45 protein-coding genes and 1 pseudogene (2 of these 46 only partly in view) are annotated in these 57,671 nt (G+C 64.5%); 16 read left to right on the top strand and 30 right to left on the bottom strand.

Features of this window, described 5'->3' with window-relative positions; all coding sequences use genetic code 11:
- The 20 genes from N2605_RS11395 to N2605_RS11300 form a co-directional block, all read right to left on the bottom strand.
- A protein-coding gene (locus tag N2605_RS11395) for a bifunctional [glutamine synthetase] adenylyltransferase/[glutamine synthetase]-adenylyl-L-tyrosine phosphorylase (protein ID WP_260346582.1) crosses the window boundary here: on the bottom strand, positions 1–2,573 show its 5' portion. Its footprint begins 397 nt before the window's first position; only the first 2,573 of its 2,970 coding nucleotides appear in the window; the start codon lies at positions 2,571–2,573; its stop codon lies off the left edge, out of view.
- Complete coding sequence (locus tag N2605_RS11390; RefSeq protein ID WP_036023279.1) at positions 2,570–4,030, bottom strand: sensor histidine kinase; 1,461 nt, start codon at positions 4,028–4,030, stop codon at positions 2,570–2,572. The genes N2605_RS11395 and N2605_RS11390 overlap by 4 nt, the downstream gene beginning before the upstream one ends.
- Before the next feature lie 366 nt (positions 4,031–4,396).
- Positions 4,397–5,092 (bottom strand): ABC transporter ATP-binding protein, encoded by a 696-nt coding sequence (locus tag N2605_RS11385; RefSeq protein WP_036005758.1) that lies wholly within the window; start codon positions 5,090–5,092, stop codon positions 4,397–4,399.
- Complete coding sequence (locus tag N2605_RS11380; RefSeq protein ID WP_036005761.1) at positions 5,092–5,841, bottom strand: ABC transporter ATP-binding protein; 750 nt, start codon at positions 5,839–5,841, stop codon at positions 5,092–5,094. Before N2605_RS11380 ends, N2605_RS11385 begins: the two co-directional genes overlap by 1 nt.
- Positions 5,838–7,142, bottom strand: a complete 1,305-nt coding sequence (locus N2605_RS11375) for a branched-chain amino acid ABC transporter permease (protein WP_225111756.1) — start codon at positions 7,140–7,142, stop codon at positions 5,838–5,840. Before N2605_RS11375 ends, N2605_RS11380 begins: the two co-directional genes overlap by 4 nt.
- Entirely contained in the window at positions 7,139–8,086 is a 948-nt protein-coding gene (locus N2605_RS11370) for a branched-chain amino acid ABC transporter permease (protein ID WP_036005767.1), read from the bottom strand. The genes N2605_RS11375 and N2605_RS11370 overlap by 4 nt, the downstream gene beginning before the upstream one ends.
- Positions 8,087–8,200: 114 nt before the next feature.
- A complete protein-coding gene (locus N2605_RS11365) occupies positions 8,201–9,433 on the bottom strand; it encodes a branched-chain amino acid ABC transporter substrate-binding protein (protein WP_036005770.1) in 1,233 nt (410 codons plus the stop codon).
- A gap of 275 nt (positions 9,434–9,708) precedes the next feature.
- Positions 9,709–10,935, bottom strand: a complete 1,227-nt coding sequence (locus N2605_RS11360; protein ID WP_260346581.1) for a TetR/AcrR family transcriptional regulator — start codon at positions 10,933–10,935, stop codon at positions 9,709–9,711.
- A gap of 181 nt (positions 10,936–11,116) precedes the next feature.
- Positions 11,117–11,797, bottom strand: coding sequence for a response regulator transcription factor (locus N2605_RS11355; protein ID WP_036023302.1), 681 nt, complete (start codon positions 11,795–11,797; stop codon positions 11,117–11,119).
- A gap of 276 nt (positions 11,798–12,073) precedes the next feature.
- On the bottom strand, positions 12,074–13,654 hold the full coding sequence (locus tag N2605_RS11350; protein ID WP_260346580.1) for a Do family serine endopeptidase: 1,581 nt from the start codon (positions 13,652–13,654) through the stop codon (positions 12,074–12,076).
- A 221-nt stretch (positions 13,655–13,875) separates the two neighbouring features.
- Positions 13,876–15,219 (bottom strand): methyl-accepting chemotaxis protein, encoded by a 1,344-nt coding sequence (locus tag N2605_RS11345; RefSeq protein ID WP_036005777.1) that lies wholly within the window; start codon positions 15,217–15,219, stop codon positions 13,876–13,878.
- Positions 15,220–15,331: 112 nt separating this feature from the next.
- Positions 15,332–15,814: a cytochrome c-type biogenesis protein gene (locus N2605_RS11340; RefSeq protein ID WP_225186293.1), complete on the bottom strand. Its 483-nt coding sequence runs from the start codon at positions 15,812–15,814 to the stop codon at positions 15,332–15,334.
- Between the two features lie 4 nt (positions 15,815–15,818).
- Positions 15,819–17,801 carry a heme lyase CcmF/NrfE family subunit gene (locus N2605_RS11335; RefSeq protein ID WP_225186294.1) on the bottom strand — a complete coding sequence of 661 codons (1,983 nt, stop codon included), beginning with the start codon at positions 17,799–17,801 and terminating at the stop codon, positions 15,819–15,821.
- Positions 17,798–18,307: a cytochrome c maturation protein CcmE gene (gene ccmE / locus N2605_RS11330; RefSeq protein ID WP_036005786.1), complete on the bottom strand. Its 510-nt coding sequence runs from the start codon at positions 18,305–18,307 to the stop codon at positions 17,798–17,800. The genes N2605_RS11335 and ccmE overlap by 4 nt, the downstream gene beginning before the upstream one ends.
- Before the next feature lie 37 nt (positions 18,308–18,344).
- The gene (gene ccmI, locus N2605_RS11325; protein ID WP_036005789.1) at positions 18,345–19,451 is read right to left on the bottom strand and encodes a c-type cytochrome biogenesis protein CcmI; all 1,107 of its coding nucleotides are present in this window, start codon (positions 19,449–19,451) and stop codon (positions 18,345–18,347) included.
- Between the two features lie 131 nt (positions 19,452–19,582).
- Positions 19,583–19,852 carry a hypothetical protein gene (locus N2605_RS11320; RefSeq protein WP_036035217.1) on the bottom strand — a complete coding sequence of 90 codons (270 nt, stop codon included), beginning with the start codon at positions 19,850–19,852 and terminating at the stop codon, positions 19,583–19,585.
- 99 nt (positions 19,853–19,951) lie between these two features.
- Positions 19,952–21,352 carry a hypothetical protein gene (locus N2605_RS11315; protein WP_260346579.1) on the bottom strand — a complete coding sequence of 467 codons (1,401 nt, stop codon included), beginning with the start codon at positions 21,350–21,352 and terminating at the stop codon, positions 19,952–19,954.
- Between the two features lie 161 nt (positions 21,353–21,513).
- Positions 21,514–22,890: a sensor histidine kinase gene (locus N2605_RS11310; RefSeq protein WP_225155611.1), complete on the bottom strand. Its 1,377-nt coding sequence runs from the start codon at positions 22,888–22,890 to the stop codon at positions 21,514–21,516.
- A 109-nt stretch (positions 22,891–22,999) separates the two neighbouring features.
- On the bottom strand, positions 23,000–23,674 hold the full coding sequence (locus tag N2605_RS11305) for a response regulator transcription factor (protein WP_036005801.1): 675 nt from the start codon (positions 23,672–23,674) through the stop codon (positions 23,000–23,002).
- A gap of 241 nt (positions 23,675–23,915) precedes the next feature.
- A complete protein-coding gene (locus tag N2605_RS11300; RefSeq protein ID WP_167361642.1) occupies positions 23,916–24,071 on the bottom strand; it encodes a hypothetical protein in 156 nt (51 codons plus the stop codon).
- 229 nt (positions 24,072–24,300) lie between these two features.
- Between N2605_RS11300 and ku the strand changes: the two genes are divergently transcribed.
- The 6 genes from ku to N2605_RS11270 all read left to right on the top strand — a co-directional run bounded on the left by ku (position 24,301) and on the right by N2605_RS11270 (position 29,822).
- Positions 24,301–25,302, top strand: a complete 1,002-nt coding sequence (gene ku / locus N2605_RS11295) for a non-homologous end joining protein Ku (protein ID WP_036005804.1) — start codon at positions 24,301–24,303, stop codon at positions 25,300–25,302.
- Between the two features lie 59 nt (positions 25,303–25,361).
- Positions 25,362–25,598 (top strand): hypothetical protein, encoded by a 237-nt coding sequence (locus N2605_RS11290; RefSeq protein WP_225155609.1) that lies wholly within the window; start codon positions 25,362–25,364, stop codon positions 25,596–25,598.
- A gap of 259 nt (positions 25,599–25,857) precedes the next feature.
- Positions 25,858–26,022, top strand: a complete 165-nt coding sequence (locus N2605_RS11285) for a Flp family type IVb pilin (protein ID WP_036005811.1) — start codon at positions 25,858–25,860, stop codon at positions 26,020–26,022.
- A gap of 121 nt (positions 26,023–26,143) precedes the next feature.
- Positions 26,144–27,670 carry a thymidine phosphorylase family protein gene (locus N2605_RS11280; protein WP_225155608.1) on the top strand — a complete coding sequence of 509 codons (1,527 nt, stop codon included), beginning with the start codon at positions 26,144–26,146 and terminating at the stop codon, positions 27,668–27,670.
- A 3-nt stretch (positions 27,671–27,673) separates the two neighbouring features.
- Positions 27,674–29,269: an MBL fold metallo-hydrolase gene (locus tag N2605_RS11275; RefSeq protein ID WP_036005813.1), complete on the top strand. Its 1,596-nt coding sequence runs from the start codon at positions 27,674–27,676 to the stop codon at positions 29,267–29,269.
- A 160-nt stretch (positions 29,270–29,429) separates the two neighbouring features.
- Positions 29,430–29,822, top strand: coding sequence for a hypothetical protein (locus N2605_RS11270; RefSeq protein ID WP_425248842.1), 393 nt, complete (start codon positions 29,430–29,432; stop codon positions 29,820–29,822).
- 280 nt (positions 29,823–30,102) lie between these two features.
- On the opposite strand, the pseudogene N2605_RS11265 reads toward N2605_RS11270, so the two are convergent.
- From N2605_RS11265 to N2605_RS11245, 5 genes and pseudogenes are all read right to left on the bottom strand, one after another.
- A pseudogene (locus N2605_RS11265) lies at positions 30,103–30,794 on the bottom strand (type 1 glutamine amidotransferase domain-containing protein).
- A 58-nt stretch (positions 30,795–30,852) separates the two neighbouring features.
- A complete protein-coding gene (locus tag N2605_RS11260; protein ID WP_225188227.1) occupies positions 30,853–31,485 on the bottom strand; it encodes a hypothetical protein in 633 nt (210 codons plus the stop codon).
- A gap of 8 nt (positions 31,486–31,493) precedes the next feature.
- Positions 31,494–33,749, bottom strand: a complete 2,256-nt coding sequence (locus N2605_RS11255; protein WP_260346578.1) for a xanthine dehydrogenase family protein molybdopterin-binding subunit — start codon at positions 33,747–33,749, stop codon at positions 31,494–31,496.
- A gap of 1 nt (position 33,750) precedes the next feature.
- Entirely contained in the window at positions 33,751–34,215 is a 465-nt protein-coding gene (locus N2605_RS11250; protein ID WP_036023261.1) for a (2Fe-2S)-binding protein, read from the bottom strand.
- Positions 34,216–34,233: 18 nt separating this feature from the next.
- On the bottom strand, positions 34,234–35,232 hold the full coding sequence (locus N2605_RS11245) for a helix-turn-helix transcriptional regulator (protein ID WP_260346577.1): 999 nt from the start codon (positions 35,230–35,232) through the stop codon (positions 34,234–34,236).
- A gap of 336 nt (positions 35,233–35,568) precedes the next feature.
- Between N2605_RS11245 and N2605_RS11240 the strand changes: the two genes are divergently transcribed.
- From N2605_RS11240 to N2605_RS11205, 8 genes are all read left to right on the top strand, one after another.
- A complete protein-coding gene (locus tag N2605_RS11240; protein ID WP_036005822.1) occupies positions 35,569–36,324 on the top strand; it encodes an alpha/beta hydrolase in 756 nt (251 codons plus the stop codon).
- A 55-nt stretch (positions 36,325–36,379) separates the two neighbouring features.
- A complete protein-coding gene (locus tag N2605_RS11235; protein ID WP_109144365.1) occupies positions 36,380–37,393 on the top strand; it encodes an aldo/keto reductase in 1,014 nt (337 codons plus the stop codon).
- Between the two features lie 30 nt (positions 37,394–37,423).
- Positions 37,424–38,257 (top strand): VOC family protein, encoded by an 834-nt coding sequence (locus tag N2605_RS11230; protein WP_036005827.1) that lies wholly within the window; start codon positions 37,424–37,426, stop codon positions 38,255–38,257.
- 146 nt (positions 38,258–38,403) lie between these two features.
- Positions 38,404–38,739: a putative quinol monooxygenase gene (locus tag N2605_RS11225; protein WP_425248855.1), complete on the top strand. Its 336-nt coding sequence runs from the start codon at positions 38,404–38,406 to the stop codon at positions 38,737–38,739.
- 129 nt (positions 38,740–38,868) lie between these two features.
- On the top strand, positions 38,869–41,790 hold the full coding sequence (locus tag N2605_RS11220) for an ATP-binding protein (protein WP_260346575.1): 2,922 nt from the start codon (positions 38,869–38,871) through the stop codon (positions 41,788–41,790).
- Between the two features lie 108 nt (positions 41,791–41,898).
- On the top strand, positions 41,899–43,533 hold the full coding sequence (locus tag N2605_RS11215; protein ID WP_260346574.1) for a thiamine pyrophosphate-requiring protein: 1,635 nt from the start codon (positions 41,899–41,901) through the stop codon (positions 43,531–43,533).
- 104 nt (positions 43,534–43,637) lie between these two features.
- Complete coding sequence (locus tag N2605_RS11210) at positions 43,638–46,130, top strand: GAF domain-containing sensor histidine kinase (RefSeq protein WP_260346573.1); 2,493 nt, start codon at positions 43,638–43,640, stop codon at positions 46,128–46,130.
- 83 nt (positions 46,131–46,213) lie between these two features.
- Positions 46,214–47,863 (top strand): alpha/beta hydrolase, encoded by a 1,650-nt coding sequence (locus N2605_RS11205; protein WP_050995889.1) that lies wholly within the window; start codon positions 46,214–46,216, stop codon positions 47,861–47,863.
- Position 47,864: 1 nt separating this feature from the next.
- On the opposite strand, the gene N2605_RS11200 is transcribed toward N2605_RS11205, so the two are convergent.
- The 5 genes from N2605_RS11200 to N2605_RS11180 all read right to left on the bottom strand — a co-directional run bounded on the left by N2605_RS11200 (position 47,865) and on the right by N2605_RS11180 (position 54,809).
- Positions 47,865–49,448 (bottom strand): MDR family MFS transporter, encoded by a 1,584-nt coding sequence (locus N2605_RS11200; RefSeq protein WP_260346572.1) that lies wholly within the window; start codon positions 49,446–49,448, stop codon positions 47,865–47,867.
- A 198-nt stretch (positions 49,449–49,646) separates the two neighbouring features.
- Entirely contained in the window at positions 49,647–50,984 is a 1,338-nt protein-coding gene (locus tag N2605_RS11195; RefSeq protein WP_225152782.1) for a ComEC/Rec2 family competence protein, read from the bottom strand.
- Positions 50,985–50,995: 11 nt separating this feature from the next.
- Positions 50,996–53,017, bottom strand: coding sequence for a S8 family peptidase (locus tag N2605_RS11190; protein ID WP_260346571.1), 2,022 nt, complete (start codon positions 53,015–53,017; stop codon positions 50,996–50,998).
- Positions 53,018–53,028: 11 nt separating this feature from the next.
- Complete coding sequence (locus N2605_RS11185; protein WP_260346570.1) at positions 53,029–54,162, bottom strand: patatin-like phospholipase family protein; 1,134 nt, start codon at positions 54,160–54,162, stop codon at positions 53,029–53,031.
- A 137-nt stretch (positions 54,163–54,299) separates the two neighbouring features.
- On the bottom strand, positions 54,300–54,809 hold the full coding sequence (locus N2605_RS11180) for a YcgN family cysteine cluster protein (RefSeq protein ID WP_036042979.1): 510 nt from the start codon (positions 54,807–54,809) through the stop codon (positions 54,300–54,302).
- A gap of 293 nt (positions 54,810–55,102) precedes the next feature.
- Between N2605_RS11180 and N2605_RS11175 the strand changes: the two genes are divergently transcribed.
- Together N2605_RS11175 and N2605_RS11170 are read left to right on the top strand one after the other, a co-directional pair.
- Complete coding sequence (locus tag N2605_RS11175; RefSeq protein WP_260346569.1) at positions 55,103–57,391, top strand: transglycosylase domain-containing protein; 2,289 nt, start codon at positions 55,103–55,105, stop codon at positions 57,389–57,391.
- Positions 57,392–57,401: 10 nt separating this feature from the next.
- A protein-coding gene (locus tag N2605_RS11170) for a DUF1214 domain-containing protein (RefSeq protein WP_225146000.1) crosses the window boundary here: on the top strand, positions 57,402–57,671 show its 5' end (the start). It continues 309 nt past the right edge of the window; 270 of the gene's 579 nt are visible here — the first part of the coding sequence; the start codon lies at positions 57,402–57,404; its stop codon lies beyond the right edge, outside the window.

The following is a 57,671-nucleotide window of genomic DNA, read 5'->3' as shown; positions in this document are numbered from 1 at the left end:
TTCTCCTGCGCGATCGCACGCCGCATGTCGGCGACGTCGTTGGCGGTGATGGCAGGATCGCGGCGGCGGGTCAGGACATCGCGGATGACGCGCTCGATCCGTTCCCGGAATTCGGGCGAAGCCGAGACCACGCGCGCACGCGTCAATGCCATGTGCTCCCAGGTCCAGGCTTCGTTGGCCTGGTAGTCCGCGAACGAGACGAGGCTCGAAGCCACCGGACCTGCGCGTCCCGAGGGCCGCAGCCGCATGTCGATCTCGTAGAGCACGCCGTAATTGGTGCGGGTCGTAAAGGCGCTGATCAGGCGCTGGGTGAAACGGGCGAAATAGTGTGCGCCGTGAAGCGATTTCACCCCGTCGGAGTCCGGATGGTCGCCGTCGAAATCATAGAGCAGGATCAGGTCGAGATCGGACGAGGCCGTCATCTCGCGGCTGCCGAGCCGGCCCATCGCGACGATCGCGGTCTCCTGACCCTTGATGCGGCCGTGCTGGGCGGCGAAGCGATCGGCGACGAGACCGTGCACGGTGTGGACGATTCCCTCCGCGACGTCGGCGAAGGCCGTGCTCGCCTGCTGCGCCGAGACGGTGCCGGAGAGGATGCGTGTGCCGATCAGGAACAGGCTCTCCTGCCCGAACAGGCGCAGGCGATCGAGGAACTCCTCGTATGAGCCGGCGTCCTGCACGGTGGTCGCGAGCCGCCCCGACAATTCCTGCCTGTCGGGCATGGCGCCGAAGAAGCGCGGATCGATCAGGCCGTCCATCAGCTGAGGCTGCCGCGCCAGCATGTCGCCGAGCCGCGGCGCGGCTCCCAGCACCAGCGCCACCAGCGCGACGAGATCGCGGTTCTGGCCGAGCAGCGTGATCAGCCGGCCGCCGCGCTGCAGCGCGCCGAGGAAATGATCGAACGAAACGACGGCGCGATCCGGCTCTTCGGCATGGGCAAGGCCGTCGATCAAGGCCGGCACGAACTCGACGAAGGCGCTTCGCGTCGCCTCAACGCGGAAGACGCGATAGTCGCCGGTGATCCAGTCGCGCACCGTCTGCGCGACCGCGGCGGGCTTCTTGAAGCCGAGCGTCGCGAGGTGCTGCAGCAGGCGCGGATCATCGGGGCCCGCACCGTAGTCGAGCGCCGGCAGCCTCGCCGTGCCGGTGGGGTCATCGCCCTCGAACAGTTTTTCGTAATGGCCCTGGACGATCTGGAGCTGGCGCAAGAGGTCGCGCGCAAAGGCCTCCCGAGTCCGATAGCCGAAGAACCACGCAAAGCGCTCGACCGCTTGCTTGTCCTCCGGCAGCGTGTGGGTTTGCTCGTCGGTGATCATCTGCAGGCGATGCTCGACACGGCGCAGGAATTCGTAGGCGGTCGCCAGCTCGTCACGCGCCGCCACAGTGATCCAGTTGCTGGCGGCGAGCACGTCAAGCGCCCGCAGTGTCGGCCGCACCCGCAATTCCGGATGGCGGCCGCCGGCAATCAATTGCTGGGTCTGCGCGAAGAATTCGATCTCGCGAATGCCGCCGCGTCCGACCTTGACGTTGTGGCCCTCGACCGCAACCTCGCTCTGGCCGCGATAGGTCTGCATCTGCCGCTTCATGTCGTGCACGTCGGCAAGTGCGGCAAAGTCGAGATGCTTGCGCCAGACGAACGGCCCGATCTCGGCGAGCAATGCCTCGCCCGCTTTTGAATCGCCGGCACAGGTCCGCGCCTTGATCATCGCGGCGCGCTCCCAGGTGCGCCCTTCCCGCTCGTAATAGTTCAGCGCGGCGTCCCGCGAGATCGCCACCTGCGTCGAGGACGGGTCGGGCCGCAGCCGCAAATCGACGCGGAAGACGTAACCATCATAGGTGCGCTGCTGCAGGATGCGCGCCATGCCTTGCGTCACGCGGACGAAGAACGGCTGCGGCTCGATATCGGGTGCGAGGGTCGTCGCATCGGGATCGAAGAACACGATGAGATCGATATCGCTGGAATAGTTCAGCTCGCCCGCCCCCATCTTGCCCATCGCGAGCACGATCAGCCCGCAGCCCTCTTCGGGTGCCTCGGGATTGGGCGGTGAGAGCTTGCCGCGTGCGGCTTCCTGCCGCAGCAGATATTGCAGTGCCGCCTGCACCGAGGACACCGCGACATCGGTCAGCGCCGCCGTCACCCGCATCACCGGCCAGACACCGCCGATATCGCACAGCGCGATCAGGAGCGCAGCCTCAGCCTTCATGCGGCGGAGCAGCCGCATCACCTCGGCCTCCTCCGAAGCCGCGAGCACCGCGCTGCGCGCCTCCGCGATCAGCGCCGTCAGATGCGCATCCGGATCGCATTCGAGCAGCCGGATCAGGCGCAAGGCATCGGCGCGCACCAGTTCGAACAGATAGGGCGAGAATTCCGCAATCCCGGTCAGGATCTCGCGGGCGAAGGGATGGCCGAGATGCGTTTCGAGACGGGCCGATTGCGCCGGCTCGAGCTCGGCCAGCCAGCTTTCGAAACGGCGTTCGTCGGTTGTGGAAGCGGCAATATGGGGAGCCTCCGCGAAGCGTGCGGCCAGCCTCTCACCATGCTTGTCCGCGTTTTCCGGCGCGGAGTCGTTCATGCCACCTTCTGTGGCACATCCGGTGTTGGCGGAGCAACCCTGTCGCCGGCGCCCGCTCGCGCCGGCAGCACGAGCGTGGCGACAAGGCCGGGATGGGCATCGCCCAAGCGCAATTCGCCGCCGTGCAACGTCGCCACCGCCGAGGCGAGGCTGAGGCCGAGGCCCGAGCCCGGCAGCGTGCGGCTGGCCTCCAGCCGCACGAATCGCTCGATGACGTGCTTGCGGTCGGCTTCGGGGATGCCGGGGCCGCGATCGGTGACGCTGAGCAGCACCTGGTCGCCCTCGCGCCTCGCCTCGATCGTGATTTGCCTCGCGTCCATGCTGACCACGGTTCCCGCCGGCTGTGCCGCGGGCTGGCCGTATTTGATCGCGTTCTCGACAAGATTGGCGAGCGCCTGGCTGATCAGCTCGCGATTGGCATGAACCGGCGTCGGCTCGCACTTGACCTTCAGGGTCATGCCGTCGTCCTCGGCGAGCGGCTCGTAGAGCTCGTGGATGCCCTCCGCGACCTCTGCGGCGTCGAAGTCGTCCATGTTGCCGCGCGCCTGTCCGGATTCCGCGCGCGCGATCATCAGCAGCGCGTTGAAGGTCCGGATCAGCCCGTCCGACTCCTCGATGGTCCGCTCCAGCGCGGCGCGATAATCCGCCTCGCAGCCCGATCTCGCCAGCGCCTCCTCGGCGCGATTGCGCAGCCGCGTCAGCGGCGTCTTGAGGTCGTGGGCGATGTTGTCGGAAACCTCCTTCAGCCCCGCCATCAGCGCCTCGATCCGCTCCAGCATGGCGTTCAGGTTCTCGGCGAGGCGATCGATCTCGTCGCCGCTGCGCCCCACGGGCAGGCGCTCGCTGAGATCGCCGGTCATGATCCGCTGCGCCGTGCCGGTCATCGCGTCGATGCGCCTCAGCACCCGCCGCGCGACGAAGATGCCGCCGCCGAGGCCGAGCACGACGACGATCAAGACCGAAAACTGCGCCGCCTTGGCGACGATGCCGAACAGGCGCCGCCGCTCGGCCAAGTCGCGGCCGATCAGAAGCCGGAAGCCGTTCTCCAATTCGGTGACGCGAACGAGCGCGCGATGATCGCGGTCATCGCTGTCCTCGATCCGCCGGTAGGCTGTCTCCGACCAGCCGCGCGTCGCCATAACGCCCGGCGCCAGCGAGCCGACATTGCCGGCGATCGCCTGGCCCGTCGGCGTGGTCACGAGATAGAGATTGGCGCCTGGCCGCAGCGCCCGATACTCGATCGTGCGCACGAGACCGACTAGGCCGCGGCGGTCGTAGATCTCGTTGATCTCCGAGGTCTCGGCATTGACGGTCTGCGTGATCTCCTCGGTGATCAGCCGCCGCGTATTCCAGGCGAAATAGGCCAGCAGCGAGGCCGCGAACATCGCGAACAGCAGCAGATAGACCAGCGTCAGCCGGAACGCCGTGGTGCGGACGAGTTTACCGAATGCCGTCACGGATCATGTACCCAGTTTCAACCACGCGCCTGCATCACGAGCATCGACACTCACGTATTTCGCTTTGTTTACAATAACATAGCCTATAGATTGTCGCACCTGCGCCTAGGTCCCTTGTGGAACGAGCAACGCGAAAGGCATTCGTGACCACACGTGATAGGCGCACGCGGAACGTTAAAGGGGCACTCGATCGGAACCAAGTTAAATCCCCGCAAGCTCGGGCCATGCGGACACCGGACGGAGCCTGCGGGAGCAGTGATCCGCTGTGGGCCTCCCCTTCCGACCACGCTGAGGAACATCAGCCGTTACGGGCGGACGTCCTTGTCGAGGGCATCGCGCCATTGCGGTCAAACCCGCCGGCTTCCCTCACACTTCCAGCCATTGCGCGCGAACGTCGCTGTTTGATTTCAGTTGCTCGGGCGTACCTTCGAAGACCACACGACCGTGCCCCATGACGTAGACGCGGTTGGAGATCTTCATCGCAATCGACAGCTTCTGCTCGACGAGCAAAATTGCGACGCCGGCCTGCGCAATGCGGGCGATGAGATCGCCGACCTGCTGCACGATCAAGGGCGCAAGACCTTCGGTCGGCTCGTCGATCATGATGAGATCGGGGTCGCCCATCAGGGTCCGGCACGTCGTGAGCATCTGCTTCTCGCCGCCTGACAGCACCCCCGCAGGCGTATCTGCCCGCGCGGCAAGATTCGGAAACATGTCGAGCATGTCCTGAAGCTGCCATTTGCCGGGACGCCGCGTATCCTTGATGCCGAGGAGCAGATTCTGGCGGACCGTCAGCCCCGGAAAGATGTCCCGATGCTCCGGCACATAGCCGAGACCGAGGCGCGCGATCCTGTAGCTCGGCAGCCCCGCGATGTCCTTGCCTTTGAAGCGGATCGTGCCTTGCGGCGCAACCTCGCCCATGATCGCCTTGACAGTGGTCGAACGTCCGACGCCGTTGCGGCCGAGCAGGCTGACGACCTCGCCTGCCGCAACGTCGAGATCGACGCCCTGGAGAATGTGGCTCTTGCCGTAATAGGCGTGCAGGTCCCTGACCTCCAGCATCAGTGCGCCTCCTCGCCGAGATAGGCTTCCTTAACTTTCGGGTCCCGCCTGATCTCCTCCGGCGTGCCGGAAGCAATGATGTGGCCGTAGACCAGCACGGAAATGCGGTCGGCCAGGCCGAACACAACGCTCATGTCGTGTTCGACGATGACCAGGGTCTTGCCCTCGGTCAGGCGCCGGATTAGCGACACCGCGCGGTCGGTCTCGGCGTGGCTCATGCCCGCCGTCGGTTCGTCCAGTAGCACGACGGTCGCGCCGCTGGCGATGGTGATGCCGATCTCGAGTTCGCGCTGCTCCGCGTAGGTCAACAAGCCGGCCGGAACATCGCGCCGATGCGTCAGATGGATGTCGTCGAGGATTTGCGCCGTGCGCTCGCGCACCTCCGGCAGGCTATCGACGTTCTTCCAGAAGGCGTAACGGTGCCCCGTCGCCCACAGCACGGCACAGCGGACGTTCTCCCAGACCGACATGCGCGCGAATACGTTGGTGACCTGGAACGACCGCGACAGGCCGCGCCGGTTGATCTCGAACGGCCTGAGGCCGGAGATCACATCGCCGTTCAGTCTCACCTCGCCCGAGGTCGGCTTGATGTGGCCACTGATGAGATTGAACGTCGTCGATTTCCCGGCACCGTTCGGACCGATGATGGCGTGACGCTCACCTTGCGCGACGCTGAGATTGAGATCGCGGATGATGCCGACATTGCCAAAGCGCTTCTCAACGGCGCGGACTTCGATCGCTGCCGTCATGCCAAGTACCCCCGATCGCGCGCGACCGTCGCCGCGCGGTCCCATGCCTCGGCGACGCGCCGCCAGCTCAGGCGCGCGACGAAGAAGCCGCCGATGAGGAGGACCGCCGCGCTCGCCCACGTCAGCGGCGACGCCGGACTGAAGGCAACGCCGAACAGGTTGATCGGATTGCCCTGACCGCTATGCGTGCGCGCGATCGATTCGATCGTCAGGATCACACCGCAAGCCAGTGCCAAGGTCGGCACCGCCGCGATCAGATAGGAAGGGATCACCGTCGGCAGAGTTCCGGCGCGAACCAGCGGCCGGTGCATCATGACCAGCCCGGCGATGCCGCCGGGGGACAGCATCACGATGCCGATGAAGATAATGCCGAAATAGAGCTGCCACACGCCGGTGACGCTGGTCAGCCCGAGCTGAAGATAGGTCACGAGGATTGCACCCAGGATGGGTCCGAAGAAGTACGCGACGCCGCCAATGAAGGTCGAGAACAGCACGAGGCCGGATTGGATCGCGCCGAGATAGGCGGCGTTGGCGATCTCGAAGTTGATCGCGGCCAGGCCCCCTGCCACGCCAGCGAAGAAGCCGGCAAAACAGAAGGCGATGTAGCGCACCACGTGCGGATCATAACCGATGAACTGGACGCGCTCGGGGTTGTCCCGCACCGCATTGCTGATTCGCCCCAGCGGGGTCCGCGTCAGCGCATACATCGCGACGGCCGAGATCACCAGCCAGAACGCGATGAGGTAATAGACCTGAAGCTGCGGGCCGAAACTCAAGCCGAAGATCTTCGGCAAAGCCGTGCGGTCGGTCGATATTCCGGACTCGCCGCCGAACACCGAACGCAGGATCAGCGAGGACGACGCCACCAGCTCGGCAATGCCGAGCGAGATCATCGAGAACACGGTACCAGCCCGCTTGGTCATCAGCCAGCCGATGATGATCGCGAAAACGAGGCCGCCGAGTCCACCGAACAGCGGTATGAACGGCAGCGGGATTGGCCAGCCGTGCGAGACCACTGCATTCATCATGTGGCACGCTGCGAAGCCGCCGAGGCCGTAATGCACCGCATGGCCGAACGACAAGAGGCCGGTCTGGCCGAGCAGGATGTTGTAGGACAGCGCGAACACGATCGCGATGCCGATCAGGCTGAAGGACGTCAGCGAGCCGCCGGAGGAGAAGATCAGCGGCAGCACGATCAGCACGGCGATGCCGGCAAGCCATATGCCGTAGAAGCGCAGGCCGTCGCCGGCCGGCTTCCCTGCGATTGTCGATGTCGGCGTCGATGTCGTTTTGGCGTTCATGTCTCGCGCGTCCCCATCAGGCCCATGGGGCGTACGATCAGAATGATCACCAGCAGCAGGTAGGGTACGATCGGCGCCACCTGGGCAATGGTGACGTTCCAGATGTCGGTGAGCACGGACGGCCCTGCCGACGGATCGAGCGGACCGAAGGCGCTCGCCAACGAACCGTTCAGCGCCACCGCGAAGGTCTGTATCAGGCCGATCACCAGCGAGGCGATGAAGGCGCCCGGCAAGGAGCCGAGGCCGCCAAACACGATGACGACGAACAGGATCGGTCCCAGCGCCGCGGCCATGTCGGACTGCGTCACCAGCGCCGGACCGGCGATCACGCCGGCAATTCCCGCCAGCGCGCTGCCGACGCCGAACACCAGCATGAATATGCGTCCGACATTGTGACCGAGATGCCCCACCATATGGGGATGCGTCAGCGCGGCCTGAACGATCAGGCCCACCCTCGTGCGCTTGAGCACCATCAGCAACACGATGAATATCAGGATCGACACAGCCAGCATGAAAATCTTGTAGGCGGGATAATTCGTCGAGAAGATCGTGAAGGCCGGAAAGTCGAGCAGCGCCGGCACGCGGTAATCGACGGGGCTCCTGCCCCACATCATCGCCACGATTTCTTCGATCGCGAACGCAAGACCGAAGGTCAGGAGCAACTCCGCCACATGGCCGTGCTTGTGCGTATTGCGCAGGCCGTAGCGCTCGACCGCCATGCCGATCGCGCCGACCAGCAGCGGAGCCAGCAGCAGGGCCGGCCAGAAGCCAATCCATTTGGTGAGCTGGAAACCGAAGAAGGCGCCGAGCATGTAAAAGCTGGCATGGGCGAAGTTGAGCACGCCCATCATGCTGAAGATGACGGTCAGGCCGCTCGACAGCAGGAACAGCAGCATGCCGAACAGCAGACCGTTCAGCGTCGATATAACGATCAGTTCAAGCACAGTAATCACACCTCTGGCCGGGACAGAAACGGCCCCGGCGAAGTCGGTCCGGATGCGAGCAGCAACCTTCCCGCGAGCCGCTGTCGGCTGCGGGAAGGCAAAGCTATTCCAGGCTTACGGCCGGGTCATCTTGCAGGTTGTGGGAACCATCGTCTTGGATGTGTCGATCTTGGAAACCAGATGCCATCCCCAGCCGGTGCCTTCCTCGTCGAACGGCTCGTCTGCAGCGAGCTTGCCGAAGGAGGAGATGTAGATCGGCTGGAAGAACTGGTGATCGTCCTTGCGCATGACGCCCTCACCGCCATCCAGCACCTCGAACTTGAGATCCTCGAGGGCAGCCGCGACCTTCACCGGGTCGAGCGAGTTGGCCTTCTCGGCCGCGGCCTTGAACATGCGCATCTCGTTGACGGCGCGCGGATACCAAAGCGACATGTTGACCTTGGCACGGAAGGTCTTTTCGAAGTCCATCGCCGGCTGGTGGCCGGAATTGGCAAAGCCCTCGGTGATCTGGAAGACCTGATGGTCGAGACCGGTCTGCTTGATTGCGGTCGGACCACCAGCGCCGCCGGCATAGTAGGTGTACCAATTGACCTTCAGGCCGGCGTCCGCCGCGGCTTTGAGCAGCAGTGCGATGTCCTGGCCCCAGTTGCCGGTCACGACGCTATCGGCGCCCGAAGCCTTGATCTTGGCGATATAAGGCGAGAAGTCGGTGATCTTCAACAGCGGATGCAGTTCGTCACCGACGATTTGGATGTCGGGCCGCTTGGCGCCCAGCATCTTGCGCGCATCCGCACGCACCGACTGGCCGAAGGAGTAGTCCTGGTTGATCAGGTACACCTTCTTGATCGCGGGGACATCCTTCATGTAGCTGGTGAGCGCTTCCATCTTGATGTCGGAGCTCGCATCCCAGCGAAAATGCCAGTAGCTGCACTTTTCGTTGGTCAGGCTCGGATCTACGGCGGCATAGTTGAAGTAGAGCACTTCCTTGCCGGGATTGCGCGTGTTGTTCTTGGTAACGAAGTCCGACAGCGCTGCGGCGACCGACGAGCCGTTGCCTTGCGTGATGAAGCGGGCGCCGGCATCGATGGCCTTCTGCGCCTGCACCAGGCTTTCCTGCGGGTTGGTCTTGTTGTCGAGAGGCAGAATCTCGATCTTGCGGCCCAATATGCCGCCCTTGGCGTTGATCTCGTCAGCCAGATACTGGAACGTCTTCAAGCCGCCTTCACCGATGCTGGCGCCACCGCCGGACAGCGGATCGATGTAGCCGAACTTGATTGTTTCCTGCGCGAATGCCGCTCCTCCGAGCATCGTCAGCGCTGCCGCCGCAGCAATTGCGAGCTTGTGCATCCTGGCCTTCTCCCTTTTGTATGTTCTTGTCCTTGGCGATCGAAGCTGACTCACAACGTCGGTCGCGCCCACTCTTCGCTACTCCAATATTGAATACTGTGTAAAGTTTTGGTGCAAGAAGTAATTGCGGCCTCAACGTGAAGATTGCCGCGCGCCGTCCGGAATATTGAATTCACAGGCAACTTTTGGGATCAAAGCCGCGCTCAATCTGCGGCTGACATCAAGTCCGAACGGGAAAGGATGAAGAGCGCGATCAGGGTCTCAGATTGGTTGCTTTATACCACTCCCCGACGGGGCTTGAGCCCCAAAAGGAACAGCCGCGAAAAATAATCGGCAATCTGCATCGGAGACCAGCTCCGCTCGTCCCTGAACCAGATCGGGTACCAGTGGCCCATTCCAGTCAGAACGCGTTCGGCGAAGTAAGTGTCGACGCTGCGGAAGTATCCCTCGTCGATCCAACACTGGTGGTTTCTCTGGTCCTGCTGGATCGTTGCGAGCACCTGCCTGACATAGTGCTTGCGGTCAACGTCGTTGAGATAGTTGATGTTGTGGTAGGTCGCCTTCGGGCCGCAAGGGGTATCGTGCAGCATCAACAACAGGCGGACTCTCTGGACGACGTAATCGAACGCCCCGAGGCTCAGGTCCTGCAAATATTCTCGAATCCCGATCTCACCGGCCAGACCTCTTCGCAGGCAAGCCAGCAAGAGGCGCTCCTTCTCGCTGAAATGATAATAGATGCCGGCGCGGGTCATGCCTGCCTCCGCCGCGATGCTCTCGAGCGACGTACCGGACGCGCCCCTTCGATTGAAACTGTCCGAAGCAATCGAGAGCATCCTGTCCAGCTTCGCGGCGCGCTTGTTCAATTTCGAGCGGGACTGGAGAAATGGTGCCAGGCTCGGCGCTTCAGGCATGTCCGGTAAGGCAATCTCACGCCGATACACCCCATGCGTGATGATGTCGTCAATGGCATCAATCGCCTGCTGGCGCGAATAATAGTCGCGCTCGGAGAACCAGAACGGAACCCAATCCAGGATGGAGATGAGGGCGACGGCCGTAAGGAGCGGCTCCTCGCAGGCGATCGAGCCGTCGGCAATGCCACGCTTCAGAAAGTCGGCGAGCAGCGCGGCATTCTGCCAGCGCCTGGCATGCACGTCTTTGCTGTAAGACGCAGCCAGTGCATCGATGTCGGAGAACAGGATCATGCGCTGGCCTTCAGGCCGCAGCCGGGCTCTTATGAAGCGCCTGACGATTTCGAGCCCGTCTATCCCGGGTTCGGCCGCCGTCTCGATTTCGTGCCTGTAGATCGCAAGACCGCGCAGGTAGCAGTGAAAGATCAGGTCTTCCTTGTCGCGGAAGTAGTGGTACAGCGCTCCCGGCACCGATCGAACCGATGCTGCGACCTGCTCCATCGTCACATTCGCATAGCTATGGCGGGCAAACAGCTTGGAAGCCGACACGAGGATCTCTTCAGCTCGGTCGGACGGGAAGGCGGCGACTTGCAAGCTTGAATATCCTTCCTGATCGTGGACGGATTCACCCCGGTGAAACGTCCACTACCACACGTCGGAAATTCTTGCCATCGGACGAGGCGTTAGGCCAGTATCGCCCGCAACCCTCGGACGGCGGTGCAAATGAAGACGCAGCCGATGATTGCAGGCGCGCCGTAGATCGACGCCGAACGCCCTATCTCATGCCGTCACGGATCATGTATCCGGCGCCGCGGATCGTGTGCAGCAGCGGGCGCTCGAAGCCCTTGTCGATCTTGGAGCGCAGCCGCGAGATGTGCACGTCGATGACGTTGGTCTGCGGATCGAAATGATAGTCCCAGACATTCTCCAGCAGCATGGTCCGCGTCACCACCTGGCCGGCGTGCTTCATGAGGTATTCGAGCAAGCGAAATTCGCGCGGCTGCAGCGTCAGCTCGTCCTTGCCGCGGGCGACGCGATGCGAGAGCCGGTCGAGCTCGAGATCGCCGACGCGATAAAGCGTCTCCTCGGCGGGACCGCCGCGGCGGCGCGACAGCACTTCGACGCGGGCCAGCAGCTCGGCGAAGGAATAGGGCTTCGGCAGATAATCGTCGCCGCCCGCGCGCAGACCCTTGATGCGGTCATCGACCTGCCCGAGCGCGGAGAGAATCAGCACCGGCGTCGTATTGCCCTTGTCGCGCAATGCGCCGATCAGCGACAGCCCGTCGCGCTTGGGCAGCATGCGGTCGACCACCAGCACGTCGTATTCGCCGTTCTCTGCCATGGCGAGGCCTTCCTCGCCGTCGGCGGCGTGGTCGGCGATGTGTCCGACTTCGCGAAACGCCTTGGCGAGGTAATCGGCGGATTCACGGTCGTCTTCGATGATGAGGAGGCGCATCGTGCGTTCGGCGGCGGTCAAGGAGGTCAACCTTCTCTAAACATGGCGCGAGCGGCGACCGCATGCAAGCCGAGCAGGAGAGGCTCGAAGCGGGGAAAAAGGCGGGCGGTGAAGCTGGGGGGACCTCACCGCCCTAGGCCTTCCGACGGAGGGGGGCGTAATTCCACCGGAAGGTAGATGAGGGAAGCCAGCGTTGCGCTGCTTCCCCGAAGGGCACCGGCGGCGGGGGCGACTGATGCCGGCGGTACCCTTCATCTCGTAGACCTCCTGAAGGCCTCAGCCCTTGGCGATGGGCACCGCGACGAAGCGCGACTGGCCGCCGCTCTTCACGCGCATCAGGACGCTGTTCTTGTTGTCGGTCCGCGCCGCATTGATGGCGTCGCGGACTTCGCCGGCGGTCGCCACGCTCTTGCCGCCGACCTCGAGGATCACGTCGCCTTCCTTGAAGCCGCGTTCGGCCGCCGCGCTCTTCGGATCGACCTCGGTGACCACGACGCCTTCCTTGCCGGCACCGGCCACGGAATTGGCCGGCGCAACGGTCATGCCGAGCTTCGGCACGTCGGTGCCCTTGCTGGCGCCCTTGCCGCTGTCCTTGTCGGTATCGGCCTTGGCCTCGACCGTATTCGGCAACTGGCCGAGGGTGAGATTGACGATCTTGTCCTGGCCCTTGTGCAGCACGTTGAGCTTCACGGACGCGCCGGGCGCCATGCCGCCGATCGTGCGGGCGAGCTCGCGGGCATCCTTGACGGGGTCGCCGTTGACCGCGGTGATCACGTCGCCGGACTCGATGCCGGCCTTCGCGGCCGGACCGTTGGCCTGCGGCTCCGCCACCAGCGCGCCTTCGGCCTTCTTCATGCCGAGGCTGTCGGCGATGTCGGAGGTGACGGGCTGGATCTGGACGCCGATCCAGCCGCGGCTGACCGAGCCCTTGTCCTTGAGCTGCGCAACCACGCTCTTGACGGTGTTGGCCGGGATCGAGAACGCGATGCCGACGCTGCCGCCGGAGGGCGAGTAGATCGCGGTGTTGACGCCCATCACCTCGCCGTTGGTGTCGAAGGCCGGACCGCCGGAATTACCCTTGTTCACGGGCGCGTCGATCTGGATGAAATCGTCATACGGGCCGTTGCCGATGTCGCGGCCGCTCGCCGAGACGATGCCCGCGGTCACGGTGCCGCCGAGACCGAAGGGATTGCCGACCGCGAGCACCCAGTCGCCGATCCGCGGTTTGCTGTCGGCGAGCTTGGCGAACGGGAAGTTCGTGCTGCCTTCGACCTTGATCAGCGCGAGGTCGGTGCGCTGGTCGGTGCCGATCACCTTGGCGGTGTAGGTCTTGCCGTCGTCGGTGGTAACCTCGACCTTGTCGGCGCCATCGACCACGTGGTTGTTGGTCACGGCATAGCCGTCAGCCGAGATGAAAAAGCCGGAGCCCTGCCCCTGCACGACGCGGCCACGGCCGCCCTTCAGGCCGGGGGGCAAACCATCCGGACCACCGAAGCGGCGGAAGAAGCGCTCCATCGGCGAGCCCGGCTGGAACGGCGAGGAGGAATCGTCGCCGTCGTCATTGCTGGCGGTCTTCTCCTTCATGTTGACCTTCACCGAGATCACCGAAGGCTTCACGCGCTCGACCACGTCGGCGAAGCCGACCGGACGCTCGACCTTGCGGACCTCGTTGTTGACCTGCGCATGCGCCGGGCTGGAGAACAGGTCGGCCGGCGAGGTCGACGGGCTGAAGCCATAGACGGCCGCGCCGAGACCGGCGACGACCGAAGCCATCAGCGCGAGCTTGCGCGCGGAAAACACCGACCGGCGCGGCCGCCGGTAGGACGGGAGGTTCGAAAGGTCGATACGATCGTTCATGCGGAAATCTCCAGAGCCCTGAATTCCTGTTGGTGCCGGATGCCGGCACCTTGCGGACCTGAAGATGGGGACTCCCGCCTTACCGCGCGCTGGCGGCGGGGTTAAACTTTCGTAATGATGGTCGGGGCCGATGCGGCAGTTTAGCACAGGCCAAAAATCGTGGCCTTACAGGAACTTAATCGAGTTCCCCCGACCACGCGCCAAGCGCGAATTCTGGCCCCTCAGCTCGCCCTGACACTGACGATGAACTCGTCGACTTCGCGCTTCAAGGTCTCGGCCTGCCGCGACAGATCGACGGCCGAATCCCTGGCTTCGGCCGCCATGCGGCCGGTCTCGGCCGAGGTGGAGGTGATCTGGACGATATGGTTGGAGACGTCGAGGGTTCCGCGCGCGGCGTCCTGGGCGCTGCGCGTGATCTCCTGGGTGGCGTTGCGCTGCTGGGCGGTGTCGACCTCGATGCCCGACATGATCGACGAGATCTCCGACAGCGTCCTGGAAATGCCGTCGATCGCGCCGCGGGTCTCCGCGGTGATGCCCTGAATGCTGGCGACCTGCGAGGTGATCTCCTCCGTCGCCTTACTGGTCTGATGCGCCAGGTTCTTCACTTCCGAGGCGACCACCGCAAACCCCTTGCCCGCTTCGCCGGCCCGTGCCGCCTCGATGGTGGCGTTGAGCGCCAGGAGATTGGTCTGCGATGCGATCGCCTGGACGAGCTGGACGACCTCGCCGATCTTTTCGGCGGCATCCGACAGCGTGTGAATGGTATCGCGGCTTTTCTCCGCCTGGCTTGCAGCGCCTTCGGCGCGCTGGGTCGCGTCCGTGACGCGGCGGCTGATCGTGCCGATCGAGTTCGTCATCGCCTCGGCAGACCCCGCAACCGTCTGCACGCTGGCGCTGGCCTGGCTCGCCGCGCTCGCGACCGCATTGGCCTTGGTGCTGGTGTCGTTGGCGGTCCGCGACAGCGTCTCCGCGTTGGTCTTCAGATGCACGGCCGATGACGCCACGCTGGCGACGACACTGGCGACGAGATCGTTGAAGCGCTTGATCCTGTTATCGAGGAATTTCGACCGCTCGGCCTGGTGCTGCGCTTCATGCAGCTGCTGCTCGGAGAGGCGGCGCCGCTCAATGCCGTTGGTCTTGAACACCTCCAGCGCACCGGCGAGCAGGCCGATCTCGTTGGTGCGGCCGAGCCCCGGAACAGATGTCTCGAACTTCTGGTCGGCAACCTCGCGCATGGCATGCACGATGGCCGCGAGGGGATTGAGGATGCCGTTGCGCACGGCGAACCAGGTGGTGAAGCAGATCGCGAAAGCGACGACGGCGATCACGCCGCAGGCGACCAGGAAATAAGAAAACGCGGTCTGCGCCTGCTGGTAGATCTGCATGGCATGGTCGCGCGCCGGGCCGCTCAGCGCGGCGAAGTTCGAGGACAGGCTGGTGATCTCGTTGTTGAGATAGAGGACCGCGATGAAGCCGGTGCCGCCGCCGATGCCAAGCAGGAACAATAACGCAGCGACGACGGCGCCGACCAGGAAGCGGATCGTCAGATTGCTGTTCGCGAACATCGGGGGACTCAGGAGCTGGAATCAAATCTCGCGACAAGCTTCCAGACAAAGGTCAATTTAGCATGAACCATGCAGCCGTTGCCGCGCACTGCGTGGCACGACGTAGACGGCTTCAGGGCGAATTGGGTTCGTCCGACATCAAGGCCGCGAGCCGTGCCTTCTCGTCGGGCGTGAGCGGCGGTGCTGGTACGTCCACACCACTTCGCGAGCGGCGGCGGATTTGCAGCCACAGCGCCAGGCCGCCGCCGATCAGCAGCACCGGCCCGAGCAGCCACAGCAGCAGGGTCTGCAGCTCGAAGCGCGGCTTGAGCAGCACGAACTCGCCGTACCGCGCCACCAGGAAATCGAGCACCTGCGAATTGCTGTCGCCGGCCGCGATGCGCTCGCGCACCAGCAGTCTGAGATCGCGTGCCAGCGGCGCATCGGAATCGTCGATCGACTGATTCTGGCAAACCATGCAGCGAAGCTCGCGCGACAATTCGCGCGCGCGCGATTCCTTCACCGGATCCGGCATGATCTCGTCGGGCTGCACGGCGTGGGCCGCCGGCAAAGCCAGCAACACCAACGCGATGAACGCGGCCATCATCCGGCGCATCGGGTCATTCCGCGGGCTGGAGGCGCTGCTTGGCCCGCGCCGGCTTCGGCGCGCCGACCCGCAGACGGCGGTCGGAGAGTGAGAGCACGCCGCCGAACGCCATCAGCACCGGTCCCCACCAGATCAGGAGAACCAGCGGCTTGTGATAGATGCGCACGGCGATGGCGCCTTCGGCGGTGGCGTCGCCGAGCGAGACGTAAAGCTGGCTCGCGCCGCTGGTCAACAGCGCGGCCTCCGTCGTCGAGGAGCCGCGGGTGGTGAAGCTGCGCTTGGACGGCGTCATCACCGTGACCGCCTCGCCATCGCGGCTGATCTTGAACTCTGCGATCATCTCGCGGTAGTTCGGGCCCTGGCGTTGAAACAGCCCGTCGAGCTTCAGATCGTAGCCGGCGACATGGGCAGTCTCGTTCGGTTTCATGGTCGCGATGTATTCGCTGTTCCAGGTGGTCTCGCAGACGATCCCGATCAGCGCAACGCCGAGGCCGGCATGTGCGAACGCGGTGCCCCAGGCCGAGCGCGGCAGGCCGCGCGCCCGGTGCAGCACCGTTGCGAACGGCAGGCGCACCAGGCCCGTCCGTTCGACGAGGTCGGTGACCGCGCCGGCGATGACGAAGACGCCGAGCCCGATCGCGAGCGGTGCCAGCGCGCTGCCGCCCCGCACCCAGGCCCAGACGATGGCGACCACGACCAGCCCGGCAACGCCGGCCGCGAGCAGGCGCTGCATCACGCCGAGCAGGTCGCCGCGCTTCCACGCCAGCATCGGCCCGAACGGCACCGCGAGCAGCAGCAGCGCGAACAGCGGCGCGAAGCTCAGATTGTAGAAGGGTGCGCCGACCGACATCTTGAAATCGGCGAGCATCTCCATCGCGAGCGGATAAAGCGTGCCGAACAGCACCACGGCGCAAGCCACCGTGAGCAGCAGATTGTTCAGCACCAGCGCGCCCTCGCGCGAGATCGGTGCGAACAGGCCGCCCTGCTTCAGCGAGGCGGCGCGGCCCGCGAACAGCGACAGGCTGCCGCCGATGAACAGGCACAGGATCAAGAGGATGAACACGCCGCGGGTCGGATCGGTGGCGAAGGCGTGCACCGAGGTGATGACGCCCGAGCGCACCAGAAAGGTGCCGAGCAGCGACAGCGAGAAGGTCAGGATCGAGAGCAGGATGGTCCAGACCTTCAGCGCGTTGCGCTTCTCCATCACCAGCGCCGAATGCAATAGCGCGGTGCCGGCGAGCCAGGGCATCAGCGAAGCGTTCTCCACCGGATCCCAGAACCACCAGCCGCCCCAGCCGAGCTCGTAATAGGCCCAATACGAGCCCATGGCGATGCCGAGGGTCAGGAAGATCCAGGCGACCAGCGTCCAGGGCCGCACCCAGCGCGCCCAGGCCGCATCGATCCGTCCCTCCATCAGCGCCGCGATCGCGAAGGAGAACGAGATCGAGAAGCCGACATAGCCGAGATAGAGCATCGGCGGGTGCACGGCGAGACCGATGTCCTGGAGCACGGGATTGAGATCGCGTCCCTCGATCGGGGGGCTCGCGATGCGCAGGAACGGGTTCGATGTCATCAGGATGAAGAGGTAGAACGCGCTGGCGACCCAGGCCTGCACAGCCAGCACATGCGCGCGCAGCGAGAGCGGCAGATTATTGCCGAAGCTGGCGACCAAGCCGCCGAACAGCGCGAGGATCAACACCCACAGCAGCATCGAGCCTTCATGGTTTCCCCACACGCCGGTAATCTTGTAGAGCAGCGGCTTCATCGAGTGGGAATTCTCGTAGACGTTGGCGACGGAGAAATCCGAGTTCACGTGCAGCATCACCAGCGCGGTGAACGAGGCGCCGACGAACAGCAGCTGCGCGAGCGCGGTGGAGCGCGCCACGTTCATCAGGGCGGCGTCGCCAAGGCGCGCACCGACCAGCGGCACGACGGACTGGATCAGTGCGAGGGCGAGCGCCAGCACCAGCGCGTAATGTCCTGATTCCGCGATCACCGCACCGCTCCCTGCGGATTGCCCTGGGCGGTCGTCGCCGCGGGTTTGGCAGCGCCAGAAGCTTGGGCGCCGTAATCGTCCTTCCAGTGCCCCTGCTTCTTCAGGGCATCGGCGACGTCCTTGGGCATGTAGGTCTCGTCGTGCTTGGCAAGGACGGTATCGGCCTTGAACACGCCGTTGGCATCGAGTGCGCCTTCCGCCACGACGCCCTGCCCTTCGCGAAATAGGTCGGGCAGAATGCCTTTGAAGGCGACCGGCAGCTTGGCGTTGCCGTCGGCGACCTCGAACGTCACCGCGAGATTGTCGCCGCGCTGGAGCGAGCCGGGCTGCACCAAGCCGCCGAGGCGAAACCGCTTGCCGGGCTCGACATGCTTCTCGGCGACCATGGTCGGGGTCGAGAAGAACACGATGGAGTCGCGCAGCGCGTTGAGCACCAGCGCGGCGGCGAGCGCGAGCACGGCGAGCGATCCGCCGATGATGGTCATACGTCGCTGCTTGCGCGTCATGGCGTATCCGTTCTCCGCATCTCTCGTCCCGAAATCATCATCCGCCGATCCCGAGAGTCTTCAGGCCTTCGTTGAGCTGGCGCAGCCGCTCGGCGTTGCTGGCAACCGCCTGCCGGGCATCGGCCGAAGCGCCCATTGCCTTGTCCCGCTCGCCCATCACCAGATAGGCGCGCACCAGGCGCAGCCAGCCCTCGACATCGTCGCCGTTCTGTTTCAGCCGCGTCGCGAGACGATCGACCATGCCGCGCACCATGGCGTTGCGATCGGTTTCGGCCATGTCCTTGGAGGCAGCAATCGTCTCGTCGGACAGCGCCGGCAGCGTGCCGCCGCCACCGACCCGCGCCAGCGAGGACTGCACCAGGGCACGCCACGGCGCATCCGCAGGCGCTTTCGCAAGCAGCGCGCGCCAGATATTGGCCGCGTCGTCCTTGCGGCCGTCCTGCTCGGCGGCAAGGCCCAGAAAGTAATTCGCCTTGGGATCGTCGGCGTTCAAGGCGTGTGCGCGCTCGAATTCGGCCTTGGCCTCGGCGGTCACCACGCCGCCGGCGGCAGCCGAGATCGCTTCGCCGAGATCGGACCTGCGCTCCGCGCTTTCGCCATTGTAGGTGAGCGAGTTGCGATAGGCGCGCACCGCGTCGTCGAAGCGGCCGAGCCGCTCCAGAACCGGCGCGAGCACGTTCCAGCCGCGCCCGTCCGTCGGATTCTTCTCAAGATGCTGCTCGACCTGCACGACGAGGTTCTCGAGCGACTGCGCCATGCCACCCCCGCGCTCCCGCTGCGCAAGGGGAAAGTCCTGCAGCCGGGGCGAGCCGAGTGGCATGTAGACGCCGGCCGCGATGAGCGGCAGTCCGGCAAGCGCCAGCACGGCCGCCGCACGGCGCCATTTGAGGTTCGACTTCGGCGCCGTTGCCGGCTCGCTGGCCGCCGCCGCGAGCAGCCTGCGGCTGACCTCGACGCGCGCAGCCTCCGCCTCCGGCGCCAAGATCAACCCTGCGGCGAGATCACGCTCAATTTCGGCCAGCTGGTCCTTGTAGACCGCGACCTCGCTGCCCTGATCCTGCGCGCGGCTGGTGCGGCCAAGCGGCAAGAGCACGGCGAAAATCGCCGCGACCGTCATCAGCGCGAACACGAACCATAGCGTCATCTGGCAAGCTTCCGGCGGCGCCCGAACCGCGCCTGTAGGTGCCTTTACACCACGGCCGGACGATGCGGCAATTGACAATTGTCAAGGCGGCGCAACCGCATGTAGTGCCGAAAAGGTGAAAATCCAACGGCTTAGCCGATCTCGAAGTCGACACTTTGCGCGGCCTGCTCGCCGTGCCCGTTGAAGGCCTTCAGGAAGTATGTTCCCGGCTTGATTGCATCCGGCAATCTGATGCGCAGCGCTCCGACCGGAACCCGAGATGCAACCCTGGTGGCGGTCTCAGGCAGCTGCCGATCGCTGGCCTTCTCGACCAGCACCACCTTGGCTCCAACCATCAGCCGTTGATACTTGGCAACGATGACGCGGTTCTCAATTTCAATCGAGCTGATGACCGGTTTCATGCGCCTACAGATGGAAATTTCCAGACTTGCACCCGCGAAAGTACGGTGCGCCATCAGTGTCGTCAACTTCAAATTGTGATCAGGAAAAATGCGCGCCGATCAGCCTGCGCGCGACGATTTGCGCTCGCCCGTGAGTGCATTTTCGGCGGCCCGGCTCATCAATGAGGCGTAATCGTCGCCGAACAGCACCTGGCAGAAGCGGATCGCGGCCTGCACCTGCTGCTGCCGATAGGTGCGGACCTTGTGATCGGCGGCACGCAGCGACTGCACCAGCTGCTCGGTCGACCGTTCCACATATTGCTGGAGATCGGAGAAGGTACGCAGCGTCACCTCGTTGATCGCAAGCTCGCTCGCATAGTTGCGGCACGTCGCGACGAAGTCGATCAGTGCCACCGTTTCCTCGACTTCGGTGCTGTCGATCCGCGCGCCCGGCGGAATGTCCTTTTCGGGGCGCTGGCGCAGGATGCGGCGGACGCGGCCGGGAACGCTGTCGATCTCGGACTGCAGCGCATTGGAGATGTCGGCCCGGATCGACGTCAGTTGCTTGCCCCAGGTCGAATCGTTGCGCAGGTCGAGCTCGGTGCGCAGTCCGCGCACGCCGTCGTGCAGCGTCTTGAGGTTGCCGGCAACATTGTCGAAATGGCCGCGCTTGATGTCCATGCGCAGGACCGCGGCGACGCAGGACAAATCGTGCAGGGCCATCGTGACGGCCATACCGTAGGGCGTCGCCGCGACGCGGATCTCGTCATCGGACGCCGCTATCTTGACCGCAAGGCGGATGATCTGCCAGGGCGCGGTCATCCGCTGCACGACGATCGACAAGGCGAAAGGCAGCATCTGCGGCGTCTGAAGTGCCGGAATGTTGAGCGCCGACGTCACCGAGGCGATCTGGGAATCCCCGAAGGCCCGCAAGGTGCGCGGTAATTTCTCGTTCAATGTCGCAATGGCGTCCCGGACCTGGAGCACCGCACCGATCGAATAGAGATCCTCGATCACGTTGGGCGGTCCGACCCGGGCCAGCGCTCGCGACTTGTCGCCGCCGCCCGGCCCCGTCAGCTCGAAGATGGCGTCCGCGGCCACCGCCTGAAGCTTCTGCGCCAGGGCTTCGACCTGCCCAGCACTGTCCGCCGGCATGCGCGCCAGCGCCGCCTCGAATTCGTTCACCTTGTCCGGTGCGCCGTCACGGCCAAGCCACTGCCAGATCGGCTGCAGCGAGGAGCGGCGAATCTGGCCGGCCCTGACAGGAGTGCCCGCTTCGATGAGGAACGGTTCCAGCACCTGGAATAGGAGCCGCGACAGATCGTCCGTGCGCGGCGGCAAAGCCTCGTCGGCCTCGCTCTTGCGGACGATCTTGCGCAGCTGCTCGAGCACGAGGGTGGCCACCGCCGTGTCCTGGCCGCGCTCCAGCGCACGCTCGAACTCCCGGATCAGCAGTGCCTGCGACTGCGGCGGGAGCTGCGCGAGATATTCCCTCAGCCGCTCGATCGATGTCTGGCTCATGCGCCCGGGTAATGCACGGTAAAATGGCGGACATGGGATGGGTCCGGCGCGATCATAGGGGGTCCCGACTTAAGAAGCCGTTTAGGAAGCTGCCTCGAATGCCTCCCATGCTTCGCTGGAGGAGCCTCGGCCGCGCCGGAAATTGTCGTCGAAACAAGGGATTATAGTCCGGGAAGAACCAGCTCGGCGCGCAGACCCCCAGTCGGGGCGCTGCCGAGCGAAAGGCTGCCACCATAGAGGGCCGCGAGGTCGGTCACGATCGACAGCCCCAGTCCCGACCCGGGCTTGGACTCGTCGAGGCGCTTGCCGCGCCGGGCGACCTGGGCGCGCTCGGCTTCCGACAGGCCGCGGCCGTCGTCGTCGACGATGACCCGCAAACGCGGCCCGGCGCCGGCCCGCTGTGGCGGCTCGACGAGGACATCAATGAGGACGCGGGAGGCCGCCCATTTGCAGGCATTGTCGACGAGATTGCCGACCATCTCCTCGAGATCCTGCCGCTCGCCCCGGAACTTGGCGGATGGATCGGCCTTGGCCTCGACCACGATGCCGCGGTCGCGATGGATCTTCTCCATGGTCCGCCGCAGTCCCTCGATGGCAGGCGCCACCTCCGTCACGGTCGCGACCACTGAGACCCGTGCCGCGATGCGGGCGCGCTCCAGATGATGGGCGACCTGATCGCGCATCACATCCGCCTGCTCCATCACCTTCTCCGCGAACGGATCGGCGGCATGCGCGCTGGCTTCGTTGACGATGACCGAAAGCGGCGTCTTGATCGCATGAGCGAGATTGCCGACATGGGTGCGCGCCCGCTCGACGATCTCGCGATTGGCGTCGATCAGCGCGTTGGTCTCGCGCGCCAGCGGCGCGATCTCGACCGGGAATTCACCCTCGAGCCGTTCCGCCCGCCCGGAGCGGATGTCGGCGATCGCGTCCGAGATGCGCTTGAGCGGTGCAAGGCCGAAACGGACCTGAAACACGGTCGTCAGCAGCAGCACGATGCCGAGCGCCGTGAAGGTGCCGCCGAGATAGTAGTCGAAGCTGCGTGTCTCGTCGAAAATCTCGGTATCGTCCCCGGCGACGCTGACCAGAAATTTGCCGTCGGCACCGAGATCGACCGGCCGTTCCACCATGCGCAGATTCTGCCCTTCCGGCCCGTCGACATAGGCGAGGCGGATGCCGGCGGCGGTGAGCTCGGCACCCTGCTCTTCGAGCTTCGGTAGCTTCTTGTCCCAAAGCGAGCGCGAGGAGCGCACTTCCGGCTTTTCGGTGTCGGTCCGCGTGATCTGCCAGTACCAGCCGGACAGCGGCAGGTCGAACAGGGGCTCGCCAAGCGACTGGAACTGGCGGTCCGGCGGCTCGTCGGGCGTTGCGACCTCGGCGATGAGGGTGCGCAGATAGAGATTGAGCCGGCGGTCGAAGGCGCGCTCGGTGGCGTTCTTGTAGACCGACGACAGCACCACGCCTGTGATGGCCAGGATCACCACGAGCCAGGCGGTCGCCGACAGGAACAGTCGGTTCGCAAGCGAGCTAGCGGCCATCGGAATGATCCCGGGCGGCGCAGGATGGCAGGTGGTCGGACGTCATGACCGGACCAAGGGCCCTGTTCGGCCTCCCGTCAAGCCAAGATACTTCAAAGGCCGGAACGCCTCAGGCGCCCGGGGCCGGCGGCGGGGTCAGGAGATAGCCCAGGCCGCGGACGGTCTGGATGATGTCGACGTCGAGCTTCTTGCGGATGCGGCCGACGAAGACCTCGATGGTGTTGGAGTCGCGGTCGAAATCCTGGTCGTAGAGATGCTCGACCAGCTCGGTGCGCGAGACCACCCGCCCGGAATGGTGCATCAAGTAGGCCAGAAGCCGATATTCGTGCGAGGTCATCTTGATGGGATTGCCCGACACGCTGACCCGGCCGGTTCGGGTGTCGAGCGTAACCGGGCCGCAGGTCAATTCGCTCTGGGCATGGCCGGTGGAGCGGCGCAGCAGGGCGCGGATGCGCGCCAGCACCTCCTCGAGGTGGAACGGCTTTGCGACGTAGTCGTCGGCGCCGGCATCGAAGCCCTGCACCTTGTCGCTCCAGCGGTCGCGTGCAGTGAGGATCAGGACCGGCATGGTGCGGCCGTTGCGGCGCCAGGCTTCCAGCACCGAGATGCCGTCCTTCTTCGGCAGGCCGATATCGAGCACCACGGCGTCATACGGCTCGTTGTCGCCGAGATAGTGCCCCTCCTCCCCGTCGAAAGCCCGATCGACGACATAGCCGGCGTCGGTCAGCGCCTTGGTGAGCTGGCGATTGAGATCGGGGTCGTCCTCAACAACGAGCAGGCGCACGCTTCTCTCCAAGGATAGGCTGCAAGAACAGGCGACATGAACACCGCCACAGATGAGCAATTCCGGCGTGAACTGAATATGAACGCAGGGAACCGGGCTACGTTACTTTTTGGTCATATACGACCCGGCGCGCGCAAATGCGACTGCGCCCACCGTGCCGCCGGAGGAGCCGGTGGCATGGTGGGCGCAACGTGCCGCATCGCGCGGCGAGCCGGAAGGTGCCGGCGTGCTGATCCGGCCGTCAGGTCCGGAAGAACACGAACCAGACGACGGCGAGGATCAGGATCGCAAGCCCGGTCGAGATGGCGAGCAGCGCCGCCACCGATGGTCCGGGCTCGCCCTGGCGTGCCTCGGTCGGAGTTTCGACGATCCGGTTCTGCTCTCGCCTGGTTGCCATGGTGACCTCGATCTGTGGCTGTCGCGTCGGATGGCCGCGACCTCCTCGGCGATGAATTGCCGGGGCAACGCGTCATCTCGGGCGATGTTCCGGTCCATGGGCCCGCCCGGCAAACACGGCGCAGGCGGCGATTAACGCCGTTGCAAGATTCCGCGCCGGCGGTTGCTATGATTCGCAACTGGGCGATGGTATCCTCAAAGCTTGTCCGCTGTTGCGTCTGGAGTAGCCCATGGCCCCCCGCGCCAATTGGAAGGGTTTTCTGCGTCTGTCGCTCGTGACCTGCCCGGTCGCGCTCTATCCGGCCACTTCGGATACGGAGAAGGTTTCGTTCAACCAGATCAACCGCAAGACCGGCCACCGCATCAAGTATCTCAAGGTCGATGCCGAGACCGGCGACGAGGTGACGTCCGAGGACATCGTCAAGGGCTACAAGGTCGACACCGACACTTATATCGAGGTCACCAAGGACGAGCTGGACGACATCGCGCTCGATTCCACCCACACGATCGAGATCGACGAGTTCGTGCCCAAGGCCGACATCGACAACCGCTATCTGATCCGCCCCTACTACCTCGTGCCGGACGGCAAGGTCGGCCACGACGCCTATGCGGTGATCCGCGAGACCATCCGCAGCATGGACAAGGTCGCGATCGGCCGCGTGGTGCTGACCAACCGCGAGCACATCATCGCGCTGGAGCCGCTCGAGAACGGGCTGATGGGCACGCTGCTGCGCTACCCCTACGAGGTCCGCAGCGAGAAGGAATATTTCGACGACATCCAGGACGTGAAGCTGACGAGGGACATGCTCGACCTCGCCAAGCACATCGTCGAGAAGAAGTCCGGCGCGTTCGAGCCCGAGCTGTTCGAGGATCATTACGAGACCGCTCTGATCGATCTCATCAACAAGAAGCGCAGCGGCATGCCGATCACCGCCAAGGCCGCACCGAAGACCGGCGGCAACGTCATCAGCTTGATGGACGCGCTGAAGAAGAGCATCGCGAACGAGAAGGACGCGGCCCCCGCGGCGAAGGTCGCCAGGGACACGGACAAGGAGACCGCCAAGGACACCAAGGCCAAGAAGCCGAAGAAGCGCGTCGAGGGCCAGCGCGAGATGCTGCTGCCGATATCAGGCAAGGGCGGCAAGGACGCTGCGGCGAAGGCTGCGACCACGCCGAAGAAGGCCGCCGACAAGCCGGTGCGCGCGCCGGCGCGGGCAAAGAAGGCCGGCTGACAGCACCACGCCCCGCGATCACGCCGTGATGTCTCTCCTCGCCGATCGGCCGGCCTGACATGCCCTGGTCGACGACGTTCGACGATCCCGTCCGCGTGAGCAACAAGCGCAAGCTGCTCACGCTTCAAGAAGCCGCCGACTACATCATGGAGCTGCCCGAGGACGCCCAGCACGAGGCGCATTGGCAGACCGCGATCGAGACCTTGATCAATGCGGCCGAGACCGGCGGCGGCTGGGTGATGTTCGCCCGCATCGCGATGTTGCGGGCGCTGAATACGGACGGCCGGCGCGGATGAGCGCGATCGAGACATCCTTGCCTATTCGTTGACGAACAGGCTCAACAATCGGTTAAGCGGTCAAGCCAATGGGGGCAATGCACCGGGCTGTCGGTTTGACTTCATTTGAACGGATCGACGGAACCCTAATTTAATGAATGCCGTCGTACGAGGTAAGGTGCGATCGCCGTGTTTTGGCGCGCTCGAAGATTTATTCGATCGATTTGCAAGTCCGATAACGACGCGACCATCCATCGGATCGGATGAACAGGAGTTGGCAATGCGTCTGCTTAGGTCCTTCCTTGCCGATGAGAATGGCGCAACCGCAATCGAGTACGGCCTGATCGCCGCAGGGATCGCTCTGGCAATCGTGACCATCGTCAACAGCACGGGCGCTGCGCTGCTCAACAACAAGTTCAACTCGGTCAGCACGGCGATGAAGTAACCGCCGGCCAACGGCCTGCGCAGCGGCTGCCCGCCGGAGCGGCGGGCCATGATCTGGGTCAACAGCATCGGGACGGCGACGTCTAAGCATGGAGGTCCGACTCCCTGCTGCCGGCCCGTCCATGCATCCAGACCTTCCGCATTCCCAACTGAAGATCCGCCGCGTCCGCCTCGACACCGGCCGTGAGAACGTCGTCGTCGTCTCGAGGCGCTCCAAGGCGCTGCGCGCGGAGATCTTCCGCGGTTTCAGCCGCGTCGAGCTTCGTCAGGGCGGCAAGGTTCTGCTGGCGACCCTGCTGATCACGGACGACGATACGCTCGCGGCTCCCGACGAGATCGGCCTCTCCGAGCCTGCGTTCCGGCGCTTCGCCGAAGCGGTCGGATCGGAGGTCACGGTCAGGCCCGCCTCGCCTCCGGAGAGCCTGGAAGCGGTGCGTGCGAAGATCCGCGGACGAACTCTGAGCCAGGCCGAGATCGGCGCGATCATCAGCGACCTTGCCCATTATCGCTACTCCGACATGGAGATCGCCGCCTTCCTGATAGGGTCGGCGAGCTTCATCACCAGCGACGAGCTGCTCGCCCTCACGGGGGCCATGGCGCAGGCCGGCACGCAATTGGTCTGGCCGACCCCTGTCGTCGTCGACAAGCATTGCATCGGCGGCATCCCCGGCAACCGCACCTCGATGGTGGTGGTGCCGATCGTCGCCGCGCATGGCCTGCCGATCCCGAAGACCTCCTCGCGCGCGATCACCTCGCCGGCCGGCACCGCCGACACGATGGAGGTGCTGGCGCGGGTGAATATCTCCGTCGAGGAGATGAAGGCGATCGTCTCCTCCTGCAACGGCTGCCTGATCTGGGGCGGGCACGTGAACCTGTCGCCGGCCGACGACGTCCTGATCTCGGTCGAGCGCCCGCTGAGCCTGGATACTCGCGAGCAGATGGTCGCGTCCATCATGTCCAAGAAGATCGCGGCAGGCTCGACCCATCTGCTGATCGACATTCCGGTCGGGCCGACCGCGAAGGTCACCGGCGGCGTCGAGGCCATGCGGCTGCGAAAGCTGTTCGAATTCGTCGGCGACCGCTTCGGCCGGACGGTCGAGGTGATCACGACCGACGGCAGCCAGCCGATCGGCAACGGCATCGGGCCGGTGCTGGAGGCCAACGACGTCATGGCGGTGCTCGGCAACGACAAGGATGCGCCGCGCGATTTGCGCGAGAAGTCGCTCCGGCTCGCCGCCCATCTCTTGGAATACGATCCCAAGCTGCGCGGCGGGGCCGGCTATGCCCGGGCGCGCGAACTGCTGGATAGCGGCGCGGCACTGAAGCAAATGCAGAAGATCATCGACGCACAGGGCCCCTCGACATGCAGCAACGAGCTCGGACCGCTCAGCTTCGACGTCGAGGCGAGGCATGATGGCATCGTGTCCGCGATCGACTGCCTGCGTCTGAACCGCCTCGCCCGCACCGCCGGCGCGCCGCTCGACAAGGGCGCAGGCATCCGCCTGTTCAAGAAGATCGGCGACCGCGTCGAGCAGGGCGAGCCACTCTATCGCGTCTACACGTTCGGCCGGTCGGAGCACGATTTGGCGGCCAGCGCGACTGCGGCCGACAACGGCTATGCGATCAACGGCAAGTCCCTCGGAGAATGACAGATGAGCATCACCGTTCGATTTTGCGGTGCCACCCGCACCGTGACCGGCTCGAGCTATCTGTTCCAGACCGCAAGCGGCTGTTTCCTGGTCGATTGTGGATTGTTCCAGGGCCAGAAAACGCTGAAGGAGCTCAATTACCGCGCCTTTCCGTTTCGCCCCGCCGACATCGACGCGGTGCTGCTCACGCATGCTCACATCGACCATAGCGGTCTGTTGCCGAAGCTCGTGCGCGCGGGCTTCGAGGGGCCGATCCTGGCGACGCGCGGCACGATCGACCTCTGCTCCTACATGCTGCCCGATGCCGGCAACATCCAGGAATCGGAGGTCAAGCAGCTCAACCGGCGCAATGCTTCGCGCGGGCGCAAGGAGGTCGAGCCGATCTACACGCAGGCCGATGCGATCGCATCGCTGCGATCGTTCCGCGCCGTCGACTACGAACGCTGGACCGACGTGATCCCCGGCGTCCGCGCACGCTACTGGAACGCCGGCCATTTGCTCGGCTCCGCCTCGATCGAGCTCGAAATCGCCGAGCAAGGCGCGGCGCGGCCGCTGCGCGTGCTCGTCTCCGGCGATGTCGGGCCGGAGGCCAAGCTGCTCCAGCCCGATCCCGAAGCGCCGAGCGATTTCGACTACGTCATCTCGGAATCGACCTATGGCGACCGCGTGCGCGAGGCCACGACACCTGCGCTTCGCCGCAAGCACCTCGCGGCCGAGGTGCGCGATGCCGCGGCGGCCGGCGGCGCGCTGCTGCTGCCCGCCTTCGCGGTCGAGCGCACCCAGGAGCTGATCGTCGATCTCGTCGACCTGATGGAGCACCGCGAGATTCCGACGGCGCCGATTTTCCTTGATTCACCGCTCGCGATCCGCGCGACCGAAGTGTTCCGCCGCCATTCCGAGAGCCTCGATCCGTCGGTCGACGCCACGCGCCTGCTCAACTCGCCGCATCTGAAATTCACCGAGACCGCGGACGAGAGCAAGGCGATCATGCGTCTGTCCGGATTTCACATCATCATCGCCGCGAGCGGCATGTGCGATGCGGGCCGGATCCGCCATCATCTGAAGCGCTGGCTGTGGAACGAGCGCGCGACCGTGCTTCTGGCCGGCTTCCAGGCCAACGGCACGCTCGGCCGCTTCCTTCAGAACGGGGCCAAGGCCGTCCGCATCCAGGGCGACGAGATCAAGGTCGCCGCCCGCATCCGCATGATTGACGAATATTCGGGTCATGCCGACGGCGCCGGCATGGCCAGCTGGATCGCGGCGCGTCGTCCCATCGCGCGCGGGCTGTTCCTGGTCCACGGCGAGGAAGCGGCGGTTGCGGGCCTGGCCGAGCGCGTCGCCGAGCGCATCATTCCCGCGGCCAGGATCTACCAGCCGATGCTGGACGACACTTTCGAGCTCGCGGCACCCGAACCGCGCGTGCTCGACGCCGATCATCGCCGGCGACTGTCGCCGGAGGCCGTGACGCGTCTCGACTGGCACAACGAGATGTCCGAGCTGATGCTCGACATCAACGATCGCGTCGCAGCCGCCGCCGACGACCGCGCCCGCGGCGTCATCATCCGAAGGCTGCGGCGGGCGCTGCAGGAAACGGCGTAGCGCTCGTGGAAACAATAATCCGGATTGCGCCTCGCTTCATCCAGGCTACGGCGCTTTGACGGCCCTCTGGGTGCTGATATTCTCCGGCGGAACGGGCTCGACGAGCCATGCCGCCAATCGATCAACCAGCGCTGCCGAGAGAATGCGGATGAGACGCGTGATGCTCCTGACGATCGGCCTCATGTCTGTCGTCGCCTGGCCGCACGACAGCGCCAGAGGCCAAACTTCGGCCGCGCCGCCGGTTTCGCTTGCTCGGCCCGATGCAGCGCCGCCACGCCCGGGTGCCACCAAGCCCGCCCGGGTAACGACGAACGGAACTCCAGCAGCGACGTCCAGCAGGGAGCCTTCCGTGATTGGCCGGCCTCAACCGAATCCGGCCGCCGACTACGATGGCTTCAGCGTCGGCACCGTCGATGACGTTGGCACTCCGAGCCGCGTGACGCCGCCTGCGCGTTCGCGCGCAGCAAGGGACACCAGGTCCAATCCGGATGGTCTCGATCAAGAAGATGAGGCGTTGAAGCGAAAGCTGATGATCTGCCAGAGCTGCAAATAGCAGAGCAATCGGATATGACTTGTGGCGGCGGCCTGCGCGCACGCCTCGTCCTTCGAGACGGCGCTGACGCGCCTCCTCAGGATGAGGCTAGTCAGCATCAGTGCTCGTTGAAATGGCTGCCGCGCACTCCGCCCTCATCCTGAGGAGCCCGCCCATAGCGGGCGTCTCGAAGGATGGCCGCCGGGGAAACTCCCAAATGCGATAGCCCTGCTGCAAAGAGGGATGTAAGCACAGCTTCAGATGCCGCGCCCATCCCGCTCGAATTCGTCCTTGCGAATCTTCAGGTTTTCGCGCCGCTGCTCCTATCCTTGAGGGCGGCCAGCAACTCTTTTCCGAGCGCTCCGGCAGAGGCGGGGTTCTGGCCCGTGATGAGCCGGCCATCGACGACGACGTGAGGTTGCCAATTGGCCGCGGACGAGTACTCGGCACCCTCTGCCCTCAACGCATCCTCGAGCTCGTAAGGTACGTCATCGCGCGCATAGTCGTACTCTTCCTTCTTCGAAAAGGATGTCAGCTTCTTGCCGCGCACGAACGGGACGCCATCGCCGAGGTCGACGCCAAGCAGCGCGCACGGCCCGTGACAGACAGCGGCGACGAGCTTGCCGGTGCTCCAGGCTCGCACAACGGCACTTTGGACCGCCGCATTGCGCTGGATGTCCACCATGGGACCAAGACCGCCGGGTATCAGGATGGCGTCGTAGTCGGCGGCATCCACCTCGGATAATTTACGGCTGTGATTCAGGCGGCGAAAGGCTTTGCTGGCGAGGAAATCCTTCTGAGCAGGATCTTTCTCGTCATATGCATCGTAAGGCGTCCACCCCCCGGCCGGCGACGCGAACTCCACCGCGATCCCAGCCTTGTTTCGAGCACCTCGAAAGGATGGGCAACCTCGGCGAAAAAGAAGCCGGTCTTGCGACTATGCGGTCCGATCACGGCTGCGTTGGTGACAATGAAGAGGACGTGTTGGGTCATGGTTTTCTCCTTTCGATAATGCTATCTGGGATCGCCTTGCCGCGGTGCGGAGACCACCTCAATTCGGACAGGGCTGTCCGGCCGCGCCCCACATCGCCATGTCCTTGACGTGATCCTCGAAGGTGCCGGGCGGCGTTGAGCGGCCGGCTCCGGGCGCCCAGCCGCGCGGGATGAAGCCGCTCAGCGAGGCATCGTGCCGCAAATGCCCGACGAGACCAGCGGCGTCGCGACCGCCGTTGCGCTTGGGATCTTTCATCTGGGCACAGATCTCGGCGCCGCTCTTGCCGAACCAGATGAAAGCCAGCGGGGCGAGCTGCCAATCGATGCCGGCGCGCGGCGGCGAGGGCGCCGGCTCGTTCGCCTGGGTCGAGGTCATGTGGCAGGTCGAGCACGGGATCGCTTCCGCTCCGATGCGGCTCTCGCCGCCATGGATGTTCATGCCATGCGGGCGAGGCTTGGTTTCGCCGGCCGGCGTCCAGATCGGTATCGCCTTGGCATCGACATGGCAGTTGGCACACCGTGGATGGGTCACGACGGCTTCGATCCGCTTCCACGCCTCCAGCCCCTCGGCGCGGCTGACGCTACCGGGCGGCAGCAGGTCCTTGGCGGCCTCGTCCTTCGCGGCGACGATCCCGGTCAGGGCGGCGACGGCCGACGCTGCCAAGACCAACGCGATCAGAGATCTCTGCATGGCGTGTCTCACACGAAATCGATGAACTTGTTGAAGGGCATTTCGCGGATGCGCTTTCCGGTCGCCGCGAAGATCGCATTGGCAAGCGCAGGCGCGGCGGGTGGCACCGGCGGCTCTCCGAGGCCCCTCACCTTCGGATCGTTCTCGAGCCCGCGAACTTCGATGACCGGGCATTGGTGGATCCGCATCGCCTCATGGTGATTGTAATTGGTCTGCTGCGCCGCGCCTTTTGAGTAGGTGATTTCGCAATTGATCGCGTGGCCTAGGCCCCAGACGACGCCGCCCTGGACCTGGTTCTCGAAATTGACGGGATCGATCACCTTGCCGACGTCGACCGCGACCCAGACCTTGTCGATCCGGATGCCACGGTCCGTCGCCGTCACCTCGACGACCTCGGCAACCGGTGTCCCGAACGACTCGACGAAGGCGACGCCGCGGCCCCTGCCGTTGCCGAGCGGCCCCTTCCAGGTCGACATCTCCGCGACCGTCTCCAGCAGCTTGCGATAATGCGGCACATTGCACATCGCGATGCGCGCCTTCATGGGATCGAGGCCGGCTGCGTGGATCAATTCGTCAATGAAGCTTTCGGTGAAGAAGCCGGCTGTGGACGCTCCCACGGAGCGCCACGTGGTGCACGGCGACAGCCCTTGCGCCTCGTAGCTGATGGCGCGGAAGTTGGGGATGTCGTAATAGACGTTCCACGTGCCGGCGGCCAATTGAGGATCGGGATCCTTCGAGGGTGCACCCATGCGCTCGAGCAGTCCCTTGAACGGCGCCGTCGATGCCAATTGCAGGTCGGTCGCAACGATCTTGCCGTTGGCGACGCTCCCCCTGTGACGCGCGATCGCAATCTGCCGCGGAATATCCTGGAGAAAGTCCTCCTCGCGCGAGAAGACGAGCTTGATCGGCGTCCCGCGCATCTGGTCGGCGATCTCCGCGAGCACGCGGACGTTCTCGAACTCGAGACGATGGCCGAAGCTTCCGCCGGTCCATTGATTGTGGAAGATGACCTGCTCCGGCTTGAGGCCGATAGCGTTCGCCGCAATCGCTTGCACCGCCTGCGGGCTCTGATGACCAACCCAGATTTCCAGGCCCTTTTTGGTGACGAGACCGACCCCGTTCAAGGGCTCGAGCGGCTGATGTGCCACGTAAGGAGCGCGATATTCGGCTTCGACGAGCTTGCCCCTCTTCAGGCCCGCTTCGACGTCGCCGATCGTCCGCCACTCCTTGCCGAGGAATTCGGGCTTGAACGAGGATTCCAGCACCTTCCAGTGATCGGCCTGCTCAGCGGGATAGGCCGACGGCGCCCACTCGCAAGCGATCGCGTCGACCGCCTTCATGGCGTACCAGCTGTTGGTGGCGATCACCGCAACGCCGTTCTTGATCTCGAGGATCTTCTTCACGCCCGGCATCGCGCGCGCCTTGCTGGCGTCGTAGGATTTCAGCGGCTGGCCCTTGCTGGGGTTCAGCTTGACTGAGGCGTAGAGCATGCCCTCCATCTTCTGATCGATGCCGAATTGCAATTCGCCCATAACTTTGGCGCGCACGTCGAGGCGCGTCATCGGCTTGCCCAGCATGCGCCAGGTCGAGGGATCGCGCGGCTGCGCATCGAGCACCGGCGGAATTCTTGCGGCCTCGGCCGCCAGTGAGACGTACGGAATTTTGCTTCCGTCGGGCAGGATCACGTGGCCGGATTGCGTGCGGATGTCGGCGATTGCGACGCCCGAACGTTTGGCCGCAGCTGCCTTCAACGTCTCGCGCGCAACTGCCCCTGCCACGCGCAGCTTCTCATAGGTGTCCGGGATCGTGCTCGAGCCGCCCGTCATCTGCAGGCCGGATTTGCGAAGACTTTCCAGCGCCGCAGCACGTGCTGCTTCGGCCGCAGGGCTCTGGTCCGCGGCCAGGAACGGCGCCAGCTCCTCCTTGAATCCGGTGTTGAAGTAAGCGGGACTCGGACCGGCGAAGCGGACTTCGAACTGGCCGGGGTCGAGGTCCATCTCCTCGGCGATCATGATCGGCTGCACCGAGCCGACACCCTGACCGATGTCGGCGTGTTGCGCGATCAGCGTGATCTTGTCGGGGCTGATCTCGACCCATGGATTGAAGGTGACGGAATTCGGGCCGAGTCCGGCGGCCAGCGGATTGCCATCGGCACTCGGCGCGGCCGCTTCGGCCGGACCATAGGCACCGAAAACGATGCCACCGGCGACCGCGGCAGAGCCGAACACGAAAGCCCGACGCGAAAGGGTTTGCATGTCGCCCATCTCACTTCTCCGCCATCTTGTTTGCGGCGGCCGCATGGATCGCCGCACGAATGCGCGGATAGGTGCCGCAGCGGCAGAGATTGCCGGACATCACCTGGTTGATCTGCTCGTCAGTCGGTTTTGGGATCGATGCAAGAAGCGAGATGGCCTGCATGATCTGACCGGTCTGGCAGTAGCCGCATTGCGGCACCTGATGCGCGATCCAGGCCTGCAAGACCGGATTTTGGTCCTTGTTGTGCAGGCCTTCGAGCGTGACGACCGATTTGCCCGCGACCTCGCCGATATGGGCCTGGCAGGACCGCACCGCCTTGCCGTCGATGTGAACGGTGCAGGCCCCGCATTGCGCGACCCCGCAGCCGTATTTGGCGCTGGTGATGCCCAGTTCGTCACGCAGCACCCACAACAGGGGCATCTCGGGCACGACGTCGACCTGGCGCTTGATCCCGTTCACCTTGAGCTCGATCATGCCGATATGTCCTCTCGCCTACCTGGTCGCTGCAACAGCAATGCCCGACGCCCAGTGCGCCGTATTTCCGAATCCTGCTGGATCATGCGCAATCCCTGCGGAATGGCTTTCGAGCCAATCGGCTTTCACCTCGGCCTGGCCACAGCACAATTCGCGATACTGCCCCGGGGTGAGATTTGCGGCCTTGCGGAATACGCGCGTGAAATTGGCCTGCGAGCCGAAACCGAACTCCAGGGCAATCTCGACCAGTGATAGGTGGTCGCGCGCGAGCTCCTGTCGCGCGGCGTGGACGCGGCGATCGGTGACATAACGGTGCGGTGACAGTCCGGTCGCCTCGCGAAACAGCCGGGAAAAATGATAGGGGCTGAGGCAGGCTTGGGTCGCCAGATCCTCCAGCCTGATATCGCTGCCGAGAGACGCCTCGATATAGTCCAGCACGCGCTGCAGGCGTCGCGCGTCGAGCGCCGGCGACTTGTCGGGCGCGCGCCAGCGGTCGATCGTGTAATTGCCCAGGAGATGCGCCGCGAGGGTGACCTGGATCCCCTCCACGAACAGCGCGTCGGTCGGCTGGCGCGGGCGATGGAGCAGATCGCGAAGCGGCGAGCAGATGTGGAAGAGCACCTGGTCCGCCAGGCCGTGAGCATAGGCGATCTCGACCTTGGCCGGATCGATGCCGAAATCCGCAAGCGCGCTGTGGTCAAGCAGTGTCGACGGCAGATAGAGATGAAGACATTCCATCCGGTCCGAAAGCTCGAGATGGCTCTCCTGCGTCCCCACGGGCACGAGATAAGTCATGCCCGGACGCGCAAGACTTTTCTGGATTTCGCCGTTGCCGGCACGGCACACCATGCCCCCGCCCGACAGCAGCATGACTAGCTCGGTGCAGATGGGAACGGGCGTTGCCTGACAGCCTGCCTCGAACTTGCGATGCTCGATGCTCAGCCCCGGCCAATCATTGACCCCCGCGAGCTTCTCGCTGTTCTTGTACTTGTGATCTCCATGCGTCACGAGCGCCATTACGACCTCCGCTTCGTTGCGGCGATTCCCGGCCCCGTATCGCGCGAGCGATCATTCCATCCGGTGGTGAGTTGCAGCCCCGGTCACTGCCACGCCGATCGCGAATTACTCACAAGCTGCGCCAGCGAAGTCCAGAGGCGGCACGGTTAAAAGAGGTAAAAGCCAGCCAAGGCAAAGGCTTGGCGCCAGACGTGTTCGGCTTCGCAAGCTTGATCTCCTCGCACCTCAGCAAGATGCGTGCGTCATCGCGCAGGAATCGGAAATATCGCAATGCGGGCGTGCGCTAGTGAAGGCGCACCAACGACAATGTCGCCGTATAGAGGACAGGAGCCTGACATGAAGCCGCTTACCTCCGCGCTTGCCGCGTTGTCGATCGCAACCGCCGCCCCCGCGGCCGCGGCCGACAGGAATGTTTCGATTGTTCTCGTGCACGGCGCCTTCGTCGATGGCTCGGGCTGGAAGGACACCTACGGCATCCTCTCGGAGGCGGGCTATGAGGTGCTCGTCGTTCAGCAGCCGACGATCACGCTTCGCGACGATGTCGCCGAGACCGAGCGCGTGATCGCCAAGGCGCGGCATCCCGTCATTCTGGTCGGGCATTCCTATGGTGGGATGGTCATCACGGAAGCCGGCGACAATCCCAAGGTTCGCAGCCTGGTCTATCTCGCTGCCTTTGCTCCTGACGCCGGAGAGTCCGTCAGCACGCTGGCGGAAGCCCCGGTGCCCGCCGGCGAGCACAAAGCTCCGCTGGTCACCGAGGGCAATTATCTGCTCGTCGACCGCGCAAAATTCCCCACCTCTTTCGCGGCCGATGTCGACCCGGCCACGACCCGCTTCATGGGCGCCGCGCAGCTGCCCTGGGGATTGCAGGCGGTGCAGACCAAGGTCGATCGCGTGGCGTGGAAGACGAAGCCGACCTATTACATGGTGACGAGCGAGGATCGCATGATCCCGCCGACGGCACAGCGCACCATGGCCAAGCGTTCCGGCGCGAAGGTGACGGAGATGAAGAGCAGCCACGCCGTCATGCTGTCGCATCCGCGCGAGGTCGCGGCGTTCATCAGAAGCGCAGACACGTCAGCGACCGACTGAGATCGGCTGCGCCGCACACCGACGGACTTGGCCCTCGCAGACAAGGACTAGCAACATGTCCCTCAAGGATATTCTGCCGGGACGACTAGGGTTCGGCGCGGCGCCGCTCGGCAACATGTTCCGCGACATCCCGGAGCGGGAAGCGCTCGCGACGGTGAACGCAGCCTGGGACGACGGCATTCGCTATTTCGACACCGCGCCGTTCTACGGCGCGGGGCTTGCGGAGATCCGCATCGGCGCCGCACTCGCCGGCCGGCCGCGGAGCGACTACGTGCTCAGCACCAAGGTGGGCCGCCTGATCCTGGACGAGATCGAGGACGTCGATGCCCGCGACCTCGGCGAGAAGGGCGGCGTATTCAGGTACGGCCGCCCGAACCGGATCGTGAACGATTATTCCCGGGACGGAACGTTGCGCTCGATCGAGGACAGCCTGAAGCGGCTCGCGACTTCCCACATCGACGTCGCTTTCGTGCACGACGTTGCGCAGGATTTCTACGGCGACGAGTGGCTCTCGGTGTTCGAAAGCGCCCGCAAGGGCGCCTTCAGGGCGCTCGACCGGCTGCGCGACGAAGGCGTGGTCAAGGCGTGGGGACTAGGTGTCAACCGGGTCGAGCCGATCGAGCTGCTGCTCGCGCTCGAAGAGCCGCGCCCCGACGGCTTCCTGCTCGCGGGCCGATACACGCTGCTCGACCATGCAAGGGCGCTGCAGCGGGTGATGCCGATGGCCGCCGAGCACGAGCTCGCGATCGTGGTCGGCGGCCCCTACAGTTCCGGCGCGCTCGTCGGCGGCCCGAACTTCGAATATGCGCCGGCGCCTCCCGAAATCCTCAAGAAGGTGGCGCGGATCAAGGCGATCGCAGACCGCTATCGGATCAGCATGAAGGCGGCCGGCCTGCAGTTCGCGCTCGCCAATCCCGTGGTTGCCGCCGTCATTCCCGGTGCGAGCCGCCCAAGCCGCATCGCCGAGGATCGCGCGGCGCTCGAGGAAGCCATCCCGGCGGAGTTCTGGCGCGAGCTGCGCTCCGAGGGGCTGGTCAGCCCCGCAGCTCCGCTTCCCGCCGCTGATTAACCAATCCACCGAACGACCAAGGAGAGCAACATGACAGATGAAACCGACAACACCACCGAGATGGGTCGCCGCGCCCTGCTTCAAACCGCCGGCGCCGCCGTCGTCACCGGCATCATAGCCGGCACGGCAATCGACGCACGGGCCGCGACACAGGATGCGGAGCGCGACGAGGCACCGCTCGGCGCGCGGCTCCAGGGCGTCCAGCATTTCGGGCTGACGGTCCAGAACATGGAGCGGGCGTACCAGTTCTACACGGAGGTGCTTGGCGGCACCGAGGTGTTCCGGCACGGCGACTTCCAGGGGGACGGGGTGCAGAATACGCTGCTGGCCGACCAGGAGATCGAGGCGAACGCACGCGGGATCAATCCGCGAACAATTGGCGTGCCCGACTTGCGAAGCGGGGCACAGCGGCTCGATGTCCGGTTCATCCAGTTCGACAACATGGTGCTGGAGCTGCTGCAATATCGCGAGGCTGATCAGCCCATGGGCAGCGCCAAGAGTTTCGCCGAACCGCTGGAGCACATGAGCCCGGCCTTTCCGCGCATGATGCACATCTGTTTCTATGTTCGCGACGATGTCGACTTCAACAAGTTCATTGCGGATCTCGAAGCGGAATCGGCGCGCCGCGGCATGACGCAGGTGAGGGCGAACCGCACCATCCGCGTCATGACGGAAGCGGATCGCAAGGCCGCGCCCCGCAGCACCAACACGAACCGGGTGACCGCCGAACCCTCGAACGGCTGGGAGTTGATCTATTGCAAAGGACCCGAAGGCGAGCAGCTCGAATTCGTCAAGGCGCTCGGTCCGGTCAAGAAGCGCTTCAGCGAGGCCTTGGCAAAACGGCAACAGAAGATCCTGCGCTAGATTCTCGTGCGGGGCGGCTGTCAGGTGTCCTGGCTGGTCACTCTGCGATCCAATCACATGTCGAGGACTTCACCATGCAAACTCTCGTCCGCAACTCGCTTGCCGCCCTGCTGATCGCCTCCGTGGCGCCGGCGACGCTTCCGGCCATGGCTCAGGAGGCGCCGCGGGAGATCCCGGAGGGGGCATATTCCGTGGTGGCCCAGGTGCGCGCCAAGCCTGGAAAGGAAGACATGCTGCGTGCCGCCACCTTGCCGCTGATCGACTTGGTCCGCGGCGATCCCAAGAACCTGATCTATTTCCTTCAGGAAGACCGCGCCAAGCCGGGCCACTTCATCTTCTACGAAGTGTTCGCCAGCCAGGCCGATTTCGACGCACACAACGCGATGCCTTATGTGAAGGATTGGTTCGCCAAGCTTCCGGAACTTGCCGACGGCGGCGTCGAAGTCATGCGCATGGCCGTTCTTGGCAAGCCCAAAAAATAGCCGAGCCGTCCGGCGCGCGCGTGTGTCAATTGTCCTGCGGCAAATCGTACGACCCGGAAGGGTTCCCTTCAAAAATATTGCAGTGCATGATAATACCAGTCGATCTATTCGATCGATTGGCAATGATCAATGCGGGCTGCCACGGAGACACGACAACGAGGCACAGGCCGCCGGGAGCTAACCTACAGCTTCGGCTCCTTTCGACTGATACCCAGCCGCCAGTTGCTCCTTCTCAAAGGGCGCCCCGTCAAGCTGGGCGGACGCGCATTCGAGCTTTTGCAGCTGCTGGTGCAGCGCTGCGGCGAGTTGGTCAGCAAGAACGACCTGATGGCGGCCGCCTGGCCCGGCACCTTCCTCCACGACAGCAATCTCAAGGTCAACATGTGGAGCTTGCGGCGTTCGCTGGGAGATACCCAGATCGAGCCCGTCTACATCGCGACCGTGGCGCGACGCGGATACAAGTTCATCGCGCAGGTGCAGATCAGCATCGGCGAGGTCGAGGACGATCTTGCGCTCGCCGAACCGCTTCCCTCGTCTAGTCCGCCATTGCTGCGCGGCATCGTTGGTCGTGAAGCGGAAATCGACGAAATTACCGGTCTGTTGACCGGCAACAGGCACGTGACCCTGGCGGGCGCCGGAGGAATCGGCAAGACGACGGTTGCCTTGGCTGTAGCCCAGGCGTTTGCGCCACAGTGCCGCGACGGCGTGTGCTTCGTCGATCTCGCAACGATCTCCGACCCGACGCTGTTCGGCGCCGCACTGGTGACGGCATTGGGCATCAGGGGCAATCCGGACAACAGCTTGGCTGCGGCCATCGACTATCTGAAACCGCGGCAGATGCTGGTCATTCTGGACAATTGCGAGCACGTCCTGCCAGCCGCAACGATCTTCGCCGGCAGGTTCATGGCGGAGGCATCGCCGTCCAAGCTGCTTGCGACGAGCCGCGAACCGCTCGGCACCGCCACCGAGCACGTCGTCCGGCTCGGCTCCCTGGTCTCACCCAAACCCGGCCACGCCCTGACCCCAGATCAAGCCGTCAGGTTTCCGGCAGTGCAATTGTTCGTCAGCCGCGCCGCCGAATGGGCGGACTACCAATTCGTCGATGATGATTGCGAGGCCGTTGCCGCAATCTGCCACTCGCTCGACGGCCTCCCGCTGGCCATCGAATTGGCGGCAGCCCAGATCGGCAGGTTCAATCCTCACCAATTGGTGGAGTTGCTCGACCAGAATTTGGGTTTTCGTGCCCCCGCCGCCGATGGCGCGCCGCCGCGTCATGAAACGCTGATGGCGACGATCGACTGGAGCTTCAGACTGCTGTCGCAGCGGGAAGCCAGACTGTTCGGCCTGCTCTCGGTGTTCAGCGACGCATTCGAGGTCGAGGACGCGGTCTTCGTCGCCGAAGCGGCAGGGCTCACGCCGGTCGACGTCGTCACCGGCCTCGGCAGTCTCGTTGTTAAATCGCTCCTGAGCGCGCAGGCACATGGCGCGAGCCTGCGCTATCGCCTGCTCGACAGCACATGCCGCTATGCGAGCGAGCGGCGCCGGGCCGATCCTGCCTGCGACCAGGCGCTGCGCCGTCATGCGCAACGTGTCCTCACGCTGTTCGAGCAGTCCGAGGAGGAGTGGAACTGGCGCGAGCCGGCCGATTGGACCCAGCGTTACCTTGGCCGCATCGCCGACTTGCGCGCCGCTCTTTCATGGGCGTTCGGCGAGCACGGCGATGCCGTACTCGGGATCAGGCTCACGGTTGCGGCGATCACCTTGTGGTCGGAGACGTCGATCCTGTCGGAAGCGCAGGCGCGGTATGCGGACGCGCTCGCATTGGCCAAGACCGTCCCGTGCGACGATCTGTCCAAGACAAAACTCGCCTGCGCCCTTGGGTGGAGCCTCTTCTACGCCCGCAAGATGTCGAATGAGAACGAGATTGCCTGGCTTGATGCCATCCTCTTTGCAAGGCGGGCCGGCAACATCGAATATCAGCAGCGGGCGCTGGTCGGGTTCGGCTTCTACCTGCTGCAGATCGGCCAGGTCGAGCGCGCCATATCTTATCTTGAAGAGGCCACTGAGCTCGCCGACCGCGATCGCGATCTGACGGCGACGTCCGAAGCCGATCGCGCGCTGGCCTGGGCTCGCGCTTTTGCCGGCGAATTGAGCAGGAGCCGCCCTGTTCTCGACCGTCTTGCAGCGACCTACTCGCTGGCCGAAGGGCGTTCGCGCAAGGACGCGAACGAAGTCTATCGGTTCATCACCGTCCGCTTCAATCTGCCCTTCGTCGCGTGGATGCAAGGGCAAGCGGACTACGCGGCGAGGCTCGCCAAGGACGCCATCGATGCCGCGGACCGCAGCGGCCATTGGGTGTCACAGTCGAACGCATTTGGGCTCGCCGCCCTTCCCGTTGCGCTCGAAACCGGCAATCTTGACGCGCTCGCGAGCTACACTGATCGATTGCGTCGCAACCTTGAACGCGAGCGCATCTCACGCTGGGTTCCGGTCGAGCGCTATTTCTCCGCATGCCTTCGCGACCTGCGGGGCGATCCACGCGCGGTGGAGGATATTCGAGCCGCGATCGACGAACTGACAGAATTCCGGTTCTTGATGCGGATCGGCAGCTATCTCGCGGTCCTCGCCCGCGCCTATCTGAGGCAAGGGCGGATCGCGGAGGCGCAAGAAGCCATCACGCGGGCGATCGAGCATCAGGAACGCCAAGGCGAGCGCTGGTGCCGTCCGGAGCTCCAGAGAGTTGACGCCGCGATCCTTCTCCACACCGGCGAGCCGCTGCGCGCCGAAAAGCGGTTTCAGCAAGCGCTCGCGGAAGCGCGCAGGATAGGCGCGCTGACGTTCCAATTGCGGATCGCGACCGATCTCGCGGCACATTGGATCGCCACCGACCGCAGATCCAAGGCTGTCCGGCTGCTCTCGCCGATCTATCACGAGTTCACCGAGGGGTTCGGGACACCGGATCTGCTTGCGGCCCAGCGCCTGCTGCAGCCGACCGCGAGCGGCTGCAGCGACCATCGCAGGATGGAGCCGGTGCACGCTCGCGACGCATAGCTGGCCTACCGCCGCGCTCGCTGCCCGCGCTTTACGCTCCCGGAAATTCCTGATCCTCTCTTGCCAACAAGCCGGATCAACCGGCCTTAGCCTGAGGAGAGAGACGCCATGAAGCTCGGCACCGCCATTGCGGAAATCATGAGGCGCGAGGGGATCGAGATCCTCTGCGGCTATCCGGTCAATCATCTGATCGAGCACGCGGCCAAGGCCGAGATCCGGCCGGTGATGGTGCGGCAGGAGCGCGTCGGCATCCACATGGCGGACGCCATCTCGCGGGTGACGTCAGGGCGCAGCATCGGCGCCTTCTGCATGCAGCACGGGCCGGGCGCGGAGAATGCGATGGGCGGCGTGGCGCAGTGCTTCGGCGAATCCGTTCCCGTGCTGGTGCTGCCGATGGGCTATCAGCGCAGGCTGGCGCATATCGAGCCGAACTTCAATTCCAGCGAGGCGATGAAGCCGTTCGCGAAATCGTCCGAGCCGATTATCCTCGCGACCGAAGTCGTCAACATCTTCCGCCGCGCCTTCACCAGGCTGAAGAACGGCCGCGGCGGGCCCGTCATCGTCGAGATTCCCTCGGACATGTGGAACGAGGAGGTGCCGGAGCCGCTGAACTACACGCCGGTGCTGCGCACCCGCTACGGCGCCGACCCCGTTCACGTCAAGGAAGCCGCCAGCCTGCTGGTGAACGCAAAACGGCCGGTGATCTATGCCGGCCAGGGCGTGCATTACGCGCAGGCTTGGCCGCAGCTGAAACGGCTCGCCGAGCGATTGGCGATCCCCGTCACCACCAGCTTGGGTGGCAAATCATCGTTTCCGGAGACGCATCCGCTGTCGCTTGGCTCCGGCGGCCTTGCAGTGCCGCGCGCGGTGCCGAAATTTCTGGCCGAGGCCGACGTCATTTTCGGCATCGGCTGCTCCTTCACCGAGACCAATTTCGGCATCGCGATGCCGAAGGGCAAGACCATCATTCATTCGACGCTCGATCCCAATCATCTCAACAAGGATGTGGAAGCGAAGATCGGCCTGGTCGGCGATGCCGGCCTCGTGCTCGACGCGCTGCTGGAGGAGATCGGCAAGACCGTCACCGCGGATCGCGATGCATCCGCCGTCGCGGCCGAGATCGCAGCCTCGCACAAGGAATGGCTGGCGAAATGGATGCCGAAGCTGACCAGCAATGACGCGCCCTTGAGCCCCTATCGCGTGCTGTGGGATCTCCAGCACACCGTTGACATCGAGAATACGATCATCACCCATGATGCCGGCAGCCCGCGCGACCAGCTCTCGCCGTTCTGGCGATCGGTCGAGCCCCTCACCTATCTCGGCTGGGGCAAAACCACGCAGCTTGGCTACGGCCTCGGTCTTGCGATGGGCGCCAAGCTGGCAAAGCCCGACAAGCTCTGCATCAACGTCTGGGGCGATGCTGCGATCGGCTTCACCGGCATGGATTTCGAGACCGCGGTGCGCGAGCGCATCCCGATCATGTCGATCCTGCTCAACAATTTCTCGATGGCGATCGAGCTGAAGGTGATGCCGATCTCGACCGAAAAATATCGCTCGACCGACATTTCCGGCGACTACGCTGCGATGGCCCGCGCCTTCGGCGGCTACGGAGAGCGGGTGACGCGGCCGGAGGACATCGTGCCCGCGATCAAGCGCGGCATCGCGAAGACGAGGGAAGGCGTGCCGGTACTGCTGGAGTTCATCACAGCCAAGGAGACCGAGGTGTCGCGGCCCGGCACGTGAGCGGAGCCGGTGCGGGCACGGCTGCGAGCCGCTGGCTCCGGCCGCAGAAGTTGTGATAATCCGGCCCGGTGCCGCGCACGCCCGCGGCTCAAGCTGGACCGGGAATGACGACCGTTTTGCAGGAAATCGAGGAACTCGAGCGCCGATTGCGGTCGGCCGCCGCCGAGATTGCGCAGCTGCGGGCCGAGCTTGCGACGGCTCGGGATCGCCAGAGCGCCAGCGCCGAGATCCTGCGTACCATCGCCGCCTCGCCGTCCGATGCGCGGCCGGTCTTTACGGCGGTCGCCGCCAGCGCAAAGCGCCTGCTCGGCGGCTTCTCCGCCACCGTGCTTCAGTTCATCGGCGACGAGCTTCACCTCGTGGCGTTCACGCCGACCAATCCGGAGGCGGACGCGGGGCTCAAGGCGTCGTTCCCGCGCAAGATCGCGGACTTCCCGACTTTTGGCCTCGTGCGGGAGGGCCAGACGATCCAGTTTCCCGACAGCGAGGCGGCCGACGTCCCTGAACTGAACCGGGAGCTGGCGCGGCTGCGCGGCTTCCGCAGTGTGCTATTCATGCCGCTGATGAACCGGGGCGCGCCGGTCGGCATGATCAGCGTCACCCGCGCCGAGCCAGGATCATTCGCGCCCGACCTCGTCCAGCTGCTGCAGACCTTCGCCGACCAAGCCGTGATCGCGATTGAGAACGCGCGCCTGTTCAACGAGACGAAGGAGGCGCTGGAGCGCCAGACCGCGACGGCCGACATCCTGAAGGTGATGGCGGCATCCCCGTCCGACGTGCAGCCGGTATTCGCGGCCATCGCCACCAACGCCAACCGGCTGATCGGCGGCTTCTCCACCGCGGTGCTCCGCTATATCGACGGTGCCGCGCACCTTGCGGCATTCACGCCGACCGATCCGGCCGGCGATCGCGTGCTCCAAGCGTCCTTTCCGGTGCCGTTCGCACAATTTCCGCCCTACCAGCTCGTGGCCAATGGTACCGCGGCGCAATTGCCCGACACCGAGGTCGAGCCGGCCGCGCGCGACATCGCGCGGGCCCGCGGCTATCGCAGCATGCTGTTCGCGCCTCTGATGAGCGAAGGCGAAGCCATCGGCATCATCATCGCGACGCGACGCGCGACCGGCAACTTCGCCGAGCATCACGTGCGCCTGCTGCAGACCTTCGCCGACCAGGCCGTGATCGCGATCAAGAATGTCAGCCTGTTCAACGCGACCAAGGAAGCACTGGAACGTCAGACTGCGACTGCCGACATTCTCAAGGTGATCGCGGCTTCACCGTCCGATGTCACGCCGGTGTTCCAGGCCATTTCCGACAGCGCCAAGGCGCTGATCGGAGCGCACTCCTCCACTGTCACCCGCGTCGTCGACGGCATGCTGCATCTGGCCGCCTTCACGACCGACAATGAGGCCGGCAATGCGGATCTGCTGAACTCATTTCCGACGCCGCTGTCCTCATCGGGCATTCACAGTCGGGTGGCGAGCAGCGGCGAGTATGCCTTCCGCAGCGACATGCAGAACGAGCCTGATCTTACCGAGGCCATGAAGGAGCTGGCGCGAACACGCGGTTATCGCAGCATCCTCGTGGTGCCGATGCTGCGCGATGGCCTTGCGATCGGCACCATCGCCGTCACGCGGCGGGAGCCCGGTTATTTTCCGGACAAAGCCATCAACCTGCTCAAGACCTTTGCCGACCAGGCCGTGATCGCGGTCGAGAACACGCGCCTGTTCAACGAGGTTCAGGACCGCACCAGCGAGCTCGCCAAATCGCTCGATGATCTCCGCGCCGCGCAGGACCGCCTGATCCAGACCGAGAAGCTGGCGTCACTGGGCCAGCTCACGGCCGGCATCGCGCACGAGATCAAGAACCCGCTCAACTTCGTCAACAACTTCGCCTCGCTGTCTGCCGAGCTGACCGAGGAGCTGAACGAGGTGCTCGCGCCGGTCCCGCTCCCCGAGAATGTCCGCAGCGAGGTCGACGAGCTGACGGGGCTTCTGCAGGACAACCTCGGCAAGATCGTGCAGCACGGCCGCCGCGCCGATTCCATCGTCAAGAACATGCTGCTGCATTCGCGCGAAGGCGGCGGCGAGCATGGGCTGAGCGACATCAATGCATTGGTCGAGGAGAGCCTGAATCTCGCCTATCACGGCGCACGCGCCGAGAAGCCCGGATTCCACGTGACGCTGAAGCGCGCGCTCGATCCAGCGGCCGGACAGGCCGAAGTGTTTCCGCAGGAAATCACCCGCGTGCTCCTGAACCTGATCTCGAACGGCTTCCACGCGGTCATCAGGCGCAAGGCCGACGGTGCCGCCGGTTACGAGCCGATTGTGACCGCCGCGACGCGCGATCGCGGCGATGACGTCGAGATCACGATCCGCGACAACGGCACCGGCATTGCCGACGATGTGAAGGAGAAAATGTTCAATCCGTTCTTCACCACCAAGCCAGCCGGCGAAGGCACCGGCCTCGGGCTGTCGATGACCCACGACATCGTCGTGAAGCAGCACGGCGGCACGATCGACGTCGCGACCGAGCCGGGCAAGTTTACTGAATTCACGATCGTGCTGCCGCGCAAGAGTGGTCTGTCAGGCAATAGCTGAGGTTGAATCGCGCGGTGGGTGCTTTCGGCAAACTGGCGTGGCTCATTCGGCGGCAATTGCTGTCGTTCTCCGGCGTCGGCCTCATGCTCGGTGCCCTGTTCTTCGCAGCCGCGCTGACGCCGACGCTGATCCCGCGGAGCTATCTCACGCAGGGCGCCATCGCCGGCGCCTGCTTCGGGATCGGCTATCTCGCCGGCAACGTCTGGCGCTGGCTGTGGCACTATCTGGAATTGCCCGAGCCGCCGGCGCGCCTGAGATCGACCGCAAACGCGCTGGTGGCGGCCGCCTGCCTGCTCGTCGTCATTGTTTTTCTGTGGCGGGCGGCCGGATGGCAGAACTCGATCCGCACCGTGATGAAGATGGCGCCAGTCGAGACCGCCCATCCGCTCAAGGTCTGCGCCATCGCCGTGATGACGTTCGTCGTGCTGCTGGTGCTGGCGCGGCTGTTCGCGCTTGCCGTGCGCCTCATCGCCGCGCGTGCGAGGCGCGTCATTCCGCGGAGGATCGCGAACGTCATCGGCGTGCTCGCCGCGGGCCTGTTGTTTTGGTCAATCGCCAGCAATGTCCTGATCCGCACGGCGTTCAACGCGCTCGATGTGTCCTTTCGCGAAGTCGACGCCTTGCTCGAGCCCGAGCGGCCGCAGCCGACCGCGCCCGAACGAACGGGAAGTGCCGCCTCGCTGGTGAAGTGGACGCAGCTTGGACGCATGGGGCGCAGATTTATTGCCTCGGGGCCGACCGCAACGGAGATCAGTGCCATTACAGGAAGGCCCGCGCTGGAGCCCGTGCGGGTCTATGTCGGCCTTGGCGGCGCCGAGACGGCGCAAGCGCGCGCCCGGCTTGCGCTCGACGAGCTCAAGCGGCAGCACGGGTTTGAACGCGACACACTCATCGTCGTTACGCCGACCGGAACCGGCTGGATCGACCCTGCCGCGATGGACACCGTCGAATATCTCCACCATGGCGACGTCGCCAGTGTCGCGATGCAGTATTCCTATCTCAACAGTCCGCTGACGCTGCTGTTTCAGCCCGAATCCGGTGCAGAGGCGGCGCGCGCCCTGTTTTCGGAAATCTACGGCTACTGGGCGACGCTGCCGAAGAACCGGCGGCCGAAGCTGTACCTGCACGGACTGAGCCTCGGCGCGATGAACTCGGAAAAATCCGCAGAGCTGTTTGAGATGATCGGCGATCCGATTGCGGGCGCACTTTTGAGCGGCGCGCCGTTCGAAAGTCGCATCTGGCGCTCGATCACGGCAAACCGCAATCCGGGCACGCCGGCCTGGCTGCCGGAATTCCGCGACGGCCGCTTCGTGCGCTTCATGAACCAGAATGGACCGACGGTGCCGGCAGATGCGCCCTGGGGTCCGATGCGCGTCGTCTATCTGCAATATGCGAGCGACGCGATCACCTTCTTCGCCTATCACGACGCCTATCGGGCCCCTGACTGGATGACGGCGCCGCGCGGGCCGGATGTGTCACCGGAGCTGCGATGGTATCCAGTCGTGACAATGCTGCAGCTCGCCCTCGACATGGCGGTCGCGACCAATACGCCGATGGGCTTTGGCCATGTCTATGCGCCCGAACATTACGTCGATGCCTGGGTCGCCGTCACCGATGTCCATGATTGGTCCCCCGACGCGCTGGCGCAGCTCAAGACCCATCTTGCAGCGGCGGCGCGAAAGGCCGCCGAGGGCAATGTCGCAAACGAGCCTTACGCCGATCGAGGCGGCTAGCCTACTCGGCCATCTCTACGGACTGCTTGGCCGACGGTCCGGCCAGCGGCCGCTCCTCCATCGCGATCAGGCACAGCGCAGCGATCGTCATCAGCGCGGTGGCGGCGCCGAACACGTAGCGGAAGGCGTGCCGCATGTCGTCGGCGGGTATCGCGACGGCGCCCGCGGCGTGATGCTCGCCGGCGAGCGGGACGTCGGTGCCGAGCGCGATGAGCAGGATCGCGGCGAAGGCCGCCACCGTGAACGAGGACATCAGCGAGCGGAAGAAGTTCATCGCGCCGGTGATGGTGCCGACTTGCGGACGCGCCACCGAATTCTGCAGCGAGACCACGCACACCGGAAAAGTCGTGCCGAGTCCCAGCGCGAACGCGGCCATCAGCAGCAGCAGGCCCCAGAGCGGCAAGGTGGTGACTGTGAGGGCGAGACCGCACAGCGCGGCCCATGACGTGCCGATGATGGCGACGCGCTTGTAGTGTTTCGCGCGAGCCATGGTGCGGCCGGCGACGGCCGCGCCGACGGTCGAGACCGCCGCGAGCGGGATCAGCGCAAGCCCCGCCTCGCTGGCGGTGAGATGATAGACCTGCTCGTAATAGAGCGGCAGCTGCACGGTCAGGCCGGTGATCGCCCCGAGGCCGCAGCCGCCCGCGGTCAGCGCGAAAGGCGCCACCGATCCCGTCAGCAAGGGCAGCGGCAGGAACGGCTCGTCGGCCCGCCGGGCATGCCATACGAAGGTCACCGCGAGCCCGACGGCACCGCCCACCATCGCCAGCACCGTCGGCGAAAGCCAAGCATAGCGCGTCCCGCCCCAGGTCAGCACCAGCATGAAGACCACGGCGGACGCCATCAGCAAGAGGCCGCCGAGCCAGTCGACCTTGCGCTTGCGGTGGAACACCGGGATCTTCTTCATCTTCGGCAGCAGCAATGCGAGTGCTGCGGCCGCAAGCGGCAGGTTGATCCAGAAGATCATCGACCAGTGCAGATGCTCGGCGAACACGCCGCCGATGACCGGGCCGAGGATGCCGCCGACCATCCAGACGCTCGAGAAATAGGCCTGGTACTGCCCGCGCTCGCGCGGGCTCACCACGTCGGAGATCACGGTCTGCACCACCGGCATGATGCCGCCGCCGCCGAGGCCCTGAAGCCCGCGTGCCAGGATCAGCATCGGCATGTTCGGCGCGATCGCGCACAGCACCGAGCCCGCGACGAACAGGCTGAGCGAGATGATGATCATGACGCGGCGGCCGTAGATGTCGCTGAGCGTGCCGAACACCGGCGCGACCGCTGTCGAGGCGAGCAGATAGGCGGTGATCACCCAGGAGAGATTGGAGACGTCCTGGAACTGGCGTCCGATCGTCGGCAGCGCCGTCGCCACGATGGTCTGGTCGAGCGCGGCCAGGAACATCGTCACCATCAGGCTGATGACGATGGTGCGGACCTCATCCGAGCTCAGCGGTGCCGGCGGGGCGATCGAGGGCGCATCGTCGACGCTGATGACCTCGCTCGGCAGGCGGGACAGCTCTTCGGCAATATCGTCAGGCAATGTCTGGGTATCGGCAGAATTGCTCTGCCGGTCGAACTTGTTCATCTCGATCGGACGTCGTGACGCGGTGCAACACCGCCAAGGATTCGTTCTATGCAGCCCAACATAGAGGGGAAATTTCTTCCCGGGCAGGCACCGCGGCGCATGGGTGCATCCCACCGACGCATCCTCGCGGCTCCGTGATCGACAGGCGGAGCGACGCCGTATTGAGGTACTACTTGGAGCCTGAGCGCCCCCAGCCCACTAAAGCTCGATCGGGTCCAGCAAGTTGATCAGATGCGGTTTGCCGGGATCAACGATGACCACTTTCTTGCCGAACTTGGGATTGGTCCGGAACAGAGCGCCGAGGCTGTGCTTTTCCGGCGACCAATTTTCTCGAACCGGCTTCTTGGTTGCCGGATTTTTTTTCTTGCGCGCCTTCTCCTTCGCCTGCTCCTTTTCCCAGTCGGCTTGGCGCTCGATATCGATCTCGTCAATCGGGTAAGTTAGGTGGATCGTGTATTCGGCGTCGACGCCCCGTGCTTTCAGCAGCATTTCCAAGGTCGCTCGTTCGGGGTTACCGTGCTCGCCATCGCCTGAGAAGACGTAGTGATCGGCAGGCACACGTTCGAAGAAGATCGTCTCCATATTGTTGTCGCTGCCGTGGTGAGGAACTTTCAGGACGTGGACATGCCGTTTCCAGTTCTCCTTCTTCTTGTCCGCGTCCAAGAGCCCCGCCAGCTCCATTCCTTCCAAAATCTTGTCCCCGCGCGCGTCGCCGGTCAGCAGCATGCTCTTGCCGCCCATTTCAGCCAGAACGACGATGCTGGAGAGATTGGGCACCGACTTGTCGACGAATGCCGCCAGCATTGCTTCCGGGTTTTTCTTCCCCTGCTTTTGCTCCCTCAGCCATTTGTCATGGGCCTCCTGAAGGGCCAGCAATTCCGGCTGCATCGGTCCTGCCACGGTCATCTTGAGACCGCCATCCAACGTCACCGCTTCCGTATCCTCGGTTGCGACGATCAGCTCGCCGTCGAATTTGTGGTTCAGTTTCCATTGCCGACGCGCTGGCGAGCGCCGTTGCAACACTTCGCGATCATCACGCAATTGACGGCCTTGCGAAATGCCTGCGAGAACATCCACCGTCTGATGCACCTCTTCCTCGTCAGATTCTTCGTCGGGCTCGATTGCGTCAAAATCCGGCCTGCGCGCAGTGCCTGCCTCGAATGACGCCGGCCCAAATCCGGACAACAGTTCTTCAGGCGCAGTCGTAAGCAGATCGTCAAAGCTGTTGTGCCACAGGCTGGCGACCTTGAGACGGAGATCGGGACTGTTGCCCAGCTGATCCGCCGTTAGTTCGAGAATGCCCCTGATGTGATCGTCGTCGATATGACTGATCATCACAACGTCTATGGGCAAGGGATCATTCGGCTCCAATTCGCGCGAACGGTGAATCTGCGCGATTCTCGGCGCCAGATGTGGCTTATAGACCTTGGCAGGTCCTCCATCGATCAGCATCAGATGCGGATCGTCAGCTGTTCCGAAATGAAGGATCAGGCAATCGCCCTTGCGGGCACGCAAGACGTCAAGGCTAAAATGCATCGCATTCCTCCTCAGATCGATTGAAGAGCCCGCAACACGTCGAGCATGCCGTGCCCCTGAAAGCTGCGCTCGCGGCCAAGATCCGTCGCGCTCTCGCACAGGATGCGTTTGACCCGACGCGGCTGCCCGATCAGCTCTTCGTATCGGGCGAGCAGCATGGCCGCGGCTCCACTGACCATGGGAGCCGCCATGCTGGTGCCCGATTCCGGAGCCCAATCATCATTCGGAACGGTCGATAGAATTCGCTCACCGGGCGCGACGAGATCCGGCTTCGCGCGGCCATCGCCAGTTGGACCGCGGCTCGAGAAGAAGCTGATTCCGTATGTATGCGGCCAATTCCCGTGGGTCGATCCAACCGTGATGACGCCCTCGGCGTTTCCTGGATCGGTAATACTGAAGGCGGCGTAATTTTCGAACGGACCGTCCTTCGTTTCGAATTTCTGAAAGCCGCGATTACCCGCTGCGGCCACGACCACCACTCCGCTTTCGACCAAACGCTCGCATTCGTTGCAAATCGGCGTCCGCCCACATGCAAAATTGCGCACGTTATGGGGAATTGAGAGGCTGAGATTCGCGCCGTGAATCATGATGTAGTTGTGCCGCTCGTTGACGTAACGGATGTACTGCATGGCAGCGATAACGGCGAACTCGGTCTCCTCCAGGCTCGCACCCAGCACGCGGAAATCGTACAGTCCGATGTCCGGGCACATGCCGCCAGCGTATTTGCCGTTCTTCTGGTCCGCTCCGATGATTCCGGCAACGTGGGTCCCGTGCGAACTGGGCAGCTTTTCAGACTTGTCGTTTGGATCCGGCCTCTTGACCGTGATTAGCCTTTCGACGGTCGCCCAGTTGATGGGGCGCTCCTTCTCGAAGTCTTCGGCAATCTTCTCTAGATTGACGTCCACCTCGGCTCCAGCGAGCCCGGACGTTCGGATCAGCTTTTCGCGGGTTTGAGCATCGACGTCACCCGTCTCACTGCTAACGATCTCGCGAATATTCGTGAAGTCGAAGATTTTCCTGACACGCGACGTCGGCTTCTCGCCGGACGTCATGAACGCGTCGTGATTGTTTTGAATACCGGAATCAAGAACTGCCCAAACGATGTTCTTGCACTGGACGTTAAACAGCGACCTCGCAGCGTCGGCCTTGACCGCTGGCACCGACCGATCGAGCGCGGGAACGGCCGATCGGTTGAGCGATACCTGGAAAATACAAGTTGGTCTCTCTTCCGCCGGCTCGCTCCTGGTATCGACGCCGTCGTTCTGCTGCCGAGCATTCTCGTCCGCTTTGACTACTTCATAAAGTGCGAACATGCCGGAGAGAATCTCGTCAGCATAGTCCCGGTATCGTTCCAATGCCTGCTCAAAGGTCAGTGGCTCCAGTGGTTCGTCCCAACCGACGGGACGTTCCAGCTTGCAAATCCAGTAAATCAATCCGGCGAGCGCGATATACCTTTGGAGCGACGTGGCATTGTCCAATGTGCGTTCGCGCAGCGCGTTGGATCTCTTCGGCCCTTGCTGGAGCAACTTTTTGATCGTCCCCTGATTATCGCCGGCATCCACGCCTTCGATCCTTTCGGCCACCTTCGGCTCGCGCCACCATTGTGTCCGCGGCACCAGGATGCGCAGCACTTGGTCGAAATAGAGCCGCGCACCGACGAGCCCCTGCAAATAGGCGACCTTGGCCTTTGTTGGAGGCCGGCCAGGCGGCGCAGATTCGACCGGCACTTTCAGCGCGCCTGCGATGGTACGGGCCACGCTCACCGCGGTCGCATTCTTGTGCGGCGTAATCAGAACATCCTGGGCGATGCCCGGATCGAGAGCGTAAGCCGCCCAGACATCGCCGAGCAGCGGCGAGTCCTGCAGCACGCGCCTGTCGTCGCGGGGACCCAGGAGGATATGTTCGACCACTTCGGGCGGAACAGAGAACTGCTTGGGTCTTCCGTCGGCCGAGACCGGCCAAGTCGGCCCGCGGCTCTTGGGTGTGCCGCTTTGCGGTTTTGCACGCCGCTTACGCCCCTTGTCGTCCGCCATTGTCGTCTTCCTCAGACACCAGACTGCGGATAGGGAAAGGCGGGCGGCGGCCCGACCGCCGCGAGATGCTTGCGCAGGGCTGCATCACACACGGCGTAGCCCCAGTTGATCAGTCTTTCCTGCGTCGTCGCGTCCAACCGCTTCAGACGTGTCGGCACTTCCGCAAGTTGCAATGTACGCTCGAAAGGACACGGCAGAGCATCGGCCAGCCCGTAATTCGCGATGTCGGTGCGGATGCCCCAATAGGCGCCCTTGCGCGTTCCCGATTTGAAGGAGTCGATGACCTGGCGCTTGCGCAGCGAACGCACCTGATTGTCGATCAGATTGAGGATCCGGTAGGAATGCCGCGGCCAGTCCGTCTCCGGCTCCTCCTCAGCCTCGATCTTGCCGCCGGCGTCGCTGACCAGAACGGTCTGGTGGCGCTTCCATGCGGTCTCGAGGCCGAGATTGTCGTAGACGCCGCCATCGCTGAGAACGACGCGCGTTGTAAATGGAGGCCGCTGCAGGTCGAGCCCGGTACCGGGCACGAAATCGCTGTCCTTGAGGCGCAATTCGAAGGGAGAGAGGACCGGAGGAAAAGCGGAGGACGCCGCCACGGCTTGCGCCAGCAGAATTTCTGGATTCTTCACCTCGCCGACGCGGTAGTCGCGCATATAGGGCTTCATGAAGCGCCAGAGCGCGCCTGACTGCACGTTCGTCGCATTGATCACGAAGCGCGGCTCGTCAGGCATATCCTGCAGAGTCTTGCCGCGAAACAGGTGATCGTCATACGCCTCGGCAATCCGGTCGCCGATGCTGCCTGGTAACAGCGCGCCCAGGATGACCGACTCGGCATCGATTGTGATGCCGGCGAAGGCGCGCAACGGCGCGACGAATTTCGGAATGAAATCGCTGTCGACGCTGTCGGGTGTGAAGCTGAGGCCCGGCCACGCCAGCGCCAACATGCCGGCAGTGATCGACCCGCCGGAAACGCTCGATATGCGCCTGACGTTCTTCAGCAGTCCTGTTTCATATAGGCGCCACAGGACGCCGACATGAAACACCATCGCGCGATATCCTCCGCCGGAAAGGCAGAGCGCAGTGGTTGGTTCCAGCGGCTTGTTCTCGTCGTCGGTCGGTATCGGGTGAACCGGATCGGAAATCATGGGGCCCCCAAAAATCCTAGGGTACCTTCAGCAATTCAAAACAACCTGAATATAGCCATAGCAGAATCTACAACCAGCTTAGCACCTCAACCCCTGAATGTGAAGCGCATCTGCATGCGACCGCTGCGCACAGCTGTTCAAGGTCGCTTCTTCAGACGCGCCCGCTTCGGCAAGGTCGCCGGCCATTGCACGATGTGGTCCTCGAGCTCCTCGTCCGGGACCTCCTCCTCGCTGCCCTCCACGCGGCCGCGCACGGAGACGCCGGCTTCGTGCACGGTGTTGGGGTCACCCGAAACCAGCGGATGCCACCAATAGAGGTCGCGCCCTTCGGCGACGAGCTTGTAGCCGCAGCTCGGCGGCAGCCAGTTCAGGGTGCGGACATTGGCCGGGGTCAGGCGGACGCAGTCCGGAACCTTGTCGGAACGATTCGGATAGTCCTTGCAGGCGCAGCTCGTCCCGTCGAGCAGCTTGCAGCCGATATGGGTGAAGTAGATCTGCCCGGTATCCTCGTCTTCGAGCTTGTTCAGACAGCAGCGGCCGCAGCCGTCGCACAGGCTTTCCCACTCGCGCTCCGACATCTGTTCCAACGTCTTGGTTTTCCAGAAGAATCCTTCCTGGCCTTGAGATCGTTTGGGAGCTGCGGTCATGCGCCTCAACAACAGTTCGAAAGAGCTACGGCAACGCCATCTAGGGCGCGCGGCGGCAATGGTGCAAGCGAGGCCCCTTTGAGGCCCGTAATGAACCGGGGGTCAATTAGGCCTGTTGTTCAAAATAGCGAGCGTGGCCATTGGTTTATGAGCCCCGCTCGGCTAGAAGGAACAGCAAGTCCCTCGGATGCTGGCCGGGCGCCTTGGGTTTGCCGCAACATACCCGCAAGACGTCTCGATGCCGCCCCGGCCGGGTGCTTGAACGCTTTCGAAGCAAGCCGCAAGGGTTCTAGGTGCGCCAGATCATACCACCGCATTGGAAGCAGAGGATCCGGAATTTCTTCCTGGATCTCGATGCGCGCATCGACTCCTCGCTGTTCTCCTCGGCCAAGGGCATCCGCGAGCTCTACGAGCGCTACTCGACCTTCATGGACCGCTTCTATGTCGGGCGGTGGAAGCGCTGGGTGTTCATCGAGCCGTTCTCGGAGGCCGCAACCCTCGGGCTCGGCGGCCTCGTCGTGATGCTCGCCCTCGCCATCCCGGCCTTCCGCGAGACCGCGGACGAGGACTGGCTGAAGAAGTCCGACCTCGCGGTGAGCTTCCTCGACCGCTACGGCAACCCGATCGGCAGCCGCGGCATCAAGCACAACGACTCCATTCCGCTGGAAGACTTTCCGGACGTGCTGATCAAGGCGACGCTGGCGACCGAGGACCGCCGCTTCTACGAGCATTTCGGCATCGACATCGCCGGCACTGCGCGCGCGCTCGTCACCAACGCGCAAGCGGGCGGCGTGCGCCAGGGCGGCTCCTCGATCACCCAGCAGCTCGCCAAGAACCTGTTCCTGAGCAACGAGCGCACCATCGAGCGCAAGGTCAACGAGGCCTTCCTCGCGATCTGGCTGGAATGGCGCCTGACCAAGAACGAGATCCTCAAGCTCTATCTCGACCGCGCCTATATGGGCGGCGGCACCTTCGGCGTCGACGGCGCGGCGCATTTCTACTTCAACAAGTCCGCGCGCGACGTGACGCTGGCGGAAGCGGCGATGCTCGCCGGCCTGTTCAAGGCGCCGACCAAGTACGCCCCGCACATCAACCTGCCCGCCGCCCGCGCACGCGCCAACGTCGTGCTGGACAACCTCGTCGATGCCGGCTTCATGACCGAGGGCCAGGTGTTCGGCGCCCGCCGCAACCCCGCCTTCGCGGTCGACCGCCGCGACGAGGCCTCGCCGAACTATTATCTCGACTACGCCTTCGACGAGATGCGCAAGCTGGTCGATACCTTCCCGAAGTCCTACACCGAGCGCGTCTTCGTGGTGCGCACCGCGATCGATGCCAACGTGCAGAAGGCGGCCGAAGACGCTGTCGAGAACCAGCTGCGCCAGTTCGGCCGCGACTATCACGCGACGCAGGCCGCGACCGTCGTCGCCGATCTCGACGGCGGCATCCGCGCGATGGTCGGCGGCCGCGACTACGGCGCCAGCCAGTTCAACCGCGCCACCGACGCCTATCGCCAGCCCGGCTCCTCGTTCAAGCCCTACGTCTACACCACCGCGCTGCTGAACGGCTACACGCCCAACTCGATCGTGGTCGACGGCCCGGTCTGCATCGGCAATTGGTGCCCGCAGAATTATGGCCATTCCTATTCCGGCTCGGTGACGCTGACGCAGGCGATCACGCGTTCGATCAACGTCGTGCCGGTGAAGCTGTCGATCGAGATCGGCCGGAAGAACGAGCCCAAGACGCAGAACCCCGCCAAGGTCGGCCGCGCCAAGATCGTCGAGGTCGCGCGCCGCTTCGGCATCAAGGCGCCGCTGCCCGACACGCCGTCGCTGCCGATCGGCTCGGACGAGGTCAACGTGCTCGAGCACGCGGTCGCATACGCGACCTTCCCCAATCGCGGCAAGGCGGTGACGCCGCATGCGGTGCTGGAAGTGCGCACCGGCGCGGGCGACCTGGTCTGGCGCTGGGACCGCGACGGCCCGAAGCCGCGCCAGGCGATCCCGGCTTCCGTCGCCGCCGACATGTCCGGCATGATGAGCCACGTCGTCAGCGAAGGCACCGCACGGCGCGCCGCGCTGGACGGCATTCCGACCGCGGGCAAGACCGGCACGACCAATGCCTATCGCGACGCCTGGTTCGTCGGCTTCACCGGCAATTTCACCTGCGCGGTGTGGTACGGCAACGACGATTACTCGCCGACCAACCGCATGACCGGCGGCTCGCTGCCGGCGCAGACCTGGCACGACATCATGCTCGTGGCGCATCAGGGCGTGGAGGTCCGGGAGATCCCCGGCATCGGCATGGGCCAGAAGCTGCCGCCGCAGCATGTGAGCAACGCGCAGGCCAACGCGGCTGCGAAGGTGCTGGAGACCAAGCCCGGTCCGCCGCCGGTGCTAACCAAGCGCGGCGCGGACATCCTGGTGCGGGTCGAGAAGCTGCTGGATGATGCGGCCAAGGCCGCGAACAAATCGACGGCGAATGACAGCAAGCCGGCAAGGCCGTCCTCGTCGACGAGCGCGCTCGCCTTCCCGCAGAACTATGCGGAAGACAACGCCAACGCCTCTGCCCCGCGCAAGAACTGATCGAAAGCAAGTGCGGCTGATCCTGACCACATTGACGGCGCTTCTTCTCGCGACGGTCGTCGGCGTCGGCGCGACGTGGATGACCACGACGCGCGGCACCGAGATCGGCGCGCTGACCATCGGCCCCTGGACGGCACGGCCGCGCACCGGCACCGCCGACGTCGATCCCTATTCGCGCGCCACCATCGTCCGCAACGGCGAGCTGCCGATCGGCACCGGCGACGGTGTCGCCTTCACCGCCACCACCGACGACAGGAAGAAGGCGCTCGACGGCCGCTGC

The organism is Bradyrhizobium yuanmingense (genome assembly GCF_025200905.1).
Lineage (GTDB): Bacteria > Pseudomonadota > Alphaproteobacteria > Rhizobiales > Xanthobacteraceae > Bradyrhizobium > Bradyrhizobium yuanmingense.
The sequence above is the reverse complement of the archived record's forward strand: the minus strand, read 5'-3'. Positions and strand labels throughout refer to the sequence as shown.

What these genes read in the sequence shown, in the direction of transcription:
- N2605_RS11385 (WP_036005758.1), bottom strand. Translation starts at nt 5,092, where the DNA reads ATGCTGGAGGTCAGGGACCTGCACGCCTATTACGGCAAGAGCCACATT.
- N2605_RS11380 (WP_036005761.1), bottom strand. Translation starts at nt 5,841, where the DNA reads ATGACGGCAGCGATCGAAGTCCGCGCCGTTGAGAAGCGCTTTGGCAAT.
- N2605_RS11375 (WP_225111756.1), bottom strand. Translation starts at nt 7,142, where the DNA reads ATGAACGCCAAAACGACATCGACGCCGACATCGACAATCGCAGGGAAG.
- N2605_RS11365 (WP_036005770.1), bottom strand. Translation starts at nt 9,433, where the DNA reads ATGCACAAGCTCGCAATTGCTGCGGCGGCAGCGCTGACGATGCTCGGA.
- N2605_RS11355 (WP_036023302.1), bottom strand. Translation starts at nt 11,797, where the DNA reads ATGCGCCTCCTCATCATCGAAGACGACCGTGAATCCGCCGATTACCTC.
- N2605_RS11350 (WP_260346580.1), bottom strand. Translation starts at nt 13,654, where the DNA reads ATGAACGATCGTATCGACCTTTCGAACCTCCCGTCCTACCGGCGGCCG.
- N2605_RS11345 (WP_036005777.1), bottom strand. Translation starts at nt 15,219, where the DNA reads ATGTTCGCGAACAGCAATCTGACGATCCGCTTCCTGGTCGGCGCCGTC.
- N2605_RS11340 (WP_225186293.1), bottom strand. Translation starts at nt 15,814, where the DNA reads ATGCGCCGGATGATGGCCGCGTTCATCGCGTTGGTGTTGCTGGCTTTG.
- ccmE (WP_036005786.1), bottom strand. Translation starts at nt 18,307, where the DNA reads ATGACGCGCAAGCAGCGACGTATGACCATCATCGGCGGATCGCTCGCC.
- ccmI (WP_036005789.1), bottom strand. Translation starts at nt 19,451, where the DNA reads ATGACGCTATGGTTCGTGTTCGCGCTGATGACGGTCGCGGCGATTTTC.
- N2605_RS11320 (WP_036035217.1), bottom strand. Translation starts at nt 19,852, where the DNA reads ATGAAACCGGTCATCAGCTCGATTGAAATTGAGAACCGCGTCATCGTT.
- N2605_RS11315 (WP_260346579.1), bottom strand. Translation starts at nt 21,352, where the DNA reads ATGAGCCAGACATCGATCGAGCGGCTGAGGGAATATCTCGCGCAGCTC.
- N2605_RS11310 (WP_225155611.1), bottom strand. Translation starts at nt 22,890, where the DNA reads ATGGCCGCTAGCTCGCTTGCGAACCGACTGTTCCTGTCGGCGACCGCC.
- N2605_RS11300 (WP_167361642.1), bottom strand. Translation starts at nt 24,071, where the DNA reads ATGGCAACCAGGCGAGAGCAGAACCGGATCGTCGAAACTCCGACCGAG.
- ku (WP_036005804.1), top strand. Translation starts at nt 24,301, where the DNA reads ATGGCCCCCCGCGCCAATTGGAAGGGTTTTCTGCGTCTGTCGCTCGTG.
- N2605_RS11290 (WP_225155609.1), top strand. Translation starts at nt 25,362, where the DNA reads ATGCCCTGGTCGACGACGTTCGACGATCCCGTCCGCGTGAGCAACAAG.
- N2605_RS11285 (WP_036005811.1), top strand. Translation starts at nt 25,858, where the DNA reads ATGCGTCTGCTTAGGTCCTTCCTTGCCGATGAGAATGGCGCAACCGCA.
- N2605_RS11280 (WP_225155608.1), top strand. Translation starts at nt 26,144, where the DNA reads ATGCATCCAGACCTTCCGCATTCCCAACTGAAGATCCGCCGCGTCCGC.
- N2605_RS11275 (WP_036005813.1), top strand. Translation starts at nt 27,674, where the DNA reads ATGAGCATCACCGTTCGATTTTGCGGTGCCACCCGCACCGTGACCGGC.
- N2605_RS11270 (WP_425248842.1), top strand. Translation starts at nt 29,430, where the DNA reads ATGCTCCTGACGATCGGCCTCATGTCTGTCGTCGCCTGGCCGCACGAC.
- N2605_RS11260 (WP_225188227.1), bottom strand. Translation starts at nt 31,485, where the DNA reads ATGCAGAGATCTCTGATCGCGTTGGTCTTGGCAGCGTCGGCCGTCGCC.
- N2605_RS11255 (WP_260346578.1), bottom strand. Translation starts at nt 33,749, where the DNA reads ATGGGCGACATGCAAACCCTTTCGCGTCGGGCTTTCGTGTTCGGCTCT.
- N2605_RS11250 (WP_036023261.1), bottom strand. Translation starts at nt 34,215, where the DNA reads ATGATCGAGCTCAAGGTGAACGGGATCAAGCGCCAGGTCGACGTCGTG.
- N2605_RS11245 (WP_260346577.1), bottom strand. Translation starts at nt 35,232, where the DNA reads ATGGCGCTCGTGACGCATGGAGATCACAAGTACAAGAACAGCGAGAAG.
- N2605_RS11240 (WP_036005822.1), top strand. Translation starts at nt 35,569, where the DNA reads ATGAAGCCGCTTACCTCCGCGCTTGCCGCGTTGTCGATCGCAACCGCC.
- N2605_RS11235 (WP_109144365.1), top strand. Translation starts at nt 36,380, where the DNA reads ATGTCCCTCAAGGATATTCTGCCGGGACGACTAGGGTTCGGCGCGGCG.
- N2605_RS11230 (WP_036005827.1), top strand. Translation starts at nt 37,424, where the DNA reads ATGACAGATGAAACCGACAACACCACCGAGATGGGTCGCCGCGCCCTG.
- N2605_RS11225 (WP_425248855.1), top strand. Translation starts at nt 38,404, where the DNA reads ATGGCTCAGGAGGCGCCGCGGGAGATCCCGGAGGGGGCATATTCCGTG.
- N2605_RS11220 (WP_260346575.1), top strand. Translation starts at nt 38,869, where the DNA reads ATGCGGGCTGCCACGGAGACACGACAACGAGGCACAGGCCGCCGGGAG.
- N2605_RS11215 (WP_260346574.1), top strand. Translation starts at nt 41,899, where the DNA reads ATGAAGCTCGGCACCGCCATTGCGGAAATCATGAGGCGCGAGGGGATC.
- N2605_RS11210 (WP_260346573.1), top strand. Translation starts at nt 43,638, where the DNA reads ATGACGACCGTTTTGCAGGAAATCGAGGAACTCGAGCGCCGATTGCGG.
- N2605_RS11205 (WP_050995889.1), top strand. Translation starts at nt 46,214, where the DNA reads ATGCTCGGTGCCCTGTTCTTCGCAGCCGCGCTGACGCCGACGCTGATC.
- N2605_RS11200 (WP_260346572.1), bottom strand. Translation starts at nt 49,448, where the DNA reads ATGAACAAGTTCGACCGGCAGAGCAATTCTGCCGATACCCAGACATTG.
- N2605_RS11195 (WP_225152782.1), bottom strand. Translation starts at nt 50,984, where the DNA reads ATGCATTTTAGCCTTGACGTCTTGCGTGCCCGCAAGGGCGATTGCCTG.
- N2605_RS11190 (WP_260346571.1), bottom strand. Translation starts at nt 53,017, where the DNA reads ATGGCGGACGACAAGGGGCGTAAGCGGCGTGCAAAACCGCAAAGCGGC.
- N2605_RS11185 (WP_260346570.1), bottom strand. Translation starts at nt 54,162, where the DNA reads ATGATTTCCGATCCGGTTCACCCGATACCGACCGACGACGAGAACAAG.
- N2605_RS11180 (WP_036042979.1), bottom strand. Translation starts at nt 54,809, where the DNA reads ATGACCGCAGCTCCCAAACGATCTCAAGGCCAGGAAGGATTCTTCTGG.